Consider the following 57,671-nt stretch of genomic DNA (forward strand, 5'->3'; position numbering starts at 1 on the left):
ACATTGGGATGGTATTCGTAATTATCAAGCTCGGAATTTTTTACGTGATACGGTGAATGTAGGTGACTTGGTTTTTATTTATCATTCTAGCTGCAAACAGGTAGGCATTGTTGGTTTGGCTGAGGCAGTGAAAGCTGGGTATGTTGATCACACTCAATTTAATCCAGAGTCAAACTATTATGATCCTAAATCAACTATTGAAAAGCCGCGTTGGTACATGGTTGATATCCAATTTAAACAAAAATTTTCGCAAATATTACCGTTGAAAACCATTAAGGCTATGGATGATATTAAAGAAATTGGCTTAGTTAAAAAAGGCCATAGATTGTCGATTATGCCAGTGCAAAAAAATGAGTTTGAAAGTTTATTAACCGCCTGTGAAGCTTAGCTTGTTGCTTCAGCTGACTCTGCATGTTTAGCCGTATTTTTACCTTTATCGGCAACTAAATTACGACAGGCTGCAACAAAACCCTCTACGGTGTTTTTACACCAAGGAATTCTCACTTCTGACGGTTGGCGGGCAATAAACTGGCTTATTTCTTCTATCGTAAAGTTTTGGCCTTTTAAGGCTTTCCGTACGCCAACTTCTACGGTTTCATTGTGTTGGCAGCATTGCACTATCACAAATTGAAAATTTTCTAATACAAAATGAGCCATATCATAATCTTGATGGCTGATTAAACCATGACTTTTTAAGGCCGCTAATTTTGTTTGGAAAGTATTTTGCAAAACAGAAGCCATAGTCATCACTATGCCTAAGGAGTATTTATTCTGAGATTGTAAGGTTTTGTGAGCATGTTGAATTTGTTTTAATTCTGTTTGAGTGCTCTGATTGCGGGTCATAACAAATACTAGAATTAATACTAAAACGCCTATTACACCAAACTCAATCACAATATCTTACCTCGAAATGTCTACCTAACTATTTGGATATCTGTCAGTTAGGTGTTTTTTATTATTTTTTGTAAATGCATGAATATTCGATTCTAATACAGGTTGAGGTACAGAGCGATATTCAAGTATTGCATTATGAAATGTGCGTAAATCTAAGTTGTTCGATAATTGCATTTCAACTTAGTTAGGTAAACGTTTAATTATGTTTGGGATAATCTAACCCTTTGGCTTAGTGTAAATTGGGCTCGGGAAAGCCGTAACTTTGTCTGACAATTCTGTGATTTTTGAGGTGCCTTGTTTTTCTACTTCATCGATTCGTAACACACTATGCATAGGTACATAGGTTCTAGTGACTCCCGAAAATTCCGATTTAAGCTTTTCATGGCTTGGATCCAACACCAAACTAGTATGGGTGTCCCACACAAAGTCTCCTATCTCAACAAATCCAAACATACTGCCTTGGCATACTTCACGCACATAGAGTTCGTAACGTTCACCATTACTGACAAATTGAATGCGAAATAAGTGTTTTTTATTGGACATTTTGAATACTCGGGAAATAGATAAATCTCATCTTGCAGATAAGCTAAGCGACTACGTACTTTAACTATGGTGTTAGTTTGAATAATTCCAAGTGAAAATTAATGATTGTTTGACTGAAGTGGTCCTAATAGTGCTTGAGTCGCTAATTGTAACTCGTCAGTTTCTCCAGCTAATACGGCATTAACCGCAAATCCTTGCACGTAACTGGTGAGTTGTAATGCTGTTGATTCAATATTGGTGTTAGTGTGAATTTGGCCTAAGCTCATGGCTTTTTCTAAACAACCAATAAAATCAATTTGTAAACGATCTAAGTAGTGTCGGCCAATTTCTCGAACTTTTTGGTCATCAAAACCTAGCTCTGTAATGCTGTTAATTAACAAACAACCTTTGCCTTTTACATGCTCAACATACTGGTTAAAAAATTGGTTAATCGATTCTAAGCCTTGATTACTTTCTAAGTGTTTGATGACTTTGCTTAAGTGATGATTTTGATAGTGCTCTAACACCATATATAGAAAGGTTTGTTTACTACCGAACTCTAAATAAAAACCTCGTCTATTAAACTCAGTACGGGCAATAATTTCGTCCATTATTGCGCCGTGATATCCGTGTTCTAAAAACACATCAATGGCTTGGCTTAAAATAGCGTCTAGGTTGTATTGAGCTTTACGTGGCATAGTGATTTGTTTTTTTTAGAACATATATTCTTTACAGGTTAGCTGAGTTAATTATTCTGTCAAGCTTGCACTCTTGGTACATCTCGCTTAATGTGCGCACAAATATTATAAGTTATAAATGGGGAGTATAAGGTGATTAAGTTCGTTAGCGTGTTGATTTTGGGTTCATTTTTAGTGGCCTGTCAGGCTGAAAGAGAAACCAGTTCACAAGAGCTTTCTGCAGATAAAGTCAGAATAAAGTCACATTTGAAGTTTTTATCAGATGATTTATTAGAAGGACGAGACACAGGGGCTCAAGGTCATGAAATCGCCTCTATGTATCTTGCGGCGGAATTTGAAAGGTATGGTTTAAAACCTGCTGGTGATGATAATACTTTCATGCAAAGAGTGAACTTTAGACAAGCTCTGCTTGACCAAACTTCAGTTAAATTAATTTTAACTAAAGGTGATGCTGACGTTGAGTTGAACTATCCAAAACAATTTATTACTTCAGGTAATCCTTCTAATCCTGAAGCAATTACTCAAGGGGACATGGTATTTGTTGGTTACGGTATAGTTGCACCGGAGTTAGAACATGACGATTATCAAAGTTTAGATGTCAGTAACAAAATAGTCGTCACGCTTGCAGGTAAACCCAAGTCATTTCCAAGTGAAGAAGGAGCTCATTTTGGCTCAACTTCCGAGAAAAAACGTCATGCAGTAGAAAGAGGTGCGATAGGTTACATCAGTATCAGTACGCCAACTTATGAAAAAGTTAGGCCTTATCAAAATTTACTTAACTATTTGCACACACCATCTGTACGTTGGCTGGATACTGATGGAGAGCCTGCTAATACTTTTCCTGAGTTAAATAATACGGCTTACTTTAGTAAAGAAGCGGCTGAAATTTTATTTGCAGATGCCGAATTAAATTTAGCGCAAATCTACGAAATGTTAGAAAAAGACGAATCGCCTAAAGGTTTTGATTTAGATAGCAGCTTAACTCTTGAATCAAAGAGTACCTATAAAGCTATTTCTAGCCCTAATGTGGTAGCCGTACTTGAAGGTTCAGATCCTGTATTAAAAAATGAATATGTAGTGTATTCAGCACACTCTGATCATATTGGTTTTGCTAAAACCGTGAAAAAAGACAAAATCAATAATGGTGCAATGGATAACGCTACAGGTATGTCGGTTTTATTAGAAACTGCCAGAATGTTTAGTATGCTAGAGCAAAGGCCAAAACGTTCAATCTTGTTTGTTGCAGTGACGGCAGAAGAAAAAGGTTTACTTGGCTCTGATTATTTTGCTAAAAATCCAACCGTACCGACAGGCTCTTTAGTGGCAAATGTTAATTTAGATATGCCAATTTTGACCTATGAATTTGCTGATGTTATCGCTTTTGGTGCTGACCATAGCGATTTAAAAACTTCAGTTTCTGAAGCAGCCAAAAAAATTAATATTGAGTTAAGCCCGGATCCGTGGCCACATATGGCGTTATTTACTCGTTCAGATCATTACAGTTTCGTAAAACAGGGGATCCCTGCTGTATTTTTGGTTCCTGGTTTAAAGTCTGCAGATCCTGAAGTGGATGGTAGCCAACAGTTTAATAAATTTATAGCGACAAATTATCACAAACCAGGTGATGACTTTAGCCAAAAATTTAACTGGAAAGCAGCCGCTAAGTTTACCGAAGTGAATTATCACATTGGATTAACTTTAGCGAATCAAGCTAAAGCTTCTAGTTGGAATGAGGGTGATTTCTTTGGGGATACTTTCTCAAAGTAATCCACAAATAAGAATAATAAAAAACGGGCTTTAATTGCCCGTTTTTTTTATTTGATTCAGGTGGTGACTTAACCTAAGTTCGTACTAATTAAAAAATTGTTTATTAATAAATTGCCATTGTTCAGAGAAGTTGTCAGTTGGTTTTTTAGTAAACTCACTTCGAATAAATTGGTTAATACGCCCATCAGCATAACAAATCAACATATTGGCAATTAACCCTTCATCTGCCGGTAAAGTTTTACCTTCACGTAATTTTCGTTCTCTAAGAACTTGTTTCATCTGAGTTTCTAAGCGTTCAAATAATTGTGCAATACGTTCTCTTAATCTATCTTGCTCACCCATTAAGGCATCACCGTTTAAGATCCGCGTAATCCCAGGATTTTTTTCTGCAAATCCTAAAATAAGATGCAAAATTAATTGGCAACGTGTGGCAGTGTCTTTTTCTTCGTTGATAATTTTATTGATGCGAGAAAATAGGGTTTCTTCGATAAATTCTATCAAACCTTCAAACATACGCGCTTTACTGGGGAAGTGTCTATACAAAGCCGCTTCTGACACACCTACTTGGGCGGCCAATTTAGCTGTGGTGATGCGTTGTCCTGGGTTGCTTTGTAACATGCTAGCCAATGCTTGTAGAATTTGAGCACGGCGGTTTGGGCGTTTAGTTGCTGGCATTTTTTTGTCCTAAGCGATTGTGGCGTATGTTTTTTACTTTGTGTATCTTTTGGCAACCAACTCCATGAGTTGCGTAGCGAGTATGTTTTTATCGGCAATCTCTAGTTTTAATTCACCCTCGGGCCAAAATACGGTTAAAGCATTTTGTTCACTGTTAAAGCCAATATTCTCATCAGATACATCATTTGCAGCTATCATATTAAGCTTTTTGCGTTGTAATTTACCTAGTGCATACTGCTTAATGTTTTGCGTTTCTGCGGCAAAACCTAGAGTAAAAGGTGCATTAGCCAAATGAGCTACATCACTAAGAATATCAGGGTTTTTAACAAAAGTAAGTGTTAACTCTTGATCCGATTTTTTAATTTTTTGCGAGTTTTTCTGAATAGGCCGGTAATCGGCAACCGCCGCACAGCCGATAAAAATATCTGAGTTTTTAACATTTTGCATAACGCAGGTATGCATTTGTTCAGCGCTAGATACTTTTAGAATATTGACCCCCGATGGTGGTGATAAGGTCACTGGGCCACTGACTAAGGTCACCTCTGCTCCTAATTTTTGGGCGGCTTGGGCAAGGGCATAACCCATTTTCCCTGAGCTATGGTTGGTGATGTACCTAACGGGATCAATATCCTCACGAGTGGGGCCTGCGGTAATCAGCACACGTTTGCCTAATAATAACTTGGGTACATCTGGTAAAATTAAATCTGCAATTTCTTGTGGCTCTAACATTCGGCCGGGCCCAACATCGCCACAAGCTTGCTCTCCTTGAGCAGGCCCTAGAAATTGTACTCCTCTATCCATGAGCTGGTTAAGATTATGCTGAGTTGCTGGGGCATGCCACATTTGTTGATTCATGGCCGGAGCAATCGTTATAGGTGCTGCTGTGGCAAGGCAAAGAGTAGACAATAAGTCATCAGCCAAGCCGTAGGTTAATTTGGCCATAAAATTCGCCGTGGCAGGAGCGACTAACAGTTTATCAGCCCACTTTGCTAATTCTATGTGGCCCATGGCAGCTTCAGCGTCTTTGTCTAATAAATTATCTGAAACGGTATTGCTAGATACTGCTTGTAAGGATAAGGGACTAACAAACTCTTTTGCTGAGTCAGTCACTACAACTCGCACATTAGCGCCTTTAGCGATAAGTTTACGTACTAAATCAGGGGTTTTGTAGGCTGCTATACCACCTGTGATCCCCAATAGAATATTTGTACCTTGATGCTGCATGGTTTTGTATTTTTAGATTCGATTAACTTGATGAACACATTATTGGCTGGATCGCCCTCTTATTGCTAGGCTTATTTTTTAGTTAATGAATAAACAGAACATTTTGTTTTTAATATTGAGGCAAGGATGCATGAAAATTACCGATTGGCCTAAACAAGATAGACCCAGAGAGAAGTTATTATCTAAAGGCGCAAGCGCTCTTTCTGATTCAGAATTGTTGGCTATTTTTTTACGTACTGGGATTAAAGGTTGTAGCGCGTTGGAACTTGGCCAAGTGTTGTTGAGTCAATTCGGTAGTTTACGCGCCTTGTTTAATGCCACTGAAAATGAGTTTTGCCAAGTTAAAGGTTTAGGACAGGCTAAATTTGTGCAGTTGCAAGCTAGTTTAGAAATGAGTCATAGATACATGGCTGAAAAACTCAACCGCCAAGATATGTTTAATTCTGTCGAGCAAACTCAAGCATATTTAATGGCTAAGTTGCGAGATCAACCTCAAGAAGTATTTGCCATGTTGTTATTGGACAGCCAACATAGATTAATCACCTTTCGCCCTATGTTTTATGGCACTATAGACAGCGCGTCTGTTTACCCTAGGGTATTAGTCCAACAAGCCTTAAAAGATAATGCCGCAGCGGTCATTTTAGCCCATAACCACCCATCGGGCGTAGCAGAACCCAGTCAAGCTGATAAAAGTATCACTAAACGAATTGTAGAGGCATTTAATTTACTGGATATAAAGGTTTTAGACCATTTTGTAGTAGGTGATGGCGTTGCAGTGTCGTTTGCCCAAAGAGGTTTGATTTAAGCTTAGGATTTGGATTTGTGCCTCTATATCAACAAAATAGTTGTTTTTATGCACATTATTCTTGAACTGGATTTGGATTTCCTGTATAAAATGCGCCCTCTTGTTAATAGCGTTAGTTGACACAGTATTTATAGATTATTAAATCTGAGTCAGAGCTAAATTTTTTAGATTGTTTGGAGACAGGCCATGGCCAAAGTATGTCAAGTTACTGGCAAGCGTCCAGCGGTAGGTAACAACCGTTCACACGCAAAAAATTCGACTCGTCGTCGTTTTTTGCCAAACCTTCACACTCACCGTTTTTGGGTTGAGAGTGAAAACCGTTTCGTAAAACTGCGTTTATCTGCCAAAGGTATGCGTATTATTGATAAAAAAGGTATCGATACAGTATTAGCTGATATGCGTGCCGACGGTGTTAAAGTTTAAGGAATCAGATTATGCGTGATAAAATTAAGTTAGTATCTAGTGCTGGTACCGGTTATTACTACACTACAGATAAAAACAAACGTAACATGCCTGGCAAAATGGAGATCAAAAAGTTTGATCCTAAAGTTCGTCAGCACGTAATGTTTAAAGAAGCCAAAATCAAGTAAATTTTACTGGTTTTGTCTCCTGAAGAACCCGGCTTTTTAGTCGGGTTTTTTGCGTTTTAAATACATACCTATGCCCCCAAAAATGACGGATTCAGGATGACTGGTGTATTTCAATTCAAGGCGTCGACTTAAATGAAAGTTATTACCTTTCAAAAGGGCATTACGAAGAAGTGAAGTGCCCCAGACGTACCCTACGGGCGGTTTGCAAAACAATTTATACTGCGTTTTTCATTCCCGTTGAAACGCGCATTTTGAGGTGGTTTGGGTATATGTCATACTTGACCTACCATTTACTCTATCTAGTTAATTAAATGATTAGACTTTCTCAGCGCGGTTGGAACAACGTCATTATTTTTACAACATTGATATTAATCATGTTGTTTAATTTTAGTAGTGATTTTTTGAATCGAAATGTACAAGATAAACCTGAGATATCTACTCTTATCCCGGCCGGATTGGTTATTACAACGATCGAATATCAGAATGATAAAATTGAACGTATAGGCCAAGGTTGGCGGGCCAAGTCTGGCAAGTTAAGTCATGAGCAATTAACCCAATTAGTGGCCAACTGGCAAAATGCAGAAGTTGAATTATTTGATGATCAACTCAATTGGCAGAGCGATGTCAAAACAATTTCTGTCTGGTTTGCTGGACAAGTAAAACCTATCACTTATTCATTTTTATTTTTTGCGGATAAAACCCTAGTGAAGACAGAGCAAAAAATAAATCAACAAACCTATCAATTAGTTAATCCCGATTTTAGTCAATTAAACATAGATCATTAAACCATGCCTGAATTACCAGAAGTAGAAGTAAGTCGTTTGGGTATCAGCCCACATTTAGAACAACAAACCATTAAACAAATCATAGTCCGCCAGCCTAAGTTACGCTGGCCTGTGCCAGAGCAAATATTTCAAGCCGAAGGTTTGTTAATCAACACTATCCGCCGCCGAGCAAAGTATTTGTTACTCGATACAGATAAAGGCAGCATAGTTTTACATTTAGGTATGTCAGGTAAATTGTGTGTGGTGGATGCTGACACAGACGTTCAAAAGCATGATCACATCGATATTGTGATGGATAACGGTAAATGTTTACGTTTTAACGATACTCGTAGGTTTGGTTGTTGTTTATGGCAGGCTGCAGGTGAGCCAGCATTAAGTATATTGACTAGTTTAGGGCCTGAGCCGTTAACAGAAGAGTTTGATGGTAATCGCTTATTTGATTTATCTCGCAGTAAAACAGTTGCCGTGAAAAACTTTATAATGGATAACAAAGTGGTGGTGGGTGTAGGTAATATTTATGCCAATGAATCTTTGTTTATTGCCGGTATCGACCCTAGAAAACCCGCCAGTAAAGTCACTAAGAAACGTTATTTGGCTTTAGCTGATATAATTAAAAAGGTGTTGGCTAGTGCGATTGAGCAAGGTGGCACAACCTTAAAAGACTTTATGCAGGCAGATGGAAAGCCTGGTTATTTTGCCCAACAACTGCTGGTTTATGGCCGAGCTGGCGAAACTTGCGATGCCTGTAAAACCGAGATTAAATCAGTAACCATTGGGCAACGTAATACTTTTTATTGCCCAACTTGCCAGAAATGATTTGTTAGCGATGATTTGTCGGTGTTAACTACTATCTAAAATAGTATTAGTGTTATTTATTTTGCTTTACGGATGCAACTTTTTGTCTAAAGCATCAATCACTGCTGGGTGACAAAATTCATTCACACGCCCTCGGTGTAAAGCTACTTCTTTGACTAAGGTGGATGATATAAATGAATTTTCTTCTGCTGGTGTCATAAATACACTTTCTAGCTTAGGATTGAGTCTTCTATTCATATTGGCTAATTGAAACTCGTACTCGAAGTCTGAAACAGCTCTTAGTCCGCGTATTAGCACGGTTGAGTTTTGTTGCTCTGCAAAGTCGGCTAATAAACCAGTAAAACCAATAACCTCAACATTGTCTAAATGCTGTGTGACTTGTTTAATTAGTTCAACACGCTCTTCAAGGGTAAATAAGGGCTTTTTACTAGGGTTAGATGCAATTCCCACAATAACTTGAGTAAACATTTTGGCAGCCCGTTCGATTAAATCGGCATGGCCATTGGTGACAGGATCAAAAGTGCCTGGGTAAATTGCGGTTCTATGCATAATAATTGATGACTTTTATAAGCGTCTAAATTAAGTAATAAATACTAATAAGTGACTTGATGTGGCCACTTTAGCATTTTCTGAATATTCGTCTAATTTATTTTTTGTAAAGCACAGATCTTGGACTTAACCAAGTTTTGTTTACTAGGGCATGAGTATAATAACTGATGAGGTTTTTAAATAATTGTCGACTGACTTGCGCTTTTGGGTGATTAAAGGCAAGTATTGATAAAAAAGCAATTAAGCCAGTTTTGATTAGAGTCTTAACAGTTAATAACCCTTGAATTACAAATACGTTTTTTTTATTAAAATGTTGTGCAATATAAATATGGCGAGAAATATACACTTCACTCTTGGTTAATGCTGACGTCACTGGGTTAATTCGAGAGCTACCACCATGGTTATGTATAATGGCGACATTTTGTAACAGTGCAATTTTTCCATCTGAGTTTGCCGCGCGTTTACACAAGTCGACATCCTCACTGTACATCCAATAGCTTTCATTCCATCCATTTAATTTTTTATAAGCTTTGCTGCGCATGAAGATAACAGAGCCAGATACCCATTCAGGATAAACGACTTCTTTATCTAGGGCGAAATTTTGCTTCAACTGACTACGAATACAAAACCTATGAGCGGCTTTTCCAATACCTGTTAGTGTATACCAACGGGGTAAGAAGCGTTCGACCCTCTCAGCTTTGCCCTTGGCGGACAGTTTTTGGGTGGCAATAATCGAAAAAGCTGGCAGTTTGTTTAATCCATCAATCAAATAAGAAAATAATTGAGTAGGCACTTCAGTATCTGGGTTTAGAAAAAATAAATATTCGCTATTGGATGCCTTTGCTCCGGTATTACAGCCATGAGCAAAACCATGATTTCCACTATTTAAGATAAAATTTATACTAGGGTATTGTGCTGCAAAAGCATCTAGTTTTTCGTCGTCAGAACAATTGTCGACCACAATTATTTCTAGCTTAATATTGTCAGTGTTGGTTTTAAGTAAAGAATCAAGGCAGGCTGCCAATTTATCCCAACTGCGATAATTAACAATGACTACTGAAACGGAAGTTGACTGATGTTGAGATAATGCCAAAAATAACCTCTAATAATGCTAGTTTTTGGTCGAGGTTCGACCTGAGCTTGTTACAAAATACCCCACAATTAGATTAATTTCTATTTATTGCCGTAATGCATTTAGCCTTTCGTAAAATTATTACGTATCATACTGTTTTCTTTAAAGTGTCTTGTTTTCTCTTCTCGCCACGATGTATTTTGGGAGCAAAAATTTGTTAAAGTCGTTTTTGATTTGCATTTTATCAATAGGCATTAGTTGGTCAAATCAAAGTATTTCTTCTCCTTGGATTGGCACCTTAGAGCCACAGTTGCATAAAGATCTTCAAACTTTAAGTGAATGGGGAGTGATAGATGCCGCAGTGACTAGTTTTCCTGTACCTTGGAAAGGCATTGCTCAACAATTAGAAAAAGTTAACGCCGAACAACTACCGGCTATTCCATTTACCGCAGCAAAGCGTTTAAAACACTATTTACAAGTACATAAAACTCAAAAAGGTCAGTCGATAATAAGTTTATATGGTGCTAGCGATGATAGCCGCTTCACTGATTTTTCTGGATTACAGGCACAAAAAGTACAGTTCAATATAACCAAAGAGTTTTACCTAGGACGCTGGGCCGGACAAGTTTCTGCTAACTATGAGCGTGGTGGCAAAAAACACTTTGACGAAAGTTTTATTGCCTATCAGTTTGGTGACTGGAATTTACGTTTAGGTAGCATGAGTCAATGGTGGGGGCCAGCACAATCAGGTAGCTTAATATTAACTAATAATGCTCGTCCTATTCCTTCGCTAGCGTTGTCACGTTCAGAAGCAATTCGTTCTGAACACTATCTTCTTAAACATTTAGGCCCTTGGTTTTTTACTATGCAAGTAGGTCAGTTAGAATCAGAACGAGCGGTACCGGATACAAAAATATGGAGTACACGCTTTAATTTTAAACCTATATCTGGTTTAGAAATTGGCCTGTCTTGGAATGCCATGTGGGGTGGAAAAGGGCGAGGTAATTCACTCTCTGACTTTATTAATGTGATCACCTTTGATACTGAATGTTTAAACGGGCAAGAAAGTTGCGTTGAAACTTTTGAATCTCCAATCGGTAATCATCACGCTGGTATAGATTTCATCTATACCAGCCAGCTTTTCGACCGACCTATTAGCTTTTACGGGCAAAGAATTGGTGAAGACAAACAAGAATATTTTAACGTTACCGACAACGCTAATTTGTTTGGCATATCCAGTTACTTCTGGGGCAGCAAAGTATATTTAGAAAGCAGTGACACCAATGTTGCTTGTTCGAATCAAGGTTTACCCAGTAATAATTGTTATTACGAGCATGGCACTTACACCAGTGGTTATCGTTTTTATAATCGAGCTATCGGTAGTACTTTTGATAGCGATGCAAAAACATTGACCTTAGGCATAAATAAACAGTATAGCGATGGCGACTTGTTTGAAGTCATGATTAACCATTTAGAACTCAACCAAGATAAACAATCTCCCTCACCTGTTTTACAAGGCATTAGTGAAGACTTGCTCAGGTTATCGGGGTTTTATCAAACGCAATTTGGTGACTGGTTGTTGAAGGTGGGGGGAAATATCGAACATGGTGATATATCTAATGACTCAGACATTAATGCTAAATCAGAAACCAATAGCCTCATATACACCGAAATTAAATACCGTTTGCACTAGCCATATTTAGCATTACCTAAAAGTCAGATTGATTGGTAACCCAACATCAGCTTTATCCAGTCGCTTTCTTGCCACTGAATATTTTTTAGTCTTTTTTCTTTTTCAAAAGAGCGATGTAAGCGACTTAAATTTTCTTGTTGCCAGTCTGTACCTTGCTTGACGTAACATTTATCAAAGTCGATTAACCATACTTTGTTTTGGCTATCTAACATAATATTGTGAATATTTAGGTCGTGATGATAAATATTCTGTTGGTGAAACTGGGCTATGGTTTTACCAATATCCTGCCATATTTTTTCAGATATCTTGTCAGTTAATAAAATATTGAAAACATCTATGGCTTGTTTGATTTTAGCCAAAATAATATCTGCTCGGTATAATAAGCCTGTTTTTGTGATTTGTGCTGCTACAGGTTTAGGGCAAGCTAGACCAAGCTCTAACATGTGTTGTAATAGCTTAAATTCTTGCCAAGCACGTGTGTTATTTAATCCATTAAATACATATTGATCATGAATAATTTTACCGATTAAGCCGCCTCTTAAATAATGGCGTAATACGTATTCTTGCTTGTTATGTTGAAAAAAGTAAGTGGTGCCTCTCCCTTTTGCTTCACCTAACACTTTACTTTGTGAATGCCAAAAAGATCCATTAAATATGTCAGGCTCAGGATGAGTAAAATGTTCCGGATCAAACAGGATAGTTTGTGGGCCAAAAGTTTTTTCCTGCATGTTTGCCATGATATAATTTCAAAAATAAAAGATGAGCGATATTGTAAAGTATTCCGTAATAATTGCAGAATAATACTTTCTCCCTTCAGCTACTTACCATTTTGTTAGGCGAATAATGACCACAAACACCGACTCACACACTCAGCCTGAAGAAGTTGAACTCATTATAGGTAACTCCAACTCTAATTTCTCAGGTGTGACTTCGACTATGCTGCAAGTCATGTCTCACCAAAAAAAGTTAATCAACTTACGCATTATGGGTAAACACTATGTGCCTGAACCTGGCTTAGTTATTAGCTTTTGGCATACAGTCAAACTATGTCGAAAACCCCTAAGTAACGGTAAATGGAGAATCTTTCATGCCCGTCGGGTCGATGAAATGATTCAAGGGGTGATCTTAAAGTATGTATTCGGTGCAAAAATTAAATTGGTGTTTAGCTCAGCTGCACAACGTAAACGTTCTGGTTCTACCAAGTGGTTAACTGAAAAAATGGATGCAGTGATAGCCGTTAGCCAGCGCTCCGCATCTTTTTTACATAAACCACCTACTATGGTGAACCCACACGGGGTGCAAATCGATAATTATCGCCCAGCACCAGACAAACAAGCCGCGTGGCAAGCTTTAGGTTATGGTGGCAAATCCGGCATTGGTATTTTAGGTCGCGTGCGTAAACAAAAAGGGGTGCATTTGTTTGTAGAAGCTTGTATTCAAGTATTACCTGAGTTACCCGAGGTGAATGCCGTTGTTGTTGGCGCTATTTCTTCGAGTAACCAAGATTTTGTTGACGGCCTAAAAGATAAAATTAAACAAGCTGGATTAGAAGGCAGAATTACGTTTACTGGCGAATTACCTTTTGAGCAAATTCCCCCTATTTTTAGTGCGTTGTCTATGGTCAGTGCATTGAGCGATAACGAAGGTTTTGGTTTAACTGTGCTTGAGGCTATGAGTTGTGGCGCAGCAGTGCTTGCTACCCAAGCTGGAGCTTGGGAAGAAATTATTCGCCAAGGCAAAGATGGATATGTAGTACCAGTAAATGATCAAAAGGCTGTTACCGAAAAAATGCAGCTGATGTTATCGGATACAGAAAAGCTCGCCGAAATGGGCGTGACGGGACAAAAACGAGTAGAAGAAAACTATCGAGTTGAAATCGAAGCAAAAAATTTAGTCGATTTTTTCAGAACTTTGCAATAATGGTTAATACTAAATGTTACAAGTTGCCATCTTAACTTAGGCGAAGTCCATTGAAGCGAATATTTTTAAAATCCTGTTTTGCGTGTTTGCTACTGCTTCAGTTAACCAGCTGCACAGAACCAAGTGATAAACCCAAAGCTAGCTACCAACAAGTAGACGAGATTGCTGATGCAGCAAATATTTCGGCAGATGCGTCGATCAGTGTGATATCCAATATTAAAAGTGGTATTCAGGTTTGGGATCTTCAGTCCAATACTCAAAAATTCGCTTGGAATAACCAAGAAGATGCGATTAATACAGTCACTAACATTCATATTGCTGCTGATAATAGTTACGTTGTGACCTCCAGTCGTGAAACATTTACCCTGTGGAATTTGTTAGAAGGAGAGCCTGAAGGGTATTGGCGTATAGATGAAGCCAGTATTCGCGATGTAGCTGTGTCTAGTTTGGGTCGTGGTATTTTAGTGGGTCGCAGTAATGGTAAGGTGATGTTTTTTGAGCCTAATACTACTCGACGCTTAGAGTTTTTAGGCCATCAAGAAAAGGTCAATAGTGTAGATATCTCACCAAATGGCTTTTATGCCCTGACAGGTAGTAACGATTATGTGGCTTATTTGTGGGATACACGCAGTGGTCAAGTGATCCATAAGTTTGAACATTCTAGTCGTGTGACTAAAGTCAGTTTGGACGATCAAGGTCGTTATGCCTTTACTGCTGATAGTAAAAGAGACGCAAAAATTTGGGACCTAACCACAGGGCAAGAAGTAAGTAATCTACAATATTTGGCTCGTCAGCGAATATTTACTACTGCGAGTTTTTCACCAGACGGAAAATATCTATTAACCGGCTCTCCAGCGAAACGCATGAATTTATGGGATGTCACCACCGGCAAAGAATTAAAAGAGTGGTATGTTTCTCCCCGAGAAAACAGCCAGCCACCCACGGCAGTGGTTTACTCAGTCGCTTTTATCAATAATCAACAAATCTTATCTGCTAGCAGTAGTGGCTTAGTAGAAAAATGGGACGTTAAATAAACATGAACACAGTAGAAGACAATATTGAGCAGCTACAAATGAAAGTAGCGTTCCAAGAAGACACCATAGAAAGTTTGAATCAAGCATTGATCGAACAACAAAAACAAATCGACGACCTTCAATTCAGCTTTAAAAAGTTAGCTGCCAAAGTCAGCTCCATCGAGCCAAGTAACATGGCCTCTGAAAAAGAAGAAATGCCACCTCCCCATTATTGATAAATATTACTGATAAATTAAATCTTTATTGGCTGGATCGTCAGTAATTTAATATTCATCATCTAAAGGAGGACCGGCGTAGTTATCAAAGCGTGAGAACTGGCCTTGGAAGGTAAGCCTTGAAGTACCGATTGGACCGTTACGCTGTTTACCGATGATAATTTCGGCGACACCTTTCTCAGTACTTTGTTCGTTATATACTTCATCTCGATAGATAAACATAATCAAATCGGCATCTTGCTCGATTGAACCTGATTCACGTAAGTCGGAGTTGATTGGTCGTTTATCGCTTCTTTGCTCCAAACTACGGTTTAGCTGTGAAAGAGCGACAACTGGCACTTCTAACTCTTTAGCCAGTGATTTTAGTGAGCGTGATATTTCAGCAATTTCCAAGGTACGGTTATCGCTTAATCCTGGCACTTGCATCAGCTGTAAATAATCGATCATGATTAAACTGATACCACCTTTATCACGAGCGAGTTTTCTGGCGCGAGTTCTGACTTCCATGGGCGTTAAGCCTGATGAGTCATCAATAAACAAGTTGTCTTTGTCTTTTAGCATGGCCATGGTATTTGACATTCTGGCCCAGTCTTCATCGTCTAATTGTGCGGTACGTACATTGGTTTGATCCACTCGGCTAAGTGATGCCAACATACGCATCATGATTTGTTCGGCGGGCATCTCTAAACTAAATACCAGTACCGGTTTTTCTTCCAATAACATGGCGTTTTCACACAAGTTCATGGCGAAAGTGGTTTTACCCATGGATGGACGAGCGGCTAAAATGATTAAATCTGAAGGTTGTAGACCACTGGTTTTCTTATCTAAATCTGTGTAACCCGTTGATACACCTGTGACTTCTTTATTGTTTTTAACCAACTCTTCTAAACGATCGATGGTTTTGGTCAGTACAGATTCAACATTTTTAGGGCCTTCATTTGCCCCAGTTCTTTTTTCAGCAATTTCGAATACTTTACTTTCAGCCATATCCAAAATTTCGCCGCTGTTGCGACCTTCTGGATTATATCCGGTATCGGCTATTTCATGGGCAACACCAATTAACTCTCGGGTTATTGCACGTTCTTTAATGATTTGCGCATAAGCTGAAACGTTTGCTGAGCTGGGAGTATTACGGGCCAATTCACCCAAATACGCAAAACCACCTGCGGACTCTAATTCGTCTAAATTTTCTAGATCTTCAGATACAGTAATTAAATCAATGGGTTCATTTTTTGAAAGTAAACGAACGATGGCGCGATAGATAATTTGGTGTGAATGATTATAAAAATCATCCTCTACAACAATTTCAGCGACCTTGTCCCAAGAGTCAGGCGCAATTAGCATGCTGCCTAAAACAGACTGCTCGGCCTCTATTGAGTGGGGTGGGACTTTAAGTTTTTCAACTTTATCGTCTTTCTTTTTGCGGGGTACGACTTCTACTGGCATCGGATACTAATTTCAAAAAAACACATCAAATATTTAAAACAGATATTAACGTAAAGCTAGGCTAATGGGTAAAGATTAATTATTCATATGCCGACTAATTACTTCAATAAATCGTTCTCCATATCGTTCTAATTTGGCTTGACCCACGCCATGAATATCTAAAAATTCAAATGAGGATTCTGGGCATTTATCCGCCATATCAGCCAGTGTCGCGTCACTAAATACCACAAAAGGAGGGACATCATCTTGCTCAGCAATAGATTTTCTAAGGTGTTTAAGTTTGGCAAATAAAGCGCGATCATAGTTTTCAGTTTGAAACTTGGCTTTTTTACCTAAGCTAACACTTAATCTAGGTACTGCTAGTTGCAAGCTTTGTTGGCTTTTTAATATTGGCCGAGCTTCTTCGGTGAGTTTTAATACTGCGTTTAAGGTGATATCAACTCTCAGCAAACCTCTATGGATCAACTGGTTGATAATATTGTGCCAATATTCATCTGATTGATCTTTACCAATACCGAAGGTGGATAATAGCTCATGTTGATTTTCAAAAATGCGTTTGAGTTGTTTACCTCTTAACACATCAATTAAATACTGACTGGCTACTGATTGTTGCAAACGAAACACACAAGACAAGACCTTTTGTGCGTCAACTGTGCCATCAAATGCTTTAGGCGGATCCAGGCAAATATCGCAGTTTCCGCAATGGCCAGCTGAATATTCAGCAAAATAGTTAAGTAGTATTTGCCTACGACAGGTTTGCGCTTCACCAAAGGCTTCCATAGCGGCAAACTTTTGGAGTTCTACTGCATTTCGTTCTGGATTTTCGCCTGTAGAAATCCATTGGCGAATGCGTGCCGCGTCTTTTTCATCAAATAGTAATAATGCTTCTGCTGGCATGCCATCGCGGCCTGCTCGGCCAATTTCCTGATAATAAGATTCTATGCTCCGAGGCAAGTCGAAATGCACCACAAATCGAACATTTGATTTATCTATACCCATACCAAAAGCGACAGTTGCTACTATTACGTCTATTTTATCTTGAATAAAATCTCGCTGTATTTTGTCGCGTATTTTACCTTCAAGGCCCGCGTGATAACCGGCACAATTCACTCCTTGTTTAGCTAATGCTATGGCTAAATCATCGACTTTTCGGCGGCTATTGCAATAAATAATGCCACTACTACCTTCTTGTTGTTTAACAAAACTAATGGCTTGGTCGGTGGCTTTATATTTAGTGACTTGGTTATATCGAATATTTGGTCTATCAAAACTACCTTTAAATACAAAAGGTTGAACTAGCTGTAATTGATGAGCTATATCGGCTCTAGTGGCCAAGTCGGCAGTGGCAGTTAAGCCCATCATAGGTACATTAGGAAACGTTTGTTTTAATTGTCCAAGCAAGCGATAGTCTTTTCTAAAATCGTGGCCCCAATGGGACACACAGTGAGCTTCATCAACGGCAATTAAGCTTATCTCTAAAGACTGTAAACGGGCTACAAAATCTAATTGCATTAAGCGTTCTGGGGCAACATAGATAAGTTTGTAAACCCCGTCTTGCATACCTTTAAACACGTTAAATATTGCTTCAGGGGATAAATTTGAATTGATAAAGGCTGCTTTTACCCCACTTGTTTGCAGGGCATCGACTTGATCTTTCATTAACGAAATGAGCGGTGAAACAACAATACTCAACCCCGGCAATAATAGTGCTGGAATTTGATAACACAAAGACTTACCACCGCCTGTTGGCATTAATACCAAAGCATCTTGTCCAGCTAATACTTTTGTAATGACTTGCTGCTGCCCTTCTCTAAATTGATCATAACCAAAGGTGTTTTTTAGTATTTCACTGGCTTGATGTAATAGTGTAGAAGAATGTGATGGGGATTCAGACAAAAGCGACTCAGATACAAAAACAAAGGGTAAGTTTACTTGGTTTTAGTATAAGGTTCACTGATAATTTCTTCGGTTTAGGACTTTGCAAAGTATATGCGATTAAAGTAAAGGCTTATCAAAACCGATATAGTAAAAAATAGATTTAATTTGGCTCGTTATGCTCATTAGGTTTAATAATTGAATTTATTGTTGTTTAATATTTAAACGAAACTCATGTATGCTTTATAAGGTATTCTCATTAACATTGACTTGCTCCTTTGCAATGGTAGTTGCTGGATGTATTTATCAAGGACGTTATGCCAACATTTCAACATCAATTGACTTTACTTGTTATCGACGATGACGTTATTAGTATTTCTACGTTAAGCTCGATGTTTGCTAAGTCTTTCAATATTGAAATTGCTCGCGATGGCAAATCTGCCTTACAAAGCATTTTATTAAAAGATATTGATTTAGTCTTAAGTGCTATCAATACGCCAATTATTTCAGGCCAAGAACTCTGTACTTTCGTAAAAAATAATAAATTAACTGCACATATCCCCATAATGTTTTTTAGCGACAATGTTAATCAAGACGAAGAAGAAGTATGTTTGTCTATGGGCGCGGTTGATTATATCGATAAAAACACTCGCTTAGGTATTTTGTTTTCTAGAGTGAGCAACATCATGGCAATGGTTGCGCAACATAAAAAACTTGCGCAGGTCTCTTGCACAGATGGCTTGACTGGTTTAGCGAATCGTATGCAGCTAGATACTATGATCAATAAAGAATGGTATTCTGCTATTCGAGGAAGTCACGGATTAGCTGCATTGATAATAGATATTGATCACTTTAAATTATTTAATGATGCGTTCGGGCACTTAGAAGGTGACAAATGTTTAAAAATTATTGCCTCTTTGATTGCTGGAAGTAAGAGGCGTGAAAGAGACTTTGCGGCTAGATATGGCGGAGAAGAGTTTGTATTGCTGTTACCTTTTACCGATATAAAAGGGGCTAAAAGTGTAGCGCAAGAATTAATTGAAAATGTGCGCCAAAGAGAGATCCCAGCTGCATCAGCTGCTTCTCATGATTTTGTCTCTATTAGTATTGGAATAGCCGCTGTATCGCCTCAAGGTAAGGATAATGCCAAGAGTGCTATGGAACTTATCAATAAGGCAGATACTAATTTGTTCAGAGCCAAAGAAGCTGGTCGAAATCAATATTGTGCAGATTAATCCCCTTCATTCTTGAAACTGCGCGTTTGTTGGCCGCATTTATTCGCCGTGATTTGTAAATGCTTAACACTTAGTAAACTAAGCTCATGAGGTCTGATTCATTTGCCGCCGCCGTGCAATTCCAATAATTTTGGGCATATGTTTCCGGATTAACGCAACTATATCAGTACGCCAACCAAGCCAATTAGACTAAATAAACCGATCAATATTAAAATATGCAGTTTAAATAATTTGATACAAACTAGCCCCACTAGAATGTAAATAATGTCTAATAGGTCATTAACTGTACTGGTTAATATCGGATGGTAAAAAGTCGCAATCAACAAACCTACCACAGACGCATTGATTCCCCATGCCGCACCAGAAAAATAACAATTGTTTAGCAGTTTTTGCCAAACATCATGTAAAGATAATACCAATAAAAAACCTGGTAGGAAGATGGCAGCCGTTGCCAATAAAGCCCCCGTAAAGGGGGAGGATGGAGTCATTAGAAAGCCCATAAATGTGGCTATAGAAAACATTGGGCCTGGCACCCCCTGCGCGGCCGCATAACCAAATAAGAATTGCTCGTTGGTGAGTGAATCTCCAACGCTGGCTTGCAGCAGTGGCAAAACTACATGCCCTCCTCCAAATACTAAACTGCCACTTTGGTAGAAGGAGGAGAATACATTAAGGCTTGTACTGAAATTATTGGCTAATAATGCGATCGCGAAAAATACACAAAAAGTGATCAAAGGCCAAATTCTAAAACGCCCAGTATTGATAACACTTGTAGATAGTGAGTTAGCAGGTGTACTGTTATATAATTGATTATTGATAATACCAATAATTGCAGCAGTGGCTAAAATGAATATATGAAGAAAAGCGATACTAAATGTGATTAGGATAGCTGCACTTATGGCAGCAATGGCCAAGCTTAATTTGGTCTTGCAAAAACTCTTTGCCATGCTCTGAATGGCATCAAATACCACTACCACGGCCAATAATTTTAAACCATTAACCAAACCTACTACCCAAGGTTGGGAATTATTTAGATCAAGCATACTAGCTAAACAATACATTATAGTAAAAGAGGGTAAAGTAAAGCCGATAAATGCCGCAATCGCGCCTAGTAACCCAGCCTTGCGTAAGCCAATTGCAAAGCCAATTTGGCTAGAGCCAGGGCCCGGTAAAATTTGACTTAGGCTAATTAAATTGGCGTATTCTTCATTGGTTAGCCAAGTTAATTTTTCAACAAAGGTTTTTTGAAAATATCCAATATGCGCTGCGGGGCCGCCAAAACTAATACAGCCAAGTAGAAGAAAATGGCCAAACACAATAAAAGTCATTTTATATTTATTCATGGAGGTTTACTTGAAGATTAGGTTGGCGAATTAGTCCGTGACTACTTGGTTTCTACCGTTATTTTTAGCTGTATATAAATGTTTGTCTGCGCTCTTCAGCATACCGTTGATCCCTTCCTCAGTATAACTTGTGAGCCCAATACTAACGGTACATTTTATTGACTGCTTTTCAAATATTAGTTCTTTTTGTTCAATCGTTTGACGAAATGCTTCCATCACTTGCCATACTTTTTGATGTTCGACATTGGCAAAATATACACAAAACTCCTCACCGCCAAAACGTGCGGCAGAATAATCAGAAAAATAATCAGCCACAATAACTGCCAGTTCTTTTAAAGCATAGTCGCCACAATCATGACCATAGGTATCATTTATATTTTTAAAGTGATCTATATCTATGATGGCTAAACTTTGTTGTTCAGGTTCGGTTTTTTGGATTGTTTCAACTTGGGTGAAGAAGTGCCTTCTATTCGGCAATCCAGTTAAAAAATCTGAATTAGCTACCCGCCTAATAGTTTCAATGTTTTCTAGGCGTTCTACATTTTGTAATACGCGGCAAAAAAATTCTTCATGACTATAAGGTTTATGCATATAGTCATTAGCCCCGCCACGAATAAAACGAGCGGGTAAACCAGTATTTTCTTCACCCGATATACCTATTATACCTAAGTCTTCTTCATTATAGGTTTCCCGCAATTTTGCAATCATCTGGATCCCAGACATACCCGGCATATTTTCATCAATAATAGCTAGTTTTATATTCGAGTGTTCTTTGAAAACTTGTAAACCTTGCTCTGCATTGGCAGCTTCAAAGGTAATAAAATTGTGGCGTCTGAGTAGCGATGTCATGGCTGATCTTTGAATACGAGAGTCTTCAACCACTAACACGCCTACTTTTTTATTTTTATCTAACCTAGCTAATAGCCGTGTAAGATATTCAAACATCTGGTTACTTTCTTTAGAAATATAATCAACAATATTTTTCTTCAGAATATTAATTCTTACCTCGTCATCTTGAGAAGCAGTAATCACTATGGTGGGCAAAAAGGATTCAATGGCAAAGTCAATAGCCTCGCCTGACGGAGCATCAGGTATGCAATAATCGACCACGGCACATAAAAACTCTTCTGGGGCCGAGTTTGAAAAAACTTGTTGCGCTTCAAATAAACTGCCAGTACAAATTGGCGTGAGGCCCGCTTCTTGTATCAAGCTTCTCATCAATTCCATATTGATGTAATTATCTTCAACGATTAAAACTTTTAGCTGCATAAATATATTATGTACCAATCTATTTTGTTAAAGGTAGCTGATTAATTAATTTAGTCTCAGTTAATTTAGACTTTAGTTAACTTAGCAAATGACATAACTAACCATTTAGTACCAAACTCATCAAAGTTAATCTGTACTCTAGCGTGTTCCCCCGAACCTTCATAGTTTAATACTGTGCCTTCGGCAAACTTAGGATGGGCAACTCTTTCACCTAGTTGGAATCCAGTGGCTTCGAATGAGGTATGTCCGGTCGGTGGGGTAAAACGAGTTTGTACTGGACGGGTGATAGTGGTGCGCAAGCGTACTTCTTCAATGCATTCGTTTGGAATTTCTTTTATAAATCGAGAAGGTGTATGATACTTTTCTTGACCGTACAAGCGTCTGTTTTCAGCATAGGTAATGTATAGTTTTTGCATCGCCCGAGTCATACCAACGTAACATAATCGCCTTTCTTCTTCTATTTTCCCTGGCTCTTCGTTACTCATTTGGCTGGGAAACATGCCTTCTTCTACGCCTACTAAAAAGACTAATGGAAACTCTAACCCTTTAGCTGAATGGATCGTCATCATTTGCACCGCATCTTGATGGCTATCAGCTTGTGTATCGCCTGCTTCTAATGATGCATGGGCTAAAAAGGCCGACAAAGGTGTCATGTTGTCAGCTTCTTCGGGCACCACAAATTGCTTACAAGCTGTTACCAATTCTTCTAAATTTTCAATCCTCGCTTGGGCTTTTTCGCCTTTTTCTGCTTGATACATAGCAAATAAGCCTGAGTGTTTTATGACATGATCCGACTGCTTCTCTAAAGACATGTCTGCCATGTCATCTGACAATTGATTGATGAGTTTAATAAAAGCACTTAGTGCGTTAGCCGCTCGACCATTTAAACGTTTTTCTTGGATCATACGTTGACTGGCTTCCCACATTGACAACTCTGCATCACGAGCCAATTCACGCACTTGAGATAAGGTTTTATCGCCCAGTCCACGGGTAGGTGTGTTGACTATCCGTTCGAAAGCCGCGTCATCAATTGATTGGTTAATGAGGCGTAAATATGCCAGAGCATCACGTATTTCTTGGCGTTCAAAAAAGCGTAAACCGCCATATATTCTATAGGGAATAGATTCTTGTAATAAGGCTTCTTCTAACACCCTAGATTGGGCATTGTTGCGATACAAGATGGCACAATCTGTTAAAGCATTGCCAGTATCCCGCCATTCTTTTATGCGTGAAATGTTAAATCTGGCTTCGTCTAGTTCATTAAATCCTGCATACAAGGATATTAATTCACCCTGACTATCTTCGGTCCATAATTCCTTACCTAATCGTCCTTGGTTATTGTCGATTACTGCATTAGCAGCTTTGAGAATATTGCCTGTTGAACGATAATTTTGCTCGAGTCGAACGGTTTTGGCAGTTGGGAAATCGCGTAAAAAATGTTGGATATTCTCAACATTTGCCCCCCGCCAGCCATAAATAGACTGATCATCATCCCCTACAATTATCATGTTATTGTTTGGTGCTGCTAACATACGTAACCAAGCATACTGAATATTGTTAGTGTCTTGGAATTCGTCTACTAATATTGCTCTAAAGCGTTTTTGATAATGGGCCAATACTTGCGGGTTATTAGCCCATAATTCATGGGCTCTTAATAACAATTCAGCAAAATCAACTAAGCCTGCTCGATCACAAGTTTGTTGATAAACCTGATAAATCTCGCGCATTTTTTGCTGGTTGGCGTCTCCGTATGTTTCAATATGTTGTGGGCGCAAACCTTCATCTTTATTGCCATTGATGTACCATTGAACTTGTTTAGGTGGCCAATGTTTTTCATCAAGGTTCATGCTTTTTATCACGCGCCTAAGCATGCGATATTGATCATCTGAGTCTAAAATTGTGAAATTTTCTGGTAGGTTAACCTCAGCATAGTGTGTGCGTAACAATCTATGTGCGATACCGTGAAACGTGCCTATCCACATGGTGTTTAATGAGCAGCCCTGTAGTTGCTCAATCCGACCGCGCATTTCTTTAGCTGCTTTGTTGGTAAATGTCACGGCTAATATGCCATAAGGTGCTATGCCTTCGACTTCCATTAACCAAGAAATTCTATGTACCAGCACACGAGTTTTACCACTTCCCGCACCAGCTAAAATAAGCATGTCACTAGCAGATGCTGCTACAGCATCACGTTGTTTATCATTTAATTCATCAAGAAGTCGAGATACGTCCATGGGCCAAATTTATCAAGCAAAATATGTGACTAGTATATCGTTATACTGTATTTAAATACACTATTGAAAGTAATCCTAAATTAACAGGGTCTATGATTATGCAATTGTGGGGAGGTTTAATTATAAGAAATATAGTTATTTACCTTTTAATTTTGCGGGAAACCCCCAAAATACACTAAGCACACATGATATTAACTCTATAGAATGGCCTGATATGAGTATTGAATTTTGGAAAAAACTAAAATCCGAAGCAGAGCAGCTGATTAAAAGTGAGCCTTTACTTTCAAGTTATGTCCACACTTGTATATTGGCCCATCATAATTTCGAAACGGCCTTAGGTTTTATTTTATCCAATAAACTTGCCGATGAAGTAATGGGTTCACTAACTATCAAAGAGATGTTTGAGCAATGTTATTTGTTGCACCCTGAAATCTCTGAAGCGGCTATGTTTGATATTCAAGCTGTATTCAATCGAGATCCTGCGGTACATTCAAACTTAACTGTTTTGCTTAATTTTAAGGGTTTTCAGTCCATTCAAGTACACAGGTTAGCTAATCAGTTATGGAAGTTAGGTCGCAAAGATTTAGCGCTATTTCTACAAAGCCGCAATTCTGAAGTATTTTCCCTAGATATTCACCCTGCAGCCCATATTGGACAAGGTGTGATGTTTGATCATGCCACAGGCATAGTGGTAGGAGAAACCGCGGTAATTGAAAATAATGTATCTATTATGCAGTCGGTGACTCTAGGTGGTACAGGTAATGAAGCAGGTGATCGTCACCCTAAAGTTCGGGAAGGTGTGATGATAGGAGCGGGAGCTAAAATTTTAGGTAATATTGAAATAGGTGAGGGAGCTAAAATTGGCGCGGGTAGTGTCGTGCTAAATGATGTGCCACCTCATGTTACCGTAGTCGGTGTACCTGCCAAAATTGTCGGTAAACCTCGTTGTCAAAGCCCTTGCGAAACCATGCAGCAAAACTTTTTAGAAGACTAAGCCTAATAATTCCTCAAGTTTGGCCAATTGCACATTGGGTAAACTAATAGTGCTTTCATTCTGCAAAACCATGGCTCTATCATCGGCATACCAAGCCGATTGATAGCCTGCTTTAATTGCTCCATAAACATCTTTATGTAAATTATCCCCTACATGTAAAATGTTGCTTGCAGGGAGTTTTAAGTATTCTTGGGCTGCAATAAACATGTCGGGATTGGGTTTCATTAATAAGTCCACACTGGCTCTAAAAGCCTGAGAAAAATACTCTTGGATACCAATTGGTTCCAAGTCCACATTACCATTAGTGATAGCCACCAAAGGAATGTGTTTCGATAGTTGGGCTAATACATGATGAACTTCATCTCTGACTACAAAATTACTACGTTGAGAATAAAAGAAAGTAAAACACTCTTGAGCTGAATTTTGAGCTTTAGACTGGGAGTAACCTAAGTTTTCAAACCCTAAGAGTAAAGTTTGAAGTCGTAATTTACCCATATCATTTTTTAAAATAGGCGATTGTTTAACAATTATTGTTTGTAGCTTTTTCCAATAATCTTGTTCTAGTTTTGTTGTTTCTGGAAAATTTGCATACATAAATTCAATTAGTGCGGCATTTGCTTTTTTTATTACGCTAGTGTTTTCGTACAGGGTGTCGTCTAAATCAAAAGTGATGGCTTTAATTGGTTTAAGTTTTTTATAAAAGATCATGATTCTGTATCAAGGTCAAAAGGTATGCTACAAACAAAAAATCAGTTCGATTAACTTAATGCTTAGCGTGGGTTAAGTGTCCTAATCTAATCTCGATTAGGTTTTTAATAAGTGAGTAATTTAGGTAATAATATACCTAAGAATTGTTGTAGCTGAGAAATTAACAAGGTGTCCATGTCCGGATTAAAGTGGCTGGCATCTGTGCTGCCCACAGCCAGTATTCCAAGCTCACCTAAGTCACCGATTAATAATAATGCCACGGATTTTACATCTTGGTCAGAAAAAAGTAGTTTGCGTTCATGTTCGCTTAAACGGCCAAAAAAGAACTTGTCTCGTTTAAATCGTTTTTCGATAAATAACCTTTTTTGAATTTCAGGTAGTGCATGAGCTCCTTTAAAGGGCACTAAAGTCACAGCTGCTAATTTAAGGTTTTCTTGGATCACTTCTTCAAGAATTAGGGTTAAATCTTCCATGGAAGTGCATTTTAAAATACGAATATTTAAATCAGCGTATATTCGATAGATTTGCTCATTTTGTTTAGCAATTGAAATTAGCTGACTTAATTTATGATTAAGGGTGCGAACCTTTTTCCGTAACTGCTCGCTTTGTAATTCGACTAAAGAAACACTGCCTTTTTGCCCGTGAGGAATGGCAATTTTGTCTACTAAACTTGGGTTTTGAATAAAAAAATCTGGGTTCTGTAGCAAGTAAGTGACGACTTGTTCAGCACTAAGCTGTTCTTCAGTATCAAAAGCAGTGTTTATTTCCATATTATTATTATTTTAACCCTTTACTCATAAGTTTATGTATCCATCAAAAATATGTTCTGCGGCACCAGTCATTTTTAATACATTTTCCTTGCCTTGCCAACGTATTTTTAAACTTCCGCCTGGTAAATCGACCCTGACATCGCGACTTAATTTATTTTGTAACTGTCCAACCGCAACTGCTGCACATGCGCCACTACCACAAGCTAAGGTTTCTCCTGCGCCTCGCTCATACACTCTAAGTTTTATATGGCTAGGATTAAGTATTTGCATAAAACCTACGTTGACACCTTCTGTAAAACGCTCGTGGCGTTCTAATAGTGGCCCCATAGTTTCAACGTCAGCTTGTTCTACATTGTCTACTAATAAAACACAGTGGGGATTACCCATAGACACTGCACCACAGAAGAAGGTGTGATCTTCTGCTCTTATGATATAGGTTTTTTCTTGTTTATTGGCTTTTAACGGCACTAAATTGGGGGCAAATTGTGGCACCCCCATATTGACAGTAACTTGACCGTCTTTTTCTAAATACAACACCATGCGGCCAGCTTTTGTGCTGACCACAATTTTATTACGGTTGGTTAAGCCTTTCATTTTTACAAATCGGGCAAAGCACCTAGCACCATTTCCACACTGGGATACTTCTGAGCCATCTGCATTGAAGATTCGATAATGAAAGTCTTGATCGGGGTCGTACGGCGGTTCAACCAACAATAGTTGATCGAATCCTATACCGAAATTTCTGTCTGATAATTGGCGAATTTTCTCTTTAGAAAAAAACACATTTTGGGTTACGTTATCAATAACCACAAAATCATTGCCCAGACCCTGCATCTTTGAAAACTGGATTTGCATTGTCACTACTTAACTAAAATTATTGTCTAACCTACGATTTCTCTCAGATTAGATATTCTGTTTCTAGTTATATCATTTCAGGCAAAGACTGACTATGTCTTTATATTACCAAACAGCATTTACTCGATAACTATCCTACTTTGATTTTAATTTTTCGGTTTCAGCTAGCGCCCTAGCTTTTTGTTGTTTAGATAAGCCGAATTGATAATGCTGCTCTGGGCTAAATTTAATACTGTGGCGTTTCATTTGTCTGTCGTCTACATCACGACTTAGGTCAACATCAAATCGGACTAAATTCGAGTGGTTTTTATCCCAACCATTGACCCCAGTAAAATGTGATAACCCCCAAGTAATGCCTCTACCGTCTTTAGTATCTGTGAATGCATCGGGAACATATGGGCCTGCTGCAACTGGCATCATTTCAACAATTGAAGCAATTTCAAAATTCACCCAATCTTCAGCGTATTGAATGGTATTGCGCTCATTACCATCTCGTATAGCAAATGCAGCCACACCTTTTTTAAATGGGAATAAAGTGGTTTCATGGCCGGCTGCTAATACTGGATTTAGCGGATGTTTCTTGAATGGTCCTAGAGGATTATCTGCTATCGCTAAGCCATGCATTCTAACTAGGCCTCTGCGTTTATCTTGCTTAGCAAAGTCTGATTTGTAGTAAAGATAAATTTTTCCATTATGTACTAATGGATAAGGGTCATGTATGGAATATTGGTCCCACTCCCCCTCACCACCATTTGGGATCACAATTTTGTTAAGAGGTGTCCAAGGGCCATCAGGCGAATCTGAATAAGAAACTGCTACCGGGCAATCATCACCTCGTTTTCCACTAGCTTGCATAAAACCTTGATAATAAAGATAGTACTTACCTTTCCACTTTAATATGTCAGTGGTAGAAACTGAGCGCCATCCTACATTAGGTTTGGGCGGTCTAGGTACGGCTACACCTTGTTCTTGCCAAGTAAAACCATCATCTGAAGTGGCATACCAAATTTCAGCTAAATCCCAATCAGCAGAAGGAATAGTGTCACTGCTTAAATCCGCACCTTTAGGTGGTGTAGGAGTATTACGGTAGGTATACCAAACATAATATTTGCCATTCTCAAAAATAATTTTGGAAGGATCTCGGCGAGATATGGTGCCGTCATCGTCGTTGTAATCAAAACCTTTCAACTTTGTATATTTAAATTGAGTATAGAGTTCGTTGTTTTCTTGGCGGTTTGCTAAAAAATTATCATAGTTACGGGTGACTGATGCACTTAGCGGCATATCAGGTTTTTTGTCAGGCATAAAAAATGGAAATACTTTAGTGCTGTTTTGTGTTGCTTGATTGTCTGCGGCAATGACACTAAAAGGTAATAGTAAGGCAATCAGTGAACTTGTTAACTTTTTCATATTTAAATCCCCAACAAAATATATAAAGTAATTGTAAATAAAAAGCCGCTATAAAAATAGCGGCCAATGCATTTAGTTAACAATTAATTGTAAGTTTTGTGTAAATTATCTTGGAATAAACTCGTTCTCAAACAACTGCTCAACTGTTTCACGTTTTCTAACTAAGTGTACTGCTTCATCATCAACTAATATTTCTGCTGCTCGGCAACGGCTATTATAATTCGATGCCATAGCAAAACCATATGCTCCTGCACTACGTACAGCTAGATAATCTTCTGGAGCAATAGCCAATTCTCTGTTTTTTCCTAAAAAGTCACCCGTCTCGCAAATTGGGCCAACCACATCATAAATTGCTTTTTCTCTAGGCAATGCAGCATTTAGTGGAATGATATTTTGCCATGCTGAATATAAAGCTGGGCGAAGTAAGTCATTCATTGCAGCATCAATGATGGCGAAATTCTTTTCAGCGCCTTGCTTTAAAAATTCAACTTTGGTTAATAACACTCCGGCATTAGCCATGATTGCCCGGCCAGGTTCAAAGATGAGCATTAATTCTTCACGACCAGCTAGTCGTTGAGCTATGGCTTGAGTGTACTGATCTGGATGTGGAGGCTCTTCATCATCATATGTCACACCTAAACCGCCACCTACATCTAAATGTTTAATTTGAATGCCATGTTCAGCAAGTTCGTCAATTAAGGCTAACAAAATATCTAACGCATCCACAAATGGCGCGATATCAGTAAGTTGCGAGCCAATATGGCAATCAATGCCTACTACATTCAAAAACGGTAGGCTACTGGCATATTGATATATTTCTATCGCTTGCTCACGTTCAACACCAAACTTATTGTCTTTTAAACCTGTGGAAATATAAGGGTGGGTTTTTGCATCTACATCCGGATTAACACGAATTGAAATAGGTGCTTTTTTACCTAAGCTTTCAGCTACTTGGTTTATCCTAGCTAATTCACTACGAGATTCAACATTAAAACATTTTATGCCTTGCTCTAAACCGAAAGCGATTTCTTCTGGAGTTTTACCCACACCAGAAAATACTACTTTACTAGGATCTCCACCTGCTTTAAGTACACGAGACAACTCACCGCCTGACACAATATCAAACCCTGACCCTAACTTTGCCATCACGTTTAATACCGCTAAGTTCGAGTTGGCTTTGACTGCGTAACAAATAAGATGTGGCTGATTGCCTGCAGCGTTATTAAAGGCGTGCCAGTGACGTTCAATTGTTGATTTAGAGTATACGTAACAAGGCGTACCGAATTTCTTGGCGATATCTTCAAGGGCGACATTTTCAGCAAATAGCTGTTCATTTTTATAAGCAAAATAGTCCATATCAGTTTTTCCCCTCTGATTCGGTTGATTCTTTAGTGTCTTTGTTAGGCTGATTAGTTGTAGGTTCTTCAGATAAATATAAAGCCCGTTTTTGCCCACAAGAACACAGTAAAACAAGACTTAGCAACACTAGAGTAAGTGTTTGAGATTTGAATGAATCACGCATAACAACAATAGCCTAAATTAATATAGGCTAATCATGTCATTACCTTGGCCAAATGCAAAGCATTGCAGAGCTGACAGCACCTTATTTTATGCAATATGAAATAACAAATGCCAATTGTATTCAGTTAATAACTAAGTTGGCTTAATGATTGTTGCACTGACGGAGGAAATTTTACATCTCGCCATAAAGAAGCGCACAAACTTTTAGTATCTGTCCATTGTTTCTTTAGTATCCAATCAATCAAAATATTTGGATTAGACGGAAACTGCACCGAAACACAAGGTTCGGATTGCAACCATTGTTCAATCGCTTCCAAATCTAGAGTACGCATTAATTGGCAAAGTCCTAAATCTGACAAAGTAAAAGCATTCGTCAACTGTTCAAACTGCCCTTCTAAAGGTTTTAATAACATACGTTTGTTGTAGTGCAAACACTCACTAGCCATTTCAAATCCAGCATTAGCAATCACACCTTGGCATCTGGCTAATGCTGCTTTGAAGGGGGCTTTAGCTGTGGGATGCCAAATTACATTTTCTATAATGTGTGCGTCTTTGATATTGGGATGAAAGCAAATAAAATCCTGTTCCGCAAAGGTGCTAAGGGTTTTTTGTATGTCTTTTGTTTCTTCAAAAGGCAAATATACCAAAATACTTTTATCTGAAATTTTTCGAGGTTCATTACCATCTATGAATGGGGGCAATATTGGAAATCCAAAGTGATACCAGTGGATCCCTAACCTTACATCGGTAGGCGCAAAATAACGGGTGAGTAGTTTATCCAGTGGGCCAATTCCTTTGATTGGAATGGGATGAGAAAAAGCGGCCTGGTGGCTTAGGGAAATAGAAGGTACTTTTTGACGTTTTGCAGCCCAGGCTGAAATCGGCTCAAAATCATTAATTAGTAAATCGTAGTCTTGCAAATTTAATGACTTTACATCTTGGATAAAACGAGCAAACTTTAATGCTTTGAAAGTCTGCCAGTAATCGATTTTACCATTTTTCGTGGCAAAACTCAGGCCGCGAAAAGTTTGATAGTTTCCAAACTCTTGCATATCAAAATAGCTTGCCTGTTCTCTTCCAGAAAACAAAAAATCTACTTCAACCTCAGGTCGTTTAGCAAAAGCTTGGGCCATTATTCTAGCTCGGGTGATATGGCCGTTTCCTGTGCCTTGTACTCCAAAAAGAATTTTCACGTGCATCCCTCAAAATATAGGTAAAACTTAAAACCTAGGTAAGCCTTAAAATATAGATAAATTCAAAGTAGAAATGCCCAACCCTAAAGCAGCGCCGGCAATAATATCTCCAGGATAATGCACTCCCAGAAGCACTCTAGAACAGCCCACACAAGTTGCCCAAAAATAAGCAAATATTGAAAGTGCCGGATAAAAATGGCTAATTAGTGAAGCCATTAAAAAAGCAGCAGCTGTATGGCCTGACGGTAAGCTAAATTTGTCTGACGGCACAATATGAGCATTTAAATTTGTGAGACAGTCACATGGACGCTGCCGCTTTAAAGATCTTTTAAGTATCAAATAAATCGGTATTTCAAAGGCATAGGCTAATAAGCCAGCATATAAAAATAATGCGCCATGTTGCGGTTCTAGCCACCATAACAAGCCTCCAATTAATAAGTAGAGTTGGCCGTCACCGGTTTTCGATATTAGTTTTATCCAACGACAATCTCGTTCTGCCATCAAATTAAAAACCCAATAAAAAATAGCTTTATCACTTTGTGCCAAGGTTCTCATCGTTTTCACTCCACTTAGCATTGCCATTCAAATAGTAGATTCGGTATATGAATCACATATGACGCTTTTACTAAAGCTTTGTGACAAACGGGTATGTTAATTTACCTATAAAATAATCCACCTGATCTTTAATTAAAATAGGTTTACACTGAGCTTAATAACCTGAGTTCTGGATAAGCCGAGCCTCTCGAACTCAGATTAAATAGGCATACAATTGCCTTCTAAACTCAAGGTTAAATTCTTTTAAGGAAAGTTCATGGATTACAATACTTCTACTCTTTGCGATATTTTTGCTGACAGTGTTGACGTGGTTGAGCCCATGTTTGTTAGTTTTGGTGGCCGCCCTTCTTATGGTGGAGAAATTACTACTATTAAGTGTTTTGAAGACAAAGGTTTAGTTTTAAAAACTTTAGAGCAACCGGGTTTAGGTAAGGTTTTGTTGATTGATGGTGGTGGTTCTATGCGCTGTGCGTTAATTGATTCCAATGCAGCTCAACTTGCTTTTGATAATGGTTGGGAAGGTATAGTGGTTTACGGTAGTGTTCGAGAGGTCGACGATTTAGAAGACATAAATATAGGCATTCATGCTATTGCTTCGATTCCCGTCAGTGCTGATGATCAAGAAATAGGTGAGCTTGACGTTGCGGTAAATTTTGGTGGTGTGACCTTTTTGCCTGAAGACCATTTATATGCAGATAGCACGGGTATTATTTTGTCTCCTGAGCCATTAGATATTGAGTAATCTTTCTTTTTAAATTCGTAAAAATCGACACAAACAAAAACGCCGTATTCCAAAGAATGCGGCGTTTTTTATTTTTAGTACTAAATAACTTTAGTTAGCAGTTATTTTATTTACCCGTTTACTTACCAACTAATACAGATACGTTTGCAATACCCGCTTTTTTCACTTCGTTGATAACTTCAGTTACGTCACCGTGTTTCGCTTTTGGATGGGCTTGTACCGCCGCAGAGTCTTGAGCGTTTTCAGCCAAGAAGCTTTGAATGTTAGCTTCTACGCGGCGAATATCTACTTCACGACCATTTACTACAATAGTGCCATCTTCGTTAACACGTATTGCTAACGACTTCACGTTAGTAGGAGGTGGTGGAGTGTTTGAATCTTTAGGACGATTAACTTCAAGACCTTTTTCTTTAACAAATGAGGTTGTCACAATAAAGAATATAAGCATGATGAACACTATGTCCAACATGGGGGTCATATCAATTGCTGCTTCGTCGTCAGCAGAGCCGTGCTTTTTTCTTTTCATTCTTAAAAATCGCCAATTAGGTTAAAACGAATCTGCCTAGTATAAAGACAGTTGTACTCAAGAGCATCAATTAATTAACTTTAAATTAATAAAAATCTCAAATAGCTTACTTATTTCAAGTGCTGTATAGACTGCCAAATTTGGCGTAAATAATCCAGTCTGTTTTGTCTACTCTTGCTTATTTGTTTGCTTAAAACCAGCTAAATACCTCAGATAACTGTTTAATCTGGCCGCTAGACTCAGGGGTGTAACCAGATAAAGCTGAAATATCCTGAATAAAAGCAGGGCTTTTAATAAGCTGTAATAATTGTGCTACCGCTTTTAGGTTTAAGCTTTGTTTTTTGCACACGAACAAATATTGTTCAGTGGCAACAGGAATAAAATGCAAACCAAAATGACTTGCCGCGGCTTCAATACCCAATCCTACATCTGCCATACCTGCGGCAATAAAAGCTGCCACTGCTGAGTGGGTGTATTCCTCATCAGCAAATCCTTTAATTTGATTTGGATCAATCTTGTCTGCCGTTAATAGCTCATCTAACAAAGCTCGAGTGCCTGAGTCTTTTTGTCGATTAATAAATTTTACATCTGAACGAATTAAATCTGTCACTTGCTGAATGTTTTTAGGATTGGCCTGTTGCACCATTAACCCTTGTTGGCGCAGCACAAAACTTATAATCACATGTTCAACAGGATCAAGATAACGTCGAAATATACTCACCATATTTGTACTGACATACTGAATCGGCACGTCAAAACCAGCTAATTCGCAATCACCTCTTTGCAAAGCGGCTAAAGATTCTTCGATGCTTTTATATTGTAAATCTAATTGAAACTCTTTAGCTGCGTCAGGCAATAATGCAACGGCATAACCATGACTGGCGTGGATCCGAACGGAAGGTGTCACGTCTGCCAAAATTTGTTGGACCTCGATATTTAATTCTGAGGTTAAATTGTCTAATTGAGGCCCAAGTCGAGCTGCAACTCGGTGTTTTGACCAAAGCAATTTTTCGCCTAAAGGTGTCAATTTGGCACCACGACCTCTATGTAATTCGACTAATGGCAAGCCAAATATTTCAGTCGACTTGTTGATTAAATTCCATGCACCTCGATATGACATGCCAACATTCTCTGCCGCTTTAGTGAGTTTACTGTTGTGTTTAATTTGGCTTAATAAATCGAACAAGGTGGCCGGTAAGGTGTTTCCTTGCTCATCTAAAAATATCCAACTCGGTTGTATTTTTATTTTATTAATATGCATTTTGTTTCATATTTGGCATCTGTATTAGCCATGTTATCTTAGCTGGCAATCAAAAAACCAGTGTAAATATATGTAATATTTTACATATATTTACACTGGTTTAGCTTACGAACGGACAAATGAAAATGAATCAGTCATCAAACTGGGATCCTCAAATAGCCCAAAATGCTATTGATGAGTTAAAAGGTCAACCGGGTGCGCTCCTGCCTATATTGCATAAAATTCAGAATATACTTGGGTATATCCCCAAGGATAGTATCCCTATGATTGCTAAAGCTTTGCAACAAACTAGTGCTGAAATTCATGGGGTAGTTAGCTTTTATCATCATTTTCGTACCAGCCCGCCAGGTAAACATATTTTACAAATTTGCCGAGCTGAAGCTTGCCAAGCTCGAGGTTCACGACAGTTAGAAGCTCATGTTAAAGATTCATTAAAGGTGGACTACCATGCAACAACCGCAGATAACACTTTCACATTAGAGCCAGTTTATTGTCTAGGTAACTGTACCAATGGCCCAAATATTCGTGTGGATGACGACATCATTGCTGGAGTCACCTCAGAAAAATTTGATGTGATTAAAGAACAAAAAAATACCTTTGTTGTGGAGTTAGCCTAATGGCTTACGACATTTATATTCCACGAGATACCTCTGCTCTAGCCAATGGTGCAGATAAGTTAGCGCTGCTTATCGAAAAAGAAGCAAACCAACGAAACATTGATATCAAGATCATTCGTAATGGTTCTCGGGGCATGTTTTGGTTAGAGCCTTTGGTTGAAGTCGCTACCGACAAAGGGCGAGTGGCGTATGGAAATATCACTCTAGAACAAGTTGAAAGTTTGTTTGAACAAGAATTTTACTTAGGTGAACAAAGTCATACTTCATGTTTAGGTTTATCTGAAGACATACCTTATCTAGCCAAACAACAAAGGTTGACCTTTGCCCGTGCGGGTATCACCGATCCCGTCAATTTAACTGATTATATAACCCATGACGGTTTTAAAGGTTTAAAACAAGCATTACAAAATACATCACAAGAAATTGTCACAGCTGTTAGTGATTCAGGTTTGCGAGGTCGAGGTGGCGCGGCGTTTCCAACCGGAATTAAATGGCAAACAGTACTCGATTGCCCCGCCGATCAAAAATACATAGTGTGTAATGCTGATGAAGGGGATTCTGGATCTTTTGCTGACCGGCTGGTAATGGAAGCTGACCCTTTCATGCTGATCGAAGGCATGGTGATTGCGGGATTAGCCGTAGGTGCCGACCAAGGGTATATCTATTTACGTTCTGAATACCCTGTTGCCCACCAAATACTTAATGAAGCTATCGAAAAAGCCTATGCCAACAACTACTTAGGTCAAAATATTCAGGGCAGTGGCAAAAGCTTCAATTTAGAAGTTCGTCTAGGCGCAGGTGCTTATATATGCGGCGAAGAAACTTCATTACTTGAAAGCCTTGAAGGCAAACGCGGATTAGTCAGAGCTAAACCACCACTTCCCGCAATAGAGGGGTTATTTGGCAAACCTACAGTGATTAATAATGTTTTATCACTAGCGGCTATTCCTTATATTTTGGATAAAGGCGCTGCAGCTTATGCTGATTATGGTATGGGCCGTTCAAAAGGCACCTTACCTTTCCAATTAGCCGGGAACCTCAATCAAGGTGGTTTAGTCGAGCTAGCTTTTGGCACTAGCTTGCAACAACTGTTAGACGACTTTGCTGGTGGCACTTTTACTGGAAAACCTATGCACGCCATTCAAGTTGGCGGCCCTTTAGGCGCTTATTTGCCTAAAGAACAATGGAATACACCACTCGATTACGAATCATTTTCAGCAATTAAAGCGGTATTAGGCCACGGCAGTATTGTAGTGTTTGATGACACTGTCGATATGCTCGAACAAGCACGATTCTCCATGGAGTTCTGTGTGGCTGAGTCTTGCGGTAAATGTACACCTTGTCGTATTGGTTCGGTTCGTGGAGTAGAAGTAATAGACAAAATTCGAGCAGGTATTAACCCTGAACAAAATACTGAATTATTAGAAGATTTATGCGAAACCATGATACACGGCTCTTTGTGTGCCATGGGTGGCATGACCCCCTTTCCTGTACAAAGCGCATTTAAGTATTTCATTGAGAATGATACTGCAGCTAAAGAAACAGCGGGAGCGCAATAATGGTAGAAATATTCGATCCTAAAAGTATCGACTTTGACAAAGATTACGGTACACCTGAAGCTCAATCAGATTTGATGATTAGCTTGAATATTGATGGCTATCAAGTTTCGGTGCCAGAAGGTACATCTGTATTACGTGCAGCTAGTGTGGCCGGCATCAATATTCCCAAGTTATGTGCATCAGATAATCTAGAAGCGTTTGGTTCATGCCGCATGTGTACTGTGCAAATAGAAGGTCGCAGAGGTTACCCTGCTTCATGCACAACCCCAGTAGCTGCCGACATGCAAGTCACCACACAAACAGAAGCCTTGGCAAAATTGCGTCGCAATATTATGGAACTGTATATTTCAGATCATCCATTAGATTGTTTAACCTGCCCGGCCAATGGCGACTGTGAATTGCAAGATGTGGCAGGGGAAGTCGGTTTACGTGAAGTACGTTACGGATTTGAAGGTGAAAATCATTTAACAGCCGAAAAAGATACCAGTAACCCGTATTTCACCTTTGATTCAAGTAAATGTATTGTCTGTTCACGTTGTGTTCGAGCATGTGAAGAAGTACAAGGCACTTATGCCTTAACAGTAGAAGGCAGAGGATTTGATTCAAAAATTGCGGCAGGTCAAGGTGGATCATTTTTAGAATCAGACTGTGTGTCTTGTGGTGCTTGTGTACAAGCTTGCCCAACTTCTACCTTAGTAGAAAAAAATGTCGAACAAATGGGCCAACCTGAACACAGCGTAGTGACAACATGTGCTTATTGTGGTGTGGGTTGTTCGTTTAAAGCTGAGATGAAAGGTGACCAAGTGGTACGTATGGTGCCTTATAAAGGTGGTCAGGCGAACCAAGGCCATTCTTGTGTTAAAGGCCGTTTTGCTTTTGGTTATGCCACTCATAAAGATCGTATTACCGAACCTATGATCCGTGACAGTATTGACCAAGCGTGGCGAAAAGTGAGTTGGCAAGAAGCCATCGATTTTGCGGCGAAACGATTACGTGATACCCAAGAAAAATACGGCAAACAAAGTATTGGCGGCATTACGTCTTCTCGGTGTACCAATGAAGAAACTTACCTAGTACAAAAATTGATTAGGGCGGCATTTGGTAACAACAATACCGATACCTGTGCTCGAGTTTGCCATAGCCCAACTGGGTATGGATTAAAAACTACCTTAGGTGAATCTGCTGGTACTCAAACATTCGACTCAGTTGAAAAAGCTGATTGTGTATTGGTGATAGGCGCGAACCCAACCGATGCTCACCCAGTATTTGGTTCCATGTTAAGAAAGCGCCTACGGCAAGGGGCTGAATTGATAGTGGCTGATCCCCGTAAAATTGATTTGCTTAACACTCCTCACCTAAATGATTCCTTACATTTACCGCTTAAACCCGGTACCAATGTCGCTTTAGTCAATGCACTTGCTCATACCGTTATGCAAGAAGGTTTACAGGATCAAAGCTTTATCGATGCCAGATGTGACAACCAAGCCTTTAATCAATGGCGAGAGTTTATTTTACAAGATGAAAACTCTCCCGAGACCATGCAGAACATTACAGGTGTGCCAGCGGAAAACATTCGTCAAGCGGCTCGCATGTATGCCAAAGCAGGTAATGGCGCGATTTATTACGGTTTAGGTGTAACCGAACACAGCCAGGGTTCAACTATGGTTATGGGTATTGCCAACCTAGCATTAGCTACCGGAAACATCGGTCGAGAAGGTGTGGGGGTGAACCCCCTTCGCGGCCAAAATAATGTGCAAGGCTCTTGTGACATGGGTTCGTTTCCTCATGAATTGCCCGGCTATCAACATGTCGCTGATGATGTGGCTAGAGGGAACTTTGAAAAAAATTGGGGTGTTAAGCTTGATAACGAACCGGGTTTACGTATTCCGAATATGTTTGATGCAGCCATAGCGGGAACTTTTAAAGCCATGTATATACAAGGTGAAGACATTGCCCAATCTGATCCTAATACCCAGCATGTTGAAAAAGCCCTGAAGTCAATGGACTGTATTATTGTACAAGATATCTTTTTGAACGAGACGGCTAAATTTGCTCATGTGTTATTACCGGGCTCTACCTTTTTAGAAAAAAATGGCACCTTTACCAACGCCGAACGTAGGATCAATCGAGTGCGTAAAGTCATGGCACCACTAGGCGGCAAAGAGGATTGGCAAGTCACAGTAGATCTAGCTAACGCTTTGGGGTATCCCATGGATTACAAGCACCCTTCTGAAATTATGGACGAAATTGCTAGCCTAACACCGTCATTTACAGGTGTGAGTTACGATAAACTCGAACAACAAGGCAGTATTCAATGGCCTTGCAATGATCAGCACCCAGATGGTACGCCAACTATGCATGAAGTTGACTTTCCAATCGGCAAAGGCAACTTTGCGATTACTCATTATTTGGCGTCAGAAGAAAAAACCAACAGGCGTTTCCCGTTATTGTTAACCACTGGACGTATTTTGTCTCAATACAACGTGGGTGCTCAAACCCGTAGAACTGATAATCAGGTTTGGCATGATGAAGATCAGTTGGAAATTCATCCGAGTGATGCGGAACTGCGCGGCATTCAAAATGGGGATTGGTTAGGTGTGACTAGCCGAGCAGGGCAAACTGTATTGCGGGCTTGTATAAATGACAGAATGCAGCCGGGTGTGGTGTATACCACTTTCCATCATCCTGACAGTGGCGCCAATGTGATCACCACGGATAATTCTGATTGGGCCACTAACTGCCCTGAATACAAAGTCACGGCAGTACAGCTAGAAAAAGTCAGTCAACCGTCTCAGTGGCAACAAGACTTTGCTGATTTCAATAAAAAACAACAAGGTTTTCTGAAACAAGGAAGAGAAACAACAAAAGAGCCTGAGAATTAAATGGCAATTAGTCAAACGGCGAGTGTTAGTTGCTCAGTAAAGAAATGGACTGATAATTCGATAGAAAATATTGAAGATCATCTGCTTGACGAAGTAGCCGTGGCGCTTGTTTACAACGGTATTTCTCATGTGGTGATGATGATTACGCCACTAGACCTGCAAGATTTTGCCGTGGGTTTTAGTTTGACCGAAGGCATTATTCAAGTTCAGTCTGAAATAATCGATATTGAAATAGTTGAGCAACCCCAAGGCATAGAAGTGTTATTAACTTTGACCGCCAGACGTTTTGCTGAGTTAAAACAAACCAGGCGCAACCTAACCGGCAGAACTGGTTGTGGTTTATGTGGTGCAGAGTCTTTACAGCAAGCTATTCGCCCAATACCTGCTTTAACTGAATTTAAAACCTTGAGCGATGAAGCAATTCAGCTAGCTTTAACTCAATTGAATGACTTTCAACCCTTACAAAAATTAACCGGGGCCTGTCATGGTGCGGCTTGGTGCGATTTAGCGGGGAATATTCAATGTGTTAAAGAAGATGTTGGCAGGCATAACGCATTAGACAAACTTATAGGGCATTTACATTCTAAGAAAATCGATTCGCAACAAATAGATTTAAATCAAGGGTTTGTAGTGGTATCCAGTCGAGCCAGTTACGAAATGGTGCAAAAGGTAGCAAGTGTAGGTATAGGGGCTTTAGTGTCAGTTTCTGCCCCCACGGCTTTTGCGGTAAAAATAGCTGAGCAAACTAAGTTAACCTTAGTAGGTTTTGCTAGACCCAATCGCCACAGTCGTTACACCCCTTATTAGCAAGTAACCAAACATCAGGAACCAAACATGGCAAATGAACAACTTAAACAGCTAATTAAAATGGTCAATCAAATTGCCAATAATAATAGTCATCAAACTAAAGATGAATCGGTAGCCCTGATATTCAATCATCTTAAAAAATTCTGGGCCTTATCCATGAAACAGCAAATTATTGAATATGCAAAACAAGACAATAACGAGTTAACCCCTTTGGCTCAAAAGGCCGTTATTCAGTTGGCGGTTGCCTATAATTAATTTCGACTAATACTTTCTAAATCTTGAATAAAATAGTCTAACGACCTTTGTTCTATTTGTTTGATTTGAGCCTGCTGTTGTTTGCTTAACATGTGATACATAGAAGCAGCGCCAAAATCGCCAAAAATGATATTGGCTTGTTCATCGAATAAAGTGTTGTGAGCGTATAAATCACCATGACATACCTGTTGGTTATGCATATGTTGAAATACTTCACGCATTTGTTCTGTGATTTTTGTTATTTGTTTTATGGATAAGCTAAAGCCATCAGAAAAGATGTCGCGCGTGCAGGTATCGAAGTCTGGCGGTAACCCTAAGTTTTTATAATGTTCAGGAATTAACTCCATGACTAAGGCTAAATAGTCTTGTTCATTGACCTGAGCCAAAGGTTTGACAATATTAGGATGGCACCCGACTTTTAAACAGGCATTGAGTTCGTCTTGAGGATAACCATCGCTGGTGACTTCTCCTTTAAAAACCTTTACCGCTATCTCGCCAGGCAATGCTAATTTGTTCTCTATCCAGCTGGCTTTTGAAATCACTCCTGAGGCGCCTTGACCAAGTAGTTGTTGTAATTCATAGCTGTTGGAAGAGATAGTCGGTACGGAATCTACTTGAATATCTGTTTGGCAAAAGGGGTTACCTGCAAAGGCAAACCAAGCCAATTTGGGTAAAGCTAACAGTTGGTCTGGACATTTGGTTAGTTGGTTAGCCGAAATACGCACTAGTTCTAAATTTTCTAACTTGGCCATAGATTGGGGTAATTCTGTCAATTGATTTCCGGCTAAGGCTAACTTTTGTAATCTAGGTCTTTCCCCTAAGGAAACGGGTAGCGTTTGAATCTCGTTATCAGTGAGTATCAACCAACGTAATTTATGAGGCAAAGAGTTTGCTGGCACCTGTTTGATTTGGTTGTTCTTAAACCCCACCATTTCTAGGTTTTTACATTCTCCTAATACTTCTGGCAAAGTCTCGAATTGATTATTCGATGCAAAAATGATTTTAAGTTTGGTGAGTTGCGCTAGCTCTTTGGGCAAATTGGATAATTTGTTATTGGATAAATCGAGAATCTCTAAAGAATCAGCTAAGGATAAAATTTCAATAGGTAATTCAGTCAGCTCTTCAGCAAGTGACAAACGTTTTACGCCTTGCAAGGCACCAGATTTAAGCTGTTGTACAGTATGCAAAATTTAACATCACTATTTGGAATAAAATCGCCGAAATGCTACTGAAAAAGGCATAAAAAAGAAAGTTAGCTTTTAAATTTTCGAGGTCTTATTTTTCAACTGCTCTTTTCAACGGCTTGCCCTAAAAATGAAAAGTAAGTTAAAAAGTTTTGATTGATGATTGAACGCTCATTGTCTTTGGGATAAATGCCTAATTTGGCCTCAGGGCTTTGTTTAGTGCCTTGTACCAAAAAGGCATTTTTTCTGAAACTGTCTTGAATACAAGCTTCAAAAGCTCGTGCCGTGAGTTCTTGTGGTTGGGCGTAATAATAGGCTTTCAGCGCTTTGTCGGCTTGAGCGCTGCGACTAACAAACTGACTGACTTGGCTTTTATCGTCTGCTAAAAATATGGATTCAAAACATGCGCTTAATTTACGATTTAAAGCATGTTTTATTTGTTTCTTATCTTTTAACCAACAAGCAGAAGCAAAGTCTTGGGCTTTTACTTTGGAAAATAACTTTTTGGCTATGTAATGATCAAAAGCGTGAAACCATTCGTGAGCGAGGGCACCACCTCCGGCATTTTTAGCTAAGGCTAAGGTTTTGGTTTGTGATGCGTAGTGTGCGCTACTATGTTTTTGACCACCATGCCCAAAGGCTAGACACAAACTGGAATTCAACGAAATTACCGGAGTGGGCACGGCTAAAATATCCATCAAATCAAATAAAGCATCAAAGAATAAATTAGCCGCTATTTGTTGTTCTTGTGCTGTGACCCATTTGCCAACAGTTACGGTTCTAAAACCAAATATTTTGACTATATCGTGAAAGCTAACATCGGCTCCATCTCGGTGAGAGGGGCCGTTACGGTAATAAGGTTGGTGAATTCTAGAGTCTGAGGCAGTCACGTTTACTGAGTGGTTATTTCAGATAGAACTTGTTCACACCAAAGGTTAATACGCTCATCGGTTTGTTCATATTGGTTTTCGTCATCCAAACTTAGACCTACAAAAAATTCACGATCTTCGGTTAAAGCTTTTGATTCGGCAAAGTCGTAGCCAGAATTTGGCCAATAACCAATAATATTACAATCCAGAATAATCAATTCATCATGCAACATGCCTACTGCATCCTGGAACCAATCTGCGTATCCAAGTTGATCACCTAAACCAAAAATAGCCACGGTTTTATTGGTCAGGTTTAAGTTGGCAATATCAATCCACTTGGATTCCCAGTCTTCTTGTAATTCACCAAAATCCCAAGTGGAAATACCAAAGATCAGGATATCGAAATCCTGACATTCGGCTAAAGGAACCTCTCTAATATTGAACAGCTCAACACATTCATACTCGACTAGTTCATTTAACTTAGTTTGAATTTTTTCTGCGGCCATTTCGGTATAACAAGTAGTGGAACCATAAAACAAACCGATTTTTAATGTACTTGGAGTCATAACTGCCAGTTATTCTTAATTGTTACAATATCGACTGGGCGCATGATAAATCACCAAGGAAATTAAATCTTGTGCTATTTAACCTGAATACTTGATAAGCCGAGCCTCTCGATAAAGTTCTTTTTGTACCTAGGTGCGTTGGATTGTCTAGCAATAACACGTTATTACGTACGACTATCCGCCTTCCTAAGCCCGAAAAATTTCATCACCTAGCCTACCCAAAGATCAAACTTTTTCGCACAAGCATAAGCAAGTTATTGAATTATAGGGCTAAATATATTTTAAACGACACTTCTTATCCAAAACTCAAGTTATTTACCTTAAAGCTTAACCATCTTAAATACTTAACAATGTATTTACTTAATTTTTGATGTGATTGCCTAATTATGCAGTAAATAACTTGACCATATGGACCGCTGTCTTTATAAAGAGCAAGCCTTCACACTATTTAAATCATATAGATTGGACTACATATGAAACTTTTGGTTATTTTTTTGGGTATCTGTTCATTGATGAGTTGTAATCCAAATGTCTCCTCAGATCCAAATGACTACATTAAGAAAACGTATGGCCATTGGATAAAAGAAACCAATGGCGAAGTCATGCTAGATCCTCAACCTTCGGGTTTAGCTTATTGGCGTGGGAAATTACTGACTGTCAGTGACAGAAGTGCTCATGAATCACAACGTTTACGTTTACGAGCTATTGATAGTCGTACTGCAGAGTTATCTGGGCCTGATATGCAGATAACCTTGTCTGCTCAAGCTAAACTAAGTTGTTTTGCTGACTATGTGAGTGGTAATCCTGATTTAGAAGCGTTAACTGTTGATCCTGATGACGACAGTGTATTTTATTTAGTCACAGAAGATGCTTCAGATGCAGAGCCATTAACTGAGCAATGTCATGAAAAATATCATGAAACAGGTTCTACAGACTATCCAAGCTTATTACTTAGACTAGCTATCCAAGCTGATCAAAAGTTATCTATTACGCATATTAAACCCATACAATTTAATCCCGACATGCAAGTAGGTAACTTTCCGAATGATGGTTTTGAGGGATTAACTTTTGGACAAAATCGTACTTTATATTTGGCTATGGAAAAAGATCAACAAAAACAAGCTAGAGTATTTTCCTTAGTATTAGACAAAGAGTTTTGGGCGACTGACGATTACGCCAAGGTTACTGATGTAGGGTTAAAATTACCTAAATTTAAAAACGGTAATCATCCTATTAATGGCATGGACTATTATCAAACCGCAGCTGGAAAAGAGTTTTTAATATTAGCGGCTAGAAATGACCAAAAGTTATGGGTTGCTGACTTGAGTGGTCAAAAAGACACTAAAATAGTGCCTTTAGAATTTTACGCAGAAATTATTGGTGGCCATGGTGTTTGTAAGGATTATGAAGAAACCGATAATATATCAATAGAGGGTGTGGCCGTAATTGATGAGACTTTGTGGATGGTGAACGATCCATGGAAAGCTGTTTATTTAAACAATATTCGATGCCCACAAAACAAGCGGAATTATCAAAAGTTTGCACCCTTATTATTTAGCTTGCCAATTCAGGCAAGCTGGTTTGAATAAATAAGAGGAATGAGGTTATTGTTTTAACTTGCTGGCAAATTTTTGTTTGAATTTGGCCAGCTTAGGGGCTACCACCATATTGCAATATTGATTTTGTGGATTGTTTGAAAAATAATCTTGGTGGTAATCTTCTGCTTGATAGTAGTTATTTATTTCTACTAATTCAGTAACCACTGGATCAGGCCAAATTTCTTCATCACTAATTTCTTGTATAATTTCAGCGGCTATTTGTTTCTGTTTTTGATCATGATAAAAAATTCCTGTTCGATATTGAGTGCCTATGTCGTTACCTTGGCGATTAAGTTGGGTGGGGTTATGTAATGCAAAAAATATTTCCAGTACATCACGGTAACTTAATTGATCGGTGTCAAAATTAACTTGTACCACTTCAGCATGACCTGTGTCACCTTGGCATATTTGTTCGTAACTTGGATTATCAAGGTGTCCCCCAGCATATCCAGAAAACGCTGACTTAACCCCTGCTACACTATTAAAAGCAGACTCTAGGCACCAAAAACACCCACCTGCCAATGTCGCTGTTTCAATGTTTGTCATAATTCTCCCTTAAATTTACTTTATTTAGGTGTATATCTAGTGGTGCACAACTGACAATTCAAATTATTAAAAAATATTTATTAAATAATGTCGGATTATGGATAAGGTATTCGACGGTATAGTGCAAATAAACTAATTTATTTGCAATCACTACTTATCATGGAGAAACAATATGCAATTTTTAGCTTTGATTTACGGTACTGAAGGTCAAGATGACGTGGATATGCAAACACTGATAGAACAATACACAGTGTTTGAAGCTGAAGCAAACTCAGCCGGTATCTTGGGCGGTGGCAATGCTCTAGAGCCTATAAGTACTGCAACATCTGTTCGTGTAAGGCAAGGACAAGCAGAAATTACTGATGGGCCATTTGCCGAAACCAAAGAACAACTCGGTGGATATTATTTATTCGAATGTAAAGATTTAGACGAAGCACTAATGTGGGCAGCTAAAATTCCAAGCGCACGATACGGTACGGTTGAAGTTCGCCCAATTATGATATTTGAAGATTGAAAAACGCAATAACTCGGATTTTTCGAGCAGAATCTGGCCAGCTCTTATCTTCACTTATGTACTTATGTCGAGATTTAGACCTGGCCGAAGATGCCTTACAAGATGCTTGTGAACAGGCTAGCATGCAGTGGTCAAAACAAACATTACCAGATAATCCTGGTGCTTGGTTACATACTGTTGCCAAACGAAAGTTAATTGACAAGCTTAGGCAAAGCCAAACTCAAGCCAATTTACGCAGCCTACATTCATTAGGAACCTTAAGTGAAATTAATACAGAAAGTGTCCCTCAGGAGTTCTCAGAACAAGATTTCGATGTACCTGATGAGCGCCTGAGATTAATTTTTACTTGCTGCCACCCAGCATTGAATCAACAAGCCCAAGTTGCGCTGACCTTAAGAACACTGTGCGGACTTTCGGTAAAAGAAATAGCGCGAGCATACTTAACCTCTGAAATAGCAATGAGCCAGCGTATTACCCGTGCAAAGAAAAAAATCAAGGATGCTGGAATTAGCTATTCGGTGCCAAGAAAAGAGCAATTACCGGCTAGACTTTCTAGTGTGTTAAAGGTGATTTATCTAATTTATAATGAGTCCTATAGCGCCTTTGAAAGCCAAACATTAACCAGAAACGATTTGGCTGAAGAAGCTATACGGCTCAGTCAGCTAATGCTGAGTTTACTACCGAATGCTGAAGTACTAGGCTTAGCGGCATTATTGTTATTACATCATGCCAGAAGCCCGGCCCGACAAAGTTCAGATGCAGGGTATATTCCCTTAGAAATGCAAGATAGAAAACTTTGGAATAGTGCCGCGCTTAATCAAGGTCGGGCATTGCTTGATAAGGCATTGAGATTAAACCAGCCCGGTCCCTACCAAATTCAAGCGGCTATTAGTGCTTTACATGCACAAGCCATAGATTGGCAATCCACCGACTGGAAACAAATTCATTTACTCTACAAAAGTTTGTATAAAATCAATCCATCACCTGTGGTTGAGTTAAATTGCGCTGTTTCTTTAGCTTATTCTGGGTATTTAGTTGAGTCTTACAAATTTTTGTACTCTCTTGAACAAGAGTTGCAAAACTATCAACCTTACTACGCAGCTCGGGCTGAATTAGAAATTCAACTAATGGATCTCCAAGCTGCAATCGGCTCTCTTAATACTGCGATAAAATTAAGTCGGAATAATAGTGAGCGAGACTTTCTAGTGAAGAAACGTAACCATCTCCTTAGCCAATGCCCAGATTAATACTTGTTATATTTTAGCCAAGTTGTGACAAATTAAGCTTTTTCCTTATACAATTCTGCCTAAGATTATCAAGTTAGGGACATTTTAATTTTGTACTGGTAATATTGGATTTATTATAAAAATAACGCAGGAAAAATTATGAGTGCGACTCGCGAGCAGTTTGGTTCACGCATAGGGTTTATTTTAGCTGCTGCTGGTTCGGCAGTGGGTATTGGCAATATGGTAGGGTTTCCTGTTGCTGCAACCAAAAATGGTGGCGGAGCGTTTTTATTGATTTATGCGATTTTTGTGGCCTTTATCTGTTTGCCAGTCATGTTAGCTGAAATGTCTGTGGGTAGGCACAGTCGCAAAGATCCGTTAGGGGCATATTCAACTATGTCTAACAACCATAATGGTTGGAAGGTAGCTGGTTGGTTGTCGATTATTACTCCATTCATGATAGCCGTATTTTATTTAGTGATTACTGTTTGGATATTTGGTTATTTGTACCAATCCGTGACAGGTAATTTGGATATGTTAGCCGCACCGGATACCTTTGGTTCTTTTATCAACGGTGTTGATTTGATTTATTATTCCTTGGCTGTGTTAGCTATTATTTATTTGATCCTACAAGGTGGGGTTAAAAGGGGTATAGAAAAAGCAGCAAAAATCATGATGCCGGCTCTATTTATCATGTTGGTGGCTTTGGTTATTTTTGTATTAACCTTAGACAACGCCTTTGAGGGAGTGAAATATTACGTCATCCCAGATTTTAGTAAAATAAATGCCTCAGTAGTAAGCGCGGCATTGTCTCAAGCCTTTTTCTCCCTGTCTTTGGGTATGGGTATTATGATCACTTACGGCTCATACCTTGATAGTAAAAGTGACGTAGCAGGCTCGGCTAAAATGGTGGCCCTGTTAGATACAGCAGTTGCTTTCATTGCTGGTTTATTAATTTTGCCTGCGGTGTTTTCATTCAACCCAAATATTGATACTAGCGAGTTAAGTGATTCGTCTGTAGGTATGATTTTTACTTTTTTACCTAAGATATTTTTAGCTTTGCAAACGAGTATTGGGTATACGGGAGCGAGTGCAGTTGCCAGTTTGTTTTTTGTATTAGTATTTTTTGCGGCTATTACTTCTATGGTATCTATTTTCGAAGTTCCAGTAGCAGCATTGATGGAAGAAAAGAAATTCAAACGTCGTAAGGCGTTGGGTTTGTTAGGATTATTGTTAGTGGTTATGGGTGTAATGGCGGCAACATCTTTTGGTGTTGCTGATTTCTTCACCCAATTTACCCAATATGCTGGGCAATCAAAGTCATTTTTTGACCTGATCATTGACGTATTTTACGACACTATCTTGCCGTTAAATGGTTTGCTCATTTGTATTTTTGTAATGTACAGATGGAAAAAAATTAATTTTACACAGGAGATGGACGTTAATTCTCAATCTCAAGGTAACAATTGGTTTATTCGTTATGTTAACTTTTCTGTGAGTACTTTTATCCCGATTATTTTATTGGCGGTATTTGTAAATACAGTGGCCTTAAAATATTTCGGCAGTGCTTTAATTGGCTAAATTGGGTTAGCCAAGCTAGTTTAGAGCATATCGTAGGGGCTTGGGTATTTCAGCTCAAGCCCTAAACGTTTTAAGCTGCCTGATGCGTCTATTCGTTTACCTGTGCTGCAATCTGGATCTTGTTCTAAAAATTCAGGGAATGATAAACCTAGTTCCTTAGCGGCCCAAGTGTAATAGTCTTTTCGAGTGGGGTGTTCTGCCGAACTTAAGACCAAACTTTGTCCCCATATATTGTTATTTACTATTTTATCGATAGCTAAAACAACATCATCTTGGTGGATCAAATTTACCACTTGGTTGGCATTGGCTAAATGCTTTTTACCTGCTAAAAATTTAGCTGGGTGCCTATTGTTTCCTACCAGTCCTGATAGCCTCAATACAGTTGCATTAGAGTCAAAGTAACGGTTAACTAATTGTTCAATTTGTAGATTGATTGTAGCTGATTGGGTCACTGGGTTTGGCTGGCTTTTGGCTGTCACTATGCGACTTTCATCTCCATAAACTGATGAGGTACTGATAAACAATATGTGTCGAATGTTACTGTGTTTGGCATGTTTAACTACTGATTCAATATTAGATGTAAAATCGGCAGAGGCCGCTGACTTACGCCCTACCGGAATATTCAGAAATAACAAATCACAGGCAAATATCGGCTCTAATTTGGTTTGATTTAACGCTTCACCTAATTCAAATTCAATGGCTGTTATTTTGTGTGTTTTGAGATCGTCCACACCTAGTTTAGAACGGCGAGTGGCCACCACTTGGTGACCACCTTCTTGTAAATGTTTAGCCACGGGCAAGCCTAACCAGCCGCATCCCATAATTGTTATTTTCATTGTGAATTAGTTTTTAATAAACCTTGTTACTACTTTTACATAGCATAACGTTGGCTGTCGAGCTGTAAAATATCTAATTGATTAAGTTGTTGAATACTGGTTTGAAGTTTTGCTTCTGTCACATCGACTCGCTTTAATGCATGACACAGATCGTCTGCTTTATGTTCAATGATTTTGGCTTGTAGTTCCATTTTCTGTTCAAGCTGTTTGCCGAAGCGATCCATTTTTTTCTCAAACGAATTCATATCACCATTACTAAACAATATTTGAGTGCCAAGGGCTATCATTACACTACCTAGAGATTCAGTAATCACTTCCTCAATGACTTGTTCAAATTCTTGACCCCACTGATCAGCAAAAACATCATCACTATTAAATGTGCGGGAATGAATGCGCAGCGAACCATCATCTGCATAAAAGCTTTGTTTTACTTGAATATCTAATTCTCTTAATTTAACCGACAACTTGTCAAAAGCGCGGCTATCTGCACCTAGTAACTCGGTAAAAACTTCATTGACTGCGCTATTGGCCAGCTTTAAGGCATCACCAGCGATATCCGCAGCTTGAGGAATGGCATAATAAATACCCTCATAATAATCTTGGATTAATGTCTGCTGGTGCGTGTTTAGCGATACAGATTTTCCATCTACCATTAAGTTGTAATTGCCATCTATTTCAATTTGGATTTTGTCTTTCATCATCACACTGATGACTTTGTCTTCAACTTGAAAATCGCCTTTAAGGTTAATATCACAATGATTGTCTGTGGCTAATGCTGAACCACTAACCAATAAACCTGCTAAAACCAAAGCACGCATAACTCTCTCCTAATACGCTTGTTTTTAAATTTGTTTAGTTGAAGCAGAGCAAGCTCTAGGCCAAGGATGAATATTCAATAAAAACAATTAGTTATTGTTTTTTTAGTTAAGGGAAAGTGAGTTGAATTACTACTTTTAGTGAAATTGACCAGATTATTAAGGTTTGAACCAATAGTCTCGAGAAAATATTAAGTAATAAAAACCTATTGTGTTATGCCGCTTTTTCTAATTTTGGTGCATAATAGTGGAAGTTAGTAATTTTGAGGAAATTATTTATGAGTAACTGGTACGAACCTATTTTATTTACCTTGGCTTTGATTACATTTGTTATGGGTCTAAGCAGTATTATTATGAGCTTGTTCCCGCAACCTGCAGGCACTAACCCATTGCAAACAAAAATTGAATACGGATTTTTTGGCGTATCTGGATTAGTGTTATTTGTGGTATTTGTTTACGCACTTTGTACCGCGTAATTGGTCTTAATTTAATTAAGCCAAATAAAATCAACTTAAGCTCGCCTAATAAAATTAATGCCTATCACTGACTCTTTGATAGGCTCTTAATTTAAACACAGGCAACATAGCTAAGAAGTGATCAAATATATCTCCCTGTATTGCCTCGAAATTCACCCAATTTTTATCTGCACTAAAACAATACACCTCTAGTGGCACACCTAGTTCTGTTGCTGGCAATTGACGAACCATTAAGGTCATATCTTTATTAATTTTTGGATGGGATTGAATATAAGCCTGCATATAAGCTCTTAAAGTGCCTATATTGGTTAAACGGCGACTATTCACTAAGTCTTGGGTATCTATATCTTGTTCTTTATGGAAAGCCTGTAATTCATCTAACTTGGATTGAATATACGCTTTGATATAACGAATTTTGGAGAACTCTTCGAGCATATCTTGATCACAAAATTTAATGCTTTGTAGATCAATTTTTATTGAGCGTTTAATTCTACGGCCACCTGACTCAGACATGCCACGCCAGTTTTTCACTGACTCTGTAATTAAGGCATAAGTAGGAATGGTGGAAATCGTCTTGTCCCAATTTTGCACTTTTACTGTGGTTAAACCCACCTGCAATACATCACCATCAGCACCATATTTAGGCATTTCAATCCAGTCTCCTGTATTTACCATACGATTAGCGGCAATTTGGATGCCTGCCACAAAACCTAAAATCGTATCTCGAAATAATAACAACAAAATAGCTGTGACAGCACCCAAGCCTGATAACAATAGCAGGGGAGATTTATCAAGCAGATTAGAAATCACCAATAAGCCAGCAATGATAATAATGAAAAGTTTACCCACTTGTATAAAGCCAGTAATGGGCGCTTTTTTGGCTAAATTTGATGCATTGTAGGTATCTTCAATAGTGTTAAGTAATGCACTACTAGTGATAACTGTGACAAATAAAACATACACCACAGCGGATTTTTGCAAAAACGCTAATAAAGACTGATTTTCAATTAATATTGGGCTAAGTAAATAGATGACTAAAGCAGGAAATAAGTGACCGCTGCGTTTAAAAAAGCCGTGTTTGTGTAATTCATCATCAAATTTATTTTTACTCTTTGTGATGAATGACGCCATACGGCCATTAAAAATAAGCCCTGATAGTTTTAAACTGATCCAAGCAAAAATAAAAATAACACCTAAAGATATTAATTGAAATGTTAAACTTTGTGTGGGAATTTCTAGCCCAACTAGGTTTAATCCGCTGACTAATTGCTGATGAATAAAGTTTGATTCTTGCACTTAATTTTTCTCTTTAATGTCTGTGATTAATTGATCTTTTTCAGACCAAACCTGGTTCAGCCAAAGTTGAAAGTTTTGTTTAAACTCTGGATCATTAAAATAGTCACCAATTACTTGTTGGCTAATGGGTTTGACTTTGATCCGAATGCTCACTTTTTTTAATTTCCCCGCTAACATAGAGAGCGCGGGACTGCCCTGAGCATTGGGATACACTATGGTAATATCCAGAATATTGGTAAATAGCTCACCCATAGCAGCTAAGGTGAATGCTATACCACCAGCTTTTGGGGGAAGTAAATTTACATATTTACTAGCTCTTTGTTTATGTTTTTCTGGTGTATATCTATTACCTTCCACAAAATTTATGACACTAGTTGGAGATTGACGAAATTTTTCACAAGATTTTTTGGTGGTTTCAATATCTTTACCTTTAAGGTGAGGATTTCTCTCAATAAATTGACGACTATATCTTTGCATAAAAGGCATGTCTAAGGCCCAAGCGCCAAGGCCTACAAAGGGCAGCCAGATTAATTCTTTTTTGAGGAAAAATTTAGGAGCTGGTATTTTCCCAGCAGTTAGTCCTATCAATAAGTTGATATCTAACCAACTTAAATGATTGGATATAATTAAATACCAGTTGGTTTGGCTAAGTTTGCCGTCAATTTGATAATCAAGTTCAACTGAATTGAAACATTTTATAAGCCGTACACTGCCAATACCAAATGCATGAGTAAAACAATTGAGCAGCTGATTAATCAGTTTAGTAATAACAGCAATAGGGAGGATTAGTTTAAGTATGCCTAAAACAATTATTAGGCTTGACCATAAAACTAAGTTTATTAGTTGTAATGCCAAATGGATTGGAAAAATCACAACCCAAGGTATAAAACTAAGCATCTGGATTCTGCGTTGCAGAAAGTACTTGTATATCTTTATCTTTTTCTAACCAAAGCTCGGTTAACCAGCGTTGAAACTTAACTCTTTGAGTGGGGTTTTCGAAGTAGTCAGAGCCAAAAGCGTCACTTTTTAATAACTCATCCACTGATTGTACTTTTACTTGCACTTGAACTCTGCGAACTTTACCGCTTACAAAATCCCAATATGAAGGGGTGCCATCGGGGTAATGTATGGTGACGTCAAGTAATTTGTGTAGTTGTTCGCCCATAGCACCCAACACAAAGGCGATACCGCCAGCTTTGGGTTTAAGTAAATGTTGAAATTGCCCCGACTGTCTTTTGTGTTTTTCGTCGGTTAGTCGAGTGCCTTCAACAAAATTCATTATACTGACAGGCTTGTGTTTGAATTTTTCGCAGGCTTTGCGGGTGTTCTCTAAGTCTTTACCTTTTAAATCCGGGCGTTTGGCCAATAAGGCTTTGCTGTATCTGTGCATGAATGGGAAATCTAGGGCCCACCAAGCTAAACCTAAAAAAGGCACCCAGATAAGTTCTTTTTTTAAAAAGAATTTTAAGAAGGGAATTTTTCGATTAAATACTCTTTGTAAAACTAATATATCCACCCAAGATCTGTGATTAGAAATCACTAAATACCAGTCTTTAGTGCTCACCCCTTCTAATCCTGTTATTTCAATTTTAGTGCGACTAAAAAGGTTCTGATTCAAGGTATTTACACTGATCCACATAGTTGCGCAGCCGTCCAATAAATACGACATAAATGTTTGCCAAATCGGGATAGGCAACAACTTTAAGAATGAAAAGACTAATATGGGGATCAGCCACAAAATCGTATTAAGAAAATAGATTAATGTCGAAATGGCACCAAAAATTACTGAAAAAACTGCAAACATAATAACAACAACTCCAAAGACTAGGGCTGATGGCCTTCGGGGGACAAATTTTATTGAAGGTCAACAGACCACGGGATTCTAAACTATCGGTAATCTAGTGCAAAGTGAAGTGTTATAACAAACTAACAAATGTCGCAAATATTTACATTTAAGCCTAAGTAAATAGTGATTAGCACTTTAACTGTTTCAATTTGTGTATCATTATTTGTTATTCAGTTTTGATAGTAAGAGTAGTTTTCTATATGAATAAACCTGCAATATTATGTGTTGGCATTGTCTCATTAATGAGTTTAAGTGCCTGTAGTGTGAAAGACTCTGTTGTAGATTCTCATGTTTCTACCAAACAAACTTCCCCATCGTTATCTTTGCCCGCCGGCATAAAGAAAATTACTTCAGTCACTAAAAAAGATGAAGCATTGGTTATCCCTTTTAATAAATATGAACTAGATAATGGGTTAACGCTTATATTGCATCCTGATAATTCTGATCCGTTAGTGCATGTTGATATTACCTACCATGTTGGCTCTGGCAGAGAAGAGGTAGGTAAATCTGGTTTTGCCCACTTTTTTGAACACATGATGTTTCAAGGCTCAGAAAACGTAGCAGATGAACAACATTTTGCTTTGATCACAGAATCCGGTGGCACCTTGAATGGTTCAACGTCTACCGATAGAACTAATTATTACGAGACTGTACCGGCTAACCAATTAGAACGTATGTTGTGGTTAGAAGCCGACCGTATGGGTTTTTTCTTAGATGCTGTGACTCCAGAAAAATTTGAAAATCAAAGAGAAACCGTTAAAAACGAACGTGGACAAAATTACGATAATCGTCCTTACGGGTTACTTAGAGAGAGAGTGAATGAGGCCATGTACCCAGAAGGGCATCCTTATTCTTGGTTAACTATTGGTTATATCGAAGATTTAAACCGCGCCAATTTAAATGATTTAAAAAAGTTTTTTTTACGTTGGTACGGCCCTAACAATGCGACTTTAACCATAGGCGGTGACTTTGACGAGGCACAAACTTTGGCTTGGGTTAAAAAATACTTTGGCGGCATTCCAAGAGGGCCAGAAGTTGAAGATCCTGAATATACTCAAGTGACTTTGCCTGAAGACCGCTATATATCAATGGAAGATAATGTTTCAATGCCTTTGATGTATATGGCCTATCCAACGGTACATGTTAATCATCCAGATGAAGCGCCTTTAGACGTACTTATGTCTATTTTAGGCTCAGGTAAAACCTCCTTGCTATACAAAAATATGGTGAAAAATGGCAAAGCAGTTCAAGCGCAAGCAGGGCATGGTTGCAGCGAACTAAGTTGTACATTTACCTTATATGGCTTTTCTACTCCAGGTACCTCCTTAGCTGAACTAGAAAAAATTGCCCGTGATTCATTGTTAGAATTTGAAAGCCGAGGAGCCCAAGATGACGATATCGAGCGGGTTAAAGCAGGCATAGTGTCAGGCATGATATACGGCCTTGAAAGTGTTAGCGGTAAAGTAAGTAAGCTTGCCGCCTATCAAACCTTTCGAAATAACCCAAATGGTATTGGGCATGATGTTGCACGTTATGAAGGTGTGACGAAAGCAGATGTAATGCGGGTTTATAAAAAATATATAAAAGACCAACACTCTGTAGTCATGAGCATAGTGCCTAAAGGACAAGGCGATAAGATAATCAAACCAGATACATGGCAAAGATATGAGCGCAATATACCCGATAATGAAGATACGTCTGATTTAGTTCTACGTCCTGGAACCTCTGATTTTGATCGCTCGGTTATTCCTCCATCGGGTAAAAACCCCAGTATTAGTGTGCCGGAAATTTACCGAGCTCAAACTAAAAATGGTATCAAGCTGTTGGGTGCCATAAATAGTGAAGTACCTACCACTACTATACGTTTACGCATACCTGCGGGGCAAACTAGAGAAAGTGTTGCTAAATTGGGCTTAGCATCGTTAACCGCCGCTATGGTTGGCGAGCAAACCCGCCTATCTAGCGCCGAAGATTTATCTAATAAGTTACAAAAGCTCGGCTCTCAAGTTAGTTTTGCGGCCGGTGATAAATTCACTACTTTGAATATTCGAAGCTTAACTAAAAATTTAGATCAGACTTTAGCCATAGCGTTTGAAAAATTAACTCAGCCTAAATTTGATCAAGCAGATTTCACTCGCTTACAAAAACAACAAATTGAAGGTTTAAAAAACGCCAAGAAAAATGCCAGCACGACCGCCAGCAATACATTTAATCAATTGTTATTCGGAAACAATAATAGTTTTGCTTATGCTGATAATGGCAGTGTAGCAACAGTTGAAAAGCTTACATTAGAAGATGTAAAAACTTTTTATCAACAACATTATGGCCCACAAAAAGCTGAGTTAATTGTGGTAAGTAACTTAAATAACAAACAAGTTAACGCAGCTATATCAGGGTTGGAATTATGGCAAGGTAACACAAGTAGCATGCCTGCAATCCAAGCCTTCCCTGAGTTAAGTGCGGGCACCTTGTATTTTATAGATAAGCCTGATGCAGCCCAATCAGAAATTCGTATTGGTAAACGTGCTCTTAACTATGACGCCACTGGTGAATATTACCGAGCAGATTTAATGAACTACAACCTAGGCGGTGCATTCAACAGCCGTATCAACCTAAACCTTCGCGAAGATAAAGGATATACCTACGGTGCCTGGTCGTTATTTAGAGGTAATGAATTTCAGGGGACTTATAAAGCGCAGGCCGGTGTGAGAGCAGATACCACCGCTGATTCCATCGTACAATTTAGAAATGAAATATCAGCTTATGCTGAAAAAGGCATGACTGACCAAGAACTACAATTTGTGAAAAATGCTATCGGCCAAAGAGACGCTCGTAATTTTGAAACACCCAGACAGAAGTTAAACTTTTTAGCTGAAATCATGACTTATAATTTAGATAAAAGTTTCAAAGAGCAACAAAATGCCATTTTAGCTCAAATCACAAAAGACGAGCTTAATGCCTTAGCGACTAAACATTTAAAATTGGATGAAATGATTACTGTG

58 protein-coding genes (2 of these 58 running past the window's edge) are annotated in these 57,671 nt (G+C 38.7%); 25 read left to right on the plus strand and 33 right to left on the minus strand.

Translation table 11 applies throughout. The features are described 5' to 3' along the window. Positions 1-388, plus strand: partial view of an EVE domain-containing protein gene (locus tag L0668_RS04010; protein WP_235310791.1) — the 3' portion only. It extends 77 nt beyond the left edge of the window; 388 of the gene's 465 nt are visible here — the last part of the coding sequence; its start codon lies beyond the left edge, outside the window; the stop codon is at positions 386-388. On the opposite strand, the gene L0668_RS04015 is transcribed toward L0668_RS04010, so the two are convergent. The 4 genes from L0668_RS04015 to L0668_RS04030 all read right to left on the minus strand — a co-directional run bounded on the left by L0668_RS04015 (position 385) and on the right by L0668_RS04030 (position 2,114). Further along, positions 385-894, minus strand: coding sequence for a hypothetical protein (locus L0668_RS04015; protein WP_235310792.1), 510 nt, complete (start codon positions 892-894; stop codon positions 385-387). The two genes, L0668_RS04010 and L0668_RS04015, sit on opposite strands and share 4 nt — an antisense overlap. 24 nt (positions 895-918) lie before the next feature. Then, positions 919-1,068, minus strand: a complete 150-nt coding sequence (locus L0668_RS04020) for a hypothetical protein (protein WP_235310793.1) — start codon at positions 1,066-1,068, stop codon at positions 919-921. A gap of 42 nt (positions 1,069-1,110) precedes the next feature. Beyond that, positions 1,111-1,437 carry a DUF1820 family protein gene (locus L0668_RS04025; protein WP_235310794.1) on the minus strand — a complete coding sequence of 109 codons (327 nt, stop codon included), beginning with the start codon at positions 1,435-1,437 and terminating at the stop codon, positions 1,111-1,113. 98 nt (positions 1,438-1,535) lie between these two features. After that, positions 1,536-2,114 (minus strand): TetR/AcrR family transcriptional regulator, encoded by a 579-nt coding sequence (locus L0668_RS04030; RefSeq protein ID WP_235310795.1) that lies wholly within the window; start codon positions 2,112-2,114, stop codon positions 1,536-1,538. Positions 2,115-2,273: 159 nt separating this feature from the next. On the opposite strand from L0668_RS04030, the gene L0668_RS04035 reads away from it, so the two are divergent. Then, on the plus strand, positions 2,274-3,881 hold the full coding sequence (locus L0668_RS04035) for a M28 family metallopeptidase (RefSeq protein WP_441295198.1): 1,608 nt from the start codon (positions 2,274-2,276) through the stop codon (positions 3,879-3,881). An 84-nt stretch (positions 3,882-3,965) separates the two neighbouring features. On the opposite strand, the gene slmA is transcribed toward L0668_RS04035, so the two are convergent. Both slmA and coaBC read right to left on the minus strand, forming a co-directional pair. Further along, on the minus strand, positions 3,966-4,556 hold the full coding sequence (slmA, locus tag L0668_RS04040) for a nucleoid occlusion factor SlmA (RefSeq protein ID WP_235310796.1): 591 nt from the start codon (positions 4,554-4,556) through the stop codon (positions 3,966-3,968). 33 nt (positions 4,557-4,589) lie between these two features. Continuing rightward, a complete protein-coding gene (coaBC, locus tag L0668_RS04045) occupies positions 4,590-5,780 on the minus strand; it encodes a bifunctional phosphopantothenoylcysteine decarboxylase/phosphopantothenate--cysteine ligase CoaBC (RefSeq protein WP_235310797.1) in 1,191 nt (396 codons plus the stop codon). Positions 5,781-5,910: 130 nt separating this feature from the next. Between coaBC and radC the strand changes: the two genes are divergently transcribed. The 5 genes from radC (at position 5,911) to mutM (ending at position 8,776) form a co-directional block, all read left to right on the plus strand. Continuing rightward, positions 5,911-6,585 carry a RadC family protein gene (gene radC, locus L0668_RS04050; RefSeq protein WP_235310798.1) on the plus strand — a complete coding sequence of 225 codons (675 nt, stop codon included), beginning with the start codon at positions 5,911-5,913 and terminating at the stop codon, positions 6,583-6,585. Positions 6,586-6,771: 186 nt separating this feature from the next. After that, the gene (gene rpmB / locus L0668_RS04055; RefSeq protein ID WP_235310799.1) at positions 6,772-7,008 is read left to right on the plus strand and encodes a 50S ribosomal protein L28; all 237 of its coding nucleotides are present in this window, start codon (positions 6,772-6,774) and stop codon (positions 7,006-7,008) included. A gap of 11 nt (positions 7,009-7,019) precedes the next feature. Then, positions 7,020-7,175, plus strand: a complete 156-nt coding sequence (gene rpmG, locus L0668_RS04060) for a 50S ribosomal protein L33 (RefSeq protein WP_235310800.1) — start codon at positions 7,020-7,022, stop codon at positions 7,173-7,175. A gap of 311 nt (positions 7,176-7,486) precedes the next feature. Next, positions 7,487-7,960, plus strand: a complete 474-nt coding sequence (locus tag L0668_RS04065; RefSeq protein ID WP_235310801.1) for a hypothetical protein — start codon at positions 7,487-7,489, stop codon at positions 7,958-7,960. A gap of 3 nt (positions 7,961-7,963) precedes the next feature. Next, positions 7,964-8,776, plus strand: a complete 813-nt coding sequence (gene mutM / locus L0668_RS04070) for a bifunctional DNA-formamidopyrimidine glycosylase/DNA-(apurinic or apyrimidinic site) lyase (RefSeq protein WP_235310802.1) — start codon at positions 7,964-7,966, stop codon at positions 8,774-8,776. Positions 8,777-8,842: 66 nt separating this feature from the next. Here mutM and coaD read toward each other — a convergent pair whose 3' ends face one another. Together coaD and L0668_RS04080 are read right to left on the minus strand one after the other, a co-directional pair. Next, on the minus strand, positions 8,843-9,325 hold the full coding sequence (gene coaD, locus L0668_RS04075; RefSeq protein ID WP_235310803.1) for a pantetheine-phosphate adenylyltransferase: 483 nt from the start codon (positions 9,323-9,325) through the stop codon (positions 8,843-8,845). Between the two features lie 97 nt (positions 9,326-9,422). Then, positions 9,423-10,418, minus strand: a complete 996-nt coding sequence (locus tag L0668_RS04080) for a glycosyltransferase family 2 protein (RefSeq protein WP_235310804.1) — start codon at positions 10,416-10,418, stop codon at positions 9,423-9,425. 193 nt (positions 10,419-10,611) lie between these two features. On the opposite strand from L0668_RS04080, the gene L0668_RS04085 reads away from it, so the two are divergent. Then, entirely contained in the window at positions 10,612-12,090 is a 1,479-nt protein-coding gene (locus L0668_RS04085; protein ID WP_235310805.1) for a capsule assembly Wzi family protein, read from the plus strand. 23 nt (positions 12,091-12,113) lie between these two features. Here the strand turns inward: L0668_RS04085 and L0668_RS04090 are convergent, their stop codons facing one another. Further along, on the minus strand, positions 12,114-12,818 hold the full coding sequence (locus L0668_RS04090; RefSeq protein ID WP_235310806.1) for a 3-deoxy-D-manno-octulosonic acid kinase: 705 nt from the start codon (positions 12,816-12,818) through the stop codon (positions 12,114-12,116). Between the two features lie 115 nt (positions 12,819-12,933). On the opposite strand from L0668_RS04090, the gene L0668_RS04095 reads away from it, so the two are divergent. From L0668_RS04095 to L0668_RS04105, 3 genes are read left to right on the plus strand one after another with little or no spacing between them, the layout of a single operon-like run. After that, entirely contained in the window at positions 12,934-14,010 is a 1,077-nt protein-coding gene (locus tag L0668_RS04095; protein ID WP_235310807.1) for a glycosyltransferase family 4 protein, read from the plus strand. Positions 14,011-14,060: 50 nt separating this feature from the next. Next, positions 14,061-15,044 (plus strand): WD40 repeat domain-containing protein, encoded by a 984-nt coding sequence (locus L0668_RS04100; protein ID WP_370659882.1) that lies wholly within the window; start codon positions 14,061-14,063, stop codon positions 15,042-15,044. Positions 15,045-15,046: 2 nt separating this feature from the next. Next, on the plus strand, positions 15,047-15,259 hold the full coding sequence (locus L0668_RS04105; RefSeq protein WP_235310808.1) for a SlyX family protein: 213 nt from the start codon (positions 15,047-15,049) through the stop codon (positions 15,257-15,259). Positions 15,260-15,307: 48 nt separating this feature from the next. Here the strand turns inward: L0668_RS04105 and dnaB are convergent, their stop codons facing one another. Next, complete coding sequence (gene dnaB, locus L0668_RS04110; protein WP_235310809.1) at positions 15,308-16,705, minus strand: replicative DNA helicase; 1,398 nt, start codon at positions 16,703-16,705, stop codon at positions 15,308-15,310. Positions 16,706-16,780: 75 nt separating this feature from the next. Beyond that, entirely contained in the window at positions 16,781-18,601 is a 1,821-nt protein-coding gene (recQ, locus tag L0668_RS04115) for a DNA helicase RecQ (RefSeq protein WP_235310810.1), read from the minus strand. Between the two features lie 296 nt (positions 18,602-18,897). Here recQ and L0668_RS04120 point away from each other — a divergent pair, with 296 nt between their 5' ends. After that, the gene (locus L0668_RS04120) at positions 18,898-19,815 is read left to right on the plus strand and encodes a GGDEF domain-containing response regulator (RefSeq protein WP_235310811.1); all 918 of its coding nucleotides are present in this window, start codon (positions 18,898-18,900) and stop codon (positions 19,813-19,815) included. 158 nt (positions 19,816-19,973) lie between these two features. Here the strand turns inward: L0668_RS04120 and chrA are convergent, their stop codons facing one another. The 3 genes from chrA to uvrD all read right to left on the minus strand — a co-directional run bounded on the left by chrA (position 19,974) and on the right by uvrD (position 24,661). Continuing rightward, positions 19,974-21,158: a chromate efflux transporter gene (chrA, locus tag L0668_RS04125; protein ID WP_235310812.1), complete on the minus strand. Its 1,185-nt coding sequence runs from the start codon at positions 21,156-21,158 to the stop codon at positions 19,974-19,976. A gap of 30 nt (positions 21,159-21,188) precedes the next feature. Next, positions 21,189-22,427 (minus strand): GGDEF domain-containing response regulator, encoded by a 1,239-nt coding sequence (locus L0668_RS04130; RefSeq protein ID WP_235310813.1) that lies wholly within the window; start codon positions 22,425-22,427, stop codon positions 21,189-21,191. 65 nt (positions 22,428-22,492) lie between these two features. Continuing rightward, entirely contained in the window at positions 22,493-24,661 is a 2,169-nt protein-coding gene (uvrD, locus tag L0668_RS04135) for a DNA helicase II (RefSeq protein WP_235310814.1), read from the minus strand. Between the two features lie 214 nt (positions 24,662-24,875). On the opposite strand from uvrD, the gene cysE reads away from it, so the two are divergent. After that, a complete protein-coding gene (gene cysE, locus L0668_RS04140) occupies positions 24,876-25,655 on the plus strand; it encodes a serine O-acetyltransferase (protein WP_235310815.1) in 780 nt (259 codons plus the stop codon). On the opposite strand, the gene L0668_RS04145 is transcribed toward cysE, so the two are convergent. The 8 genes from L0668_RS04145 to L0668_RS04180 form a co-directional block, all read right to left on the minus strand. Then, entirely contained in the window at positions 25,644-26,363 is a 720-nt protein-coding gene (locus tag L0668_RS04145; protein WP_235310816.1) for an HAD-IA family hydrolase, read from the minus strand. The two genes, cysE and L0668_RS04145, sit on opposite strands and share 12 nt — an antisense overlap. Before the next feature lie 104 nt (positions 26,364-26,467). Further along, on the minus strand, positions 26,468-27,133 hold the full coding sequence (locus L0668_RS04150; RefSeq protein WP_235310817.1) for a DUF484 family protein: 666 nt from the start codon (positions 27,131-27,133) through the stop codon (positions 26,468-26,470). Between the two features lie 24 nt (positions 27,134-27,157). Further along, positions 27,158-27,988, minus strand: a complete 831-nt coding sequence (gene dapF, locus L0668_RS04155) for a diaminopimelate epimerase (protein WP_235310818.1) — start codon at positions 27,986-27,988, stop codon at positions 27,158-27,160. Positions 27,989-28,123: 135 nt separating this feature from the next. After that, a complete protein-coding gene (locus L0668_RS04160; RefSeq protein WP_235310819.1) occupies positions 28,124-29,398 on the minus strand; it encodes a glycoside hydrolase family 117 protein in 1,275 nt (424 codons plus the stop codon). 105 nt (positions 29,399-29,503) lie between these two features. Next, positions 29,504-30,754, minus strand: coding sequence for a diaminopimelate decarboxylase (lysA, locus tag L0668_RS04165; protein WP_235310820.1), 1,251 nt, complete (start codon positions 30,752-30,754; stop codon positions 29,504-29,506). 1 nt (position 30,755) lies between these two features. Then, entirely contained in the window at positions 30,756-30,920 is a 165-nt protein-coding gene (locus tag L0668_RS04170) for a hypothetical protein (RefSeq protein WP_235310821.1), read from the minus strand. A 124-nt stretch (positions 30,921-31,044) separates the two neighbouring features. Then, on the minus strand, positions 31,045-32,112 hold the full coding sequence (locus L0668_RS04175; RefSeq protein ID WP_235310822.1) for an MJ1255/VC2487 family glycosyltransferase: 1,068 nt from the start codon (positions 32,110-32,112) through the stop codon (positions 31,045-31,047). Between the two features lie 45 nt (positions 32,113-32,157). Then, positions 32,158-32,667, minus strand: coding sequence for a phosphatase PAP2 family protein (locus L0668_RS04180; RefSeq protein ID WP_235310823.1), 510 nt, complete (start codon positions 32,665-32,667; stop codon positions 32,158-32,160). 256 nt (positions 32,668-32,923) lie between these two features. Between L0668_RS04180 and rraA the strand changes: the two genes are divergently transcribed. Continuing rightward, the gene (rraA, locus tag L0668_RS04185) at positions 32,924-33,409 is read left to right on the plus strand and encodes a ribonuclease E activity regulator RraA (RefSeq protein ID WP_235310824.1); all 486 of its coding nucleotides are present in this window, start codon (positions 32,924-32,926) and stop codon (positions 33,407-33,409) included. 118 nt (positions 33,410-33,527) lie between these two features. Here rraA and L0668_RS04190 read toward each other — a convergent pair whose 3' ends face one another. Then, positions 33,528-33,935, minus strand: a complete 408-nt coding sequence (locus L0668_RS04190) for an ExbD/TolR family protein (protein ID WP_235310825.1) — start codon at positions 33,933-33,935, stop codon at positions 33,528-33,530. Positions 33,936-34,125: 190 nt separating this feature from the next. Next, positions 34,126-35,196 (minus strand): substrate-binding domain-containing protein, encoded by a 1,071-nt coding sequence (locus L0668_RS04195; RefSeq protein WP_235310826.1) that lies wholly within the window; start codon positions 35,194-35,196, stop codon positions 34,126-34,128. Positions 35,197-35,321: 125 nt separating this feature from the next. Between L0668_RS04195 and L0668_RS04200 the strand changes: the two genes are divergently transcribed. From L0668_RS04200 to L0668_RS04220, 5 genes are read left to right on the plus strand one after another with little or no spacing between them, the layout of a single operon-like run. Further along, on the plus strand, positions 35,322-35,813 hold the full coding sequence (locus tag L0668_RS04200; RefSeq protein WP_235310827.1) for a formate dehydrogenase subunit gamma: 492 nt from the start codon (positions 35,322-35,324) through the stop codon (positions 35,811-35,813). Further along, positions 35,813-37,372 (plus strand): formate dehydrogenase beta subunit, encoded by a 1,560-nt coding sequence (locus L0668_RS04205; RefSeq protein WP_235310828.1) that lies wholly within the window; start codon positions 35,813-35,815, stop codon positions 37,370-37,372. Before L0668_RS04200 ends, L0668_RS04205 begins: the two co-directional genes overlap by 1 nt. Then, the gene (gene fdhF / locus L0668_RS04210) at positions 37,372-40,254 is read left to right on the plus strand and encodes a formate dehydrogenase subunit alpha (RefSeq protein ID WP_235310829.1); all 2,883 of its coding nucleotides are present in this window, start codon (positions 37,372-37,374) and stop codon (positions 40,252-40,254) included. The genes L0668_RS04205 and fdhF overlap by 1 nt, the downstream gene beginning before the upstream one ends. Then, positions 40,255-41,061 carry a formate dehydrogenase accessory sulfurtransferase FdhD gene (fdhD, locus tag L0668_RS04215; protein WP_235310830.1) on the plus strand — a complete coding sequence of 269 codons (807 nt, stop codon included), beginning with the start codon at positions 40,255-40,257 and terminating at the stop codon, positions 41,059-41,061. 27 nt (positions 41,062-41,088) lie between these two features. Next, a complete protein-coding gene (locus tag L0668_RS04220; RefSeq protein ID WP_235310831.1) occupies positions 41,089-41,316 on the plus strand; it encodes a formate dehydrogenase subunit delta in 228 nt (75 codons plus the stop codon). On the opposite strand, the gene L0668_RS04225 is transcribed toward L0668_RS04220, so the two are convergent. The 3 genes from L0668_RS04225 to fldB all read right to left on the minus strand — a co-directional run bounded on the left by L0668_RS04225 (position 41,313) and on the right by fldB (position 43,935). Further along, the gene (locus tag L0668_RS04225; protein WP_235310832.1) at positions 41,313-42,503 is read right to left on the minus strand and encodes a leucine-rich repeat-containing protein kinase family protein; all 1,191 of its coding nucleotides are present in this window, start codon (positions 42,501-42,503) and stop codon (positions 41,313-41,315) included. The genes L0668_RS04220 and L0668_RS04225 overlap by 4 nt on opposite strands. Before the next feature lie 95 nt (positions 42,504-42,598). Continuing rightward, positions 42,599-43,390 carry a CLCA_X family protein gene (locus L0668_RS04230; RefSeq protein ID WP_235310833.1) on the minus strand — a complete coding sequence of 264 codons (792 nt, stop codon included), beginning with the start codon at positions 43,388-43,390 and terminating at the stop codon, positions 42,599-42,601. Between the two features lie 2 nt (positions 43,391-43,392). Further along, on the minus strand, positions 43,393-43,935 hold the full coding sequence (fldB, locus tag L0668_RS04235; RefSeq protein WP_235310834.1) for a flavodoxin FldB: 543 nt from the start codon (positions 43,933-43,935) through the stop codon (positions 43,393-43,395). A 473-nt stretch (positions 43,936-44,408) separates the two neighbouring features. Between fldB and L0668_RS04240 the strand changes: the two genes are divergently transcribed. Beyond that, the gene (locus L0668_RS04240) at positions 44,409-45,524 is read left to right on the plus strand and encodes an esterase-like activity of phytase family protein (RefSeq protein WP_235310835.1); all 1,116 of its coding nucleotides are present in this window, start codon (positions 44,409-44,411) and stop codon (positions 45,522-45,524) included. 15 nt (positions 45,525-45,539) lie between these two features. Here the strand turns inward: L0668_RS04240 and msrA are convergent, their stop codons facing one another. Then, entirely contained in the window at positions 45,540-46,079 is a 540-nt protein-coding gene (gene msrA / locus L0668_RS04245; protein ID WP_235310836.1) for a peptide-methionine (S)-S-oxide reductase MsrA, read from the minus strand. Between the two features lie 172 nt (positions 46,080-46,251). Between msrA and L0668_RS04250 the strand changes: the two genes are divergently transcribed. The 3 genes from L0668_RS04250 (at position 46,252) to L0668_RS04260 (ending at position 49,400) form a co-directional block, all read left to right on the plus strand. After that, entirely contained in the window at positions 46,252-46,593 is a 342-nt protein-coding gene (locus tag L0668_RS04250; RefSeq protein ID WP_235310837.1) for a YciI family protein, read from the plus strand. Next, positions 46,590-47,840 (plus strand): RNA polymerase sigma factor, encoded by a 1,251-nt coding sequence (locus L0668_RS04255; RefSeq protein WP_235310838.1) that lies wholly within the window; start codon positions 46,590-46,592, stop codon positions 47,838-47,840. Before L0668_RS04250 ends, L0668_RS04255 begins: the two co-directional genes overlap by 4 nt. A 138-nt stretch (positions 47,841-47,978) precedes the next feature. Then, entirely contained in the window at positions 47,979-49,400 is a 1,422-nt protein-coding gene (locus L0668_RS04260) for a sodium-dependent transporter (protein WP_235310839.1), read from the plus strand. A gap of 20 nt (positions 49,401-49,420) precedes the next feature. On the opposite strand, the gene L0668_RS04265 is transcribed toward L0668_RS04260, so the two are convergent. Together L0668_RS04265 and L0668_RS04270 are read right to left on the minus strand one after the other, a co-directional pair. Further along, the gene (locus L0668_RS04265; RefSeq protein WP_235310840.1) at positions 49,421-50,236 is read right to left on the minus strand and encodes an SDR family oxidoreductase; all 816 of its coding nucleotides are present in this window, start codon (positions 50,234-50,236) and stop codon (positions 49,421-49,423) included. A gap of 35 nt (positions 50,237-50,271) precedes the next feature. After that, the gene (locus L0668_RS04270) at positions 50,272-51,054 is read right to left on the minus strand and encodes a YggN family protein (RefSeq protein ID WP_235310841.1); all 783 of its coding nucleotides are present in this window, start codon (positions 51,052-51,054) and stop codon (positions 50,272-50,274) included. Between the two features lie 275 nt (positions 51,055-51,329). Between L0668_RS04270 and L0668_RS04275 the strand changes: the two genes are divergently transcribed. Continuing rightward, a complete protein-coding gene (locus tag L0668_RS04275; RefSeq protein ID WP_235310842.1) occupies positions 51,330-51,527 on the plus strand; it encodes a hypothetical protein in 198 nt (65 codons plus the stop codon). 54 nt (positions 51,528-51,581) lie between these two features. Here L0668_RS04275 and L0668_RS04280 read toward each other — a convergent pair whose 3' ends face one another. The 3 genes from L0668_RS04280 to yihG (L0668_RS04290) are packed head-to-tail and all read right to left on the minus strand — an operon-like array spanning position 51,582 to position 54,627. Next, on the minus strand, positions 51,582-52,823 hold the full coding sequence (locus L0668_RS04280; protein ID WP_235310843.1) for a mechanosensitive ion channel family protein: 1,242 nt from the start codon (positions 52,821-52,823) through the stop codon (positions 51,582-51,584). Then, positions 52,824-53,720 carry a 1-acylglycerol-3-phosphate O-acyltransferase, YihG family gene (gene yihG, locus L0668_RS04285; RefSeq protein WP_235310844.1) on the minus strand — a complete coding sequence of 299 codons (897 nt, stop codon included), beginning with the start codon at positions 53,718-53,720 and terminating at the stop codon, positions 52,824-52,826. Continuing rightward, on the minus strand, positions 53,713-54,627 hold the full coding sequence (yihG, locus tag L0668_RS04290) for a 1-acylglycerol-3-phosphate O-acyltransferase, YihG family (RefSeq protein ID WP_235310845.1): 915 nt from the start codon (positions 54,625-54,627) through the stop codon (positions 53,713-53,715). Before yihG (L0668_RS04290) ends, yihG (L0668_RS04285) begins: the two co-directional genes overlap by 8 nt. A 242-nt stretch (positions 54,628-54,869) precedes the next feature. Here yihG (L0668_RS04290) and L0668_RS04295 point away from each other — a divergent pair, with 242 nt between their 5' ends. Further along, positions 54,870-57,671 carry the 5' portion of a M16 family metallopeptidase gene (locus L0668_RS04295; RefSeq protein WP_235310846.1) on the plus strand. Its footprint extends 90 nt past the window's final position, so 2,802 of the gene's 2,892 nt are visible here — the first part of the coding sequence; the start codon lies at positions 54,870-54,872; its stop codon lies beyond the right edge, outside the window.

It is taken from the genome of Paraglaciecola algarum, from assembly GCF_021532655.1.
Taxonomy (GTDB): Bacteria; Pseudomonadota; Gammaproteobacteria; order Enterobacterales; family Alteromonadaceae; genus Paraglaciecola; species Paraglaciecola algarum.

Bases quoted from the DNA above. Each gene is read 5' to 3' on its own strand.
- L0668_RS04105 (WP_235310808.1), top strand. From the start codon at position 15,047: ATGAACACAGTAGAAGACAATATTGAGCAGCTACAAATGAAAGTAGCG.
- yihG (WP_235310844.1), bottom strand. From the start codon at position 53,720: ATGCTTAGTTTTATACCTTGGGTTGTGATTTTTCCAATCCATTTGGCA.
- L0668_RS04220 (WP_235310831.1), top strand. From the start codon at position 41,089: ATGGCAAATGAACAACTTAAACAGCTAATTAAAATGGTCAATCAAATT.
- uvrD (WP_235310814.1), bottom strand. From the start codon at position 24,661: ATGGACGTATCTCGACTTCTTGATGAATTAAATGATAAACAACGTGAT.
- L0668_RS04250 (WP_235310837.1), top strand. From the start codon at position 46,252: ATGCAATTTTTAGCTTTGATTTACGGTACTGAAGGTCAAGATGACGTG.
- cysE (WP_235310815.1), top strand. From the start codon at position 24,876: ATGAGTATTGAATTTTGGAAAAAACTAAAATCCGAAGCAGAGCAGCTG.
- L0668_RS04150 (WP_235310817.1), bottom strand. From the start codon at position 27,133: ATGGAAATAAACACTGCTTTTGATACTGAAGAACAGCTTAGTGCTGAA.
- coaBC (WP_235310797.1), bottom strand. From the start codon at position 5,780: ATGCAGCATCAAGGTACAAATATTCTATTGGGGATCACAGGTGGTATA.
- L0668_RS04195 (WP_235310826.1), bottom strand. From the start codon at position 35,196: ATGCATATTAATAAAATAAAAATACAACCGAGTTGGATATTTTTAGAT.
- L0668_RS04065 (WP_235310801.1), top strand. From the start codon at position 7,487: ATGATTAGACTTTCTCAGCGCGGTTGGAACAACGTCATTATTTTTACA.
- L0668_RS04260 (WP_235310839.1), top strand. From the start codon at position 47,979: ATGAGTGCGACTCGCGAGCAGTTTGGTTCACGCATAGGGTTTATTTTA.
- L0668_RS04130 (WP_235310813.1), bottom strand. From the start codon at position 22,427: ATGCAGCTAAAAGTTTTAATCGTTGAAGATAATTACATCAATATGGAA.
- lysA (WP_235310820.1), bottom strand. From the start codon at position 30,754: ATGGACTATTTTGCTTATAAAAATGAACAGCTATTTGCTGAAAATGTC.
- rpmB (WP_235310799.1), top strand. From the start codon at position 6,772: ATGGCCAAAGTATGTCAAGTTACTGGCAAGCGTCCAGCGGTAGGTAAC.
- L0668_RS04205 (WP_235310828.1), top strand. From the start codon at position 35,813: ATGGCTTACGACATTTATATTCCACGAGATACCTCTGCTCTAGCCAAT.
- msrA (WP_235310836.1), bottom strand. From the start codon at position 46,079: ATGACAAACATTGAAACAGCGACATTGGCAGGTGGGTGTTTTTGGTGC.
- dnaB (WP_235310809.1), bottom strand. From the start codon at position 16,705: ATGCCAGTAGAAGTCGTACCCCGCAAAAAGAAAGACGATAAAGTTGAA.
- L0668_RS04025 (WP_235310794.1), bottom strand. From the start codon at position 1,437: ATGTCCAATAAAAAACACTTATTTCGCATTCAATTTGTCAGTAATGGT.
- L0668_RS04020 (WP_235310793.1), bottom strand. From the start codon at position 1,068: ATGCAATTATCGAACAACTTAGATTTACGCACATTTCATAATGCAATA.
- L0668_RS04160 (WP_235310819.1), bottom strand. From the start codon at position 29,398: ATGAAAAAGTTAACAAGTTCACTGATTGCCTTACTATTACCTTTTAGT.
- fldB (WP_235310834.1), bottom strand. From the start codon at position 43,935: ATGACTCCAAGTACATTAAAAATCGGTTTGTTTTATGGTTCCACTACT.
- radC (WP_235310798.1), top strand. From the start codon at position 5,911: ATGAAAATTACCGATTGGCCTAAACAAGATAGACCCAGAGAGAAGTTA.
- slmA (WP_235310796.1), bottom strand. From the start codon at position 4,556: ATGCCAGCAACTAAACGCCCAAACCGCCGTGCTCAAATTCTACAAGCA.
- rpmG (WP_235310800.1), top strand. From the start codon at position 7,020: ATGCGTGATAAAATTAAGTTAGTATCTAGTGCTGGTACCGGTTATTAC.
- L0668_RS04200 (WP_235310827.1), top strand. From the start codon at position 35,322: ATGAATCAGTCATCAAACTGGGATCCTCAAATAGCCCAAAATGCTATT.
- L0668_RS04275 (WP_235310842.1), top strand. From the start codon at position 51,330: ATGAGTAACTGGTACGAACCTATTTTATTTACCTTGGCTTTGATTACA.
- L0668_RS04030 (WP_235310795.1), bottom strand. From the start codon at position 2,114: ATGCCACGTAAAGCTCAATACAACCTAGACGCTATTTTAAGCCAAGCC.
- L0668_RS04270 (WP_235310841.1), bottom strand. From the start codon at position 51,054: ATGCGTGCTTTGGTTTTAGCAGGTTTATTGGTTAGTGGTTCAGCATTA.
- L0668_RS04170 (WP_235310821.1), bottom strand. From the start codon at position 30,920: ATGCGTGATTCATTCAAATCTCAAACACTTACTCTAGTGTTGCTAAGT.
- L0668_RS04265 (WP_235310840.1), bottom strand. From the start codon at position 50,236: ATGAAAATAACAATTATGGGATGCGGCTGGTTAGGCTTGCCCGTGGCT.
- dapF (WP_235310818.1), bottom strand. From the start codon at position 27,988: ATGCAAATCCAGTTTTCAAAGATGCAGGGTCTGGGCAATGATTTTGTG.
- fdhD (WP_235310830.1), top strand. From the start codon at position 40,255: ATGGCAATTAGTCAAACGGCGAGTGTTAGTTGCTCAGTAAAGAAATGG.
- fdhF (WP_235310829.1), top strand. From the start codon at position 37,372: ATGGTAGAAATATTCGATCCTAAAAGTATCGACTTTGACAAAGATTAC.
- mutM (WP_235310802.1), top strand. From the start codon at position 7,964: ATGCCTGAATTACCAGAAGTAGAAGTAAGTCGTTTGGGTATCAGCCCA.
- L0668_RS04190 (WP_235310825.1), bottom strand. From the start codon at position 33,935: ATGAAAAGAAAAAAGCACGGCTCTGCTGACGACGAAGCAGCAATTGAT.
- L0668_RS04240 (WP_235310835.1), top strand. From the start codon at position 44,409: ATGAAACTTTTGGTTATTTTTTTGGGTATCTGTTCATTGATGAGTTGT.
- L0668_RS04095 (WP_235310807.1), top strand. From the start codon at position 12,934: ATGACCACAAACACCGACTCACACACTCAGCCTGAAGAAGTTGAACTC.
- yihG (WP_235310845.1), bottom strand. From the start codon at position 54,627: ATGTTTGCAGTTTTTTCAGTAATTTTTGGTGCCATTTCGACATTAATC.
- coaD (WP_235310803.1), bottom strand. From the start codon at position 9,325: ATGCATAGAACCGCAATTTACCCAGGCACTTTTGATCCTGTCACCAAT.
- L0668_RS04180 (WP_235310823.1), bottom strand. From the start codon at position 32,667: ATGAGAACCTTGGCACAAAGTGATAAAGCTATTTTTTATTGGGTTTTT.
- chrA (WP_235310812.1), bottom strand. From the start codon at position 21,158: ATGAATAAATATAAAATGACTTTTATTGTGTTTGGCCATTTTCTTCTA.
- rraA (WP_235310824.1), top strand. From the start codon at position 32,924: ATGGATTACAATACTTCTACTCTTTGCGATATTTTTGCTGACAGTGTT.
- L0668_RS04145 (WP_235310816.1), bottom strand. From the start codon at position 26,363: ATGATCTTTTATAAAAAACTTAAACCAATTAAAGCCATCACTTTTGAT.
- L0668_RS04120 (WP_235310811.1), top strand. From the start codon at position 18,898: ATGCCAACATTTCAACATCAATTGACTTTACTTGTTATCGACGATGAC.
- L0668_RS04090 (WP_235310806.1), bottom strand. From the start codon at position 12,818: ATGCAGGAAAAAACTTTTGGCCCACAAACTATCCTGTTTGATCCGGAA.